58 protein-coding genes and 2 tRNA genes (2 of these 60 only partly in view) are annotated in these 55131 nt (G+C 70.1%); 42 read left to right on the top strand and 18 right to left on the bottom strand.

Features of this window, described 5'->3' with window-relative positions:
* From AB0N68_RS15820 to AB0N68_RS15800, 5 genes are all read left to right on the top strand, one after another.
* Positions 1-645, top strand: partial view of an inositol monophosphatase family protein gene (locus tag AB0N68_RS15820; protein WP_280570053.1) — the 3' portion only. Its footprint begins 150 nt before the window's first position; the window shows 645 of its 795 coding nt (coding positions 151-795); its start codon lies off the left edge, out of view; it ends in the stop codon at positions 643-645.
* A gap of 119 nt (positions 646-764) precedes the next feature.
* On the top strand, positions 765-2036 hold the full coding sequence (locus AB0N68_RS15815; RefSeq protein WP_280570051.1) for a M23 family metallopeptidase: 1272 nt from the start codon (positions 765-767) through the stop codon (positions 2034-2036).
* A 68-nt stretch (positions 2037-2104) separates the two neighbouring features.
* Positions 2105-2176 (top strand) — tRNA-Thr (locus AB0N68_RS15810).
* A gap of 32 nt (positions 2177-2208) precedes the next feature.
* A tRNA-Met gene (locus tag AB0N68_RS15805) sits at positions 2209-2282 on the top strand.
* 156 nt (positions 2283-2438) lie between these two features.
* Entirely contained in the window at positions 2439-2918 is a 480-nt protein-coding gene (locus tag AB0N68_RS15800; RefSeq protein WP_187663366.1) for a hypothetical protein, read from the top strand.
* Between the two features lie 9 nt (positions 2919-2927).
* On the opposite strand, the gene AB0N68_RS15795 is transcribed toward AB0N68_RS15800, so the two are convergent.
* A complete protein-coding gene (locus AB0N68_RS15795) occupies positions 2928-3752 on the bottom strand; it encodes a CPBP family intramembrane glutamic endopeptidase (protein WP_232089182.1) in 825 nt (274 codons plus the stop codon).
* 164 nt (positions 3753-3916) lie between these two features.
* Here AB0N68_RS15795 and AB0N68_RS15790 point away from each other — a divergent pair, with 164 nt between their 5' ends.
* Positions 3917-4078, top strand: a complete 162-nt coding sequence (locus tag AB0N68_RS15790) for a hypothetical protein (protein ID WP_259952998.1) — start codon at positions 3917-3919, stop codon at positions 4076-4078.
* A gap of 6 nt (positions 4079-4084) precedes the next feature.
* Here AB0N68_RS15790 and AB0N68_RS15785 read toward each other — a convergent pair whose 3' ends face one another.
* Together AB0N68_RS15785 and AB0N68_RS15780 are read right to left on the bottom strand one after the other, a co-directional pair.
* A complete protein-coding gene (locus tag AB0N68_RS15785) occupies positions 4085-5752 on the bottom strand; it encodes an MDR family MFS transporter (RefSeq protein WP_280569451.1) in 1668 nt (555 codons plus the stop codon).
* A complete protein-coding gene (locus tag AB0N68_RS15780) occupies positions 5752-6363 on the bottom strand; it encodes a TetR family transcriptional regulator (RefSeq protein ID WP_292797044.1) in 612 nt (203 codons plus the stop codon). Before AB0N68_RS15780 ends, AB0N68_RS15785 begins: the two co-directional genes overlap by 1 nt.
* Before the next feature lie 175 nt (positions 6364-6538).
* On the opposite strand from AB0N68_RS15780, the gene AB0N68_RS15775 reads away from it, so the two are divergent.
* The 9 genes from AB0N68_RS15775 to AB0N68_RS15735 all read left to right on the top strand — a co-directional run bounded on the left by AB0N68_RS15775 (position 6539) and on the right by AB0N68_RS15735 (position 10617).
* Positions 6539-6976, top strand: coding sequence for an Asp23/Gls24 family envelope stress response protein (locus AB0N68_RS15775; RefSeq protein ID WP_187663371.1), 438 nt, complete (start codon positions 6539-6541; stop codon positions 6974-6976).
* The gene (locus AB0N68_RS15770; protein ID WP_025104398.1) at positions 6973-7164 is read left to right on the top strand and encodes a DUF2273 domain-containing protein; all 192 of its coding nucleotides are present in this window, start codon (positions 6973-6975) and stop codon (positions 7162-7164) included. Before AB0N68_RS15775 ends, AB0N68_RS15770 begins: the two co-directional genes overlap by 4 nt.
* On the top strand, positions 7161-7502 hold the full coding sequence (locus tag AB0N68_RS15765) for a hypothetical protein (protein ID WP_280569458.1): 342 nt from the start codon (positions 7161-7163) through the stop codon (positions 7500-7502). The genes AB0N68_RS15770 and AB0N68_RS15765 overlap by 4 nt, the downstream gene beginning before the upstream one ends.
* A complete protein-coding gene (locus AB0N68_RS15760; protein ID WP_292797048.1) occupies positions 7499-8065 on the top strand; it encodes a hypothetical protein in 567 nt (188 codons plus the stop codon). Before AB0N68_RS15765 ends, AB0N68_RS15760 begins: the two co-directional genes overlap by 4 nt.
* On the top strand, positions 8062-8760 hold the full coding sequence (locus AB0N68_RS15755) for a hypothetical protein (RefSeq protein WP_292797051.1): 699 nt from the start codon (positions 8062-8064) through the stop codon (positions 8758-8760). The genes AB0N68_RS15760 and AB0N68_RS15755 overlap by 4 nt, the downstream gene beginning before the upstream one ends.
* A 14-nt stretch (positions 8761-8774) precedes the next feature.
* Positions 8775-8948, top strand: coding sequence for a CsbD family protein (locus AB0N68_RS15750; RefSeq protein ID WP_187663375.1), 174 nt, complete (start codon positions 8775-8777; stop codon positions 8946-8948).
* 117 nt (positions 8949-9065) lie between these two features.
* The gene (locus AB0N68_RS15745; RefSeq protein WP_259953005.1) at positions 9066-9632 is read left to right on the top strand and encodes an RNA polymerase sigma factor; all 567 of its coding nucleotides are present in this window, start codon (positions 9066-9068) and stop codon (positions 9630-9632) included.
* Positions 9629-10231, top strand: coding sequence for a hypothetical protein (locus tag AB0N68_RS15740; RefSeq protein ID WP_259953006.1), 603 nt, complete (start codon positions 9629-9631; stop codon positions 10229-10231). The genes AB0N68_RS15745 and AB0N68_RS15740 overlap by 4 nt, the downstream gene beginning before the upstream one ends.
* A complete protein-coding gene (locus AB0N68_RS15735; RefSeq protein WP_280569468.1) occupies positions 10228-10617 on the top strand; it encodes a hypothetical protein in 390 nt (129 codons plus the stop codon). Before AB0N68_RS15740 ends, AB0N68_RS15735 begins: the two co-directional genes overlap by 4 nt.
* A gap of 24 nt (positions 10618-10641) precedes the next feature.
* Here the strand turns inward: AB0N68_RS15735 and AB0N68_RS15730 are convergent, their stop codons facing one another.
* Positions 10642-11487, bottom strand: a complete 846-nt coding sequence (locus AB0N68_RS15730) for an SDR family oxidoreductase (RefSeq protein ID WP_292797056.1) — start codon at positions 11485-11487, stop codon at positions 10642-10644.
* 93 nt (positions 11488-11580) lie between these two features.
* On the opposite strand from AB0N68_RS15730, the gene AB0N68_RS15725 reads away from it, so the two are divergent.
* From AB0N68_RS15725 to glmM, 7 genes are all read left to right on the top strand, one after another.
* Complete coding sequence (locus AB0N68_RS15725) at positions 11581-11946, top strand: winged helix-turn-helix transcriptional regulator (RefSeq protein WP_187663379.1); 366 nt, start codon at positions 11581-11583, stop codon at positions 11944-11946.
* A 98-nt stretch (positions 11947-12044) separates the two neighbouring features.
* Positions 12045-13583, top strand: a complete 1539-nt coding sequence (locus AB0N68_RS15720; RefSeq protein WP_187663380.1) for an APC family permease — start codon at positions 12045-12047, stop codon at positions 13581-13583.
* 38 nt (positions 13584-13621) lie between these two features.
* On the top strand, positions 13622-14470 hold the full coding sequence (truA, locus tag AB0N68_RS15715) for a tRNA pseudouridine(38-40) synthase TruA (RefSeq protein WP_187663381.1): 849 nt from the start codon (positions 13622-13624) through the stop codon (positions 14468-14470).
* Between the two features lie 53 nt (positions 14471-14523).
* Positions 14524-15192: an endonuclease/exonuclease/phosphatase family protein gene (locus tag AB0N68_RS15710; protein ID WP_136052048.1), complete on the top strand. Its 669-nt coding sequence runs from the start codon at positions 14524-14526 to the stop codon at positions 15190-15192.
* Between the two features lie 192 nt (positions 15193-15384).
* Positions 15385-15831 (top strand): 50S ribosomal protein L13, encoded by a 447-nt coding sequence (rplM, locus tag AB0N68_RS15705; RefSeq protein WP_187663382.1) that lies wholly within the window; start codon positions 15385-15387, stop codon positions 15829-15831.
* Positions 15832-15857: 26 nt separating this feature from the next.
* A complete protein-coding gene (rpsI, locus tag AB0N68_RS15700; protein ID WP_025104384.1) occupies positions 15858-16343 on the top strand; it encodes a 30S ribosomal protein S9 in 486 nt (161 codons plus the stop codon).
* A gap of 14 nt (positions 16344-16357) precedes the next feature.
* Positions 16358-17716, top strand: coding sequence for a phosphoglucosamine mutase (glmM, locus tag AB0N68_RS15695; protein WP_144880707.1), 1359 nt, complete (start codon positions 16358-16360; stop codon positions 17714-17716).
* A 67-nt stretch (positions 17717-17783) separates the two neighbouring features.
* Here glmM and AB0N68_RS15690 read toward each other — a convergent pair whose 3' ends face one another.
* Positions 17784-19235, bottom strand: a complete 1452-nt coding sequence (locus AB0N68_RS15690) for a hypothetical protein (protein ID WP_292795027.1) — start codon at positions 19233-19235, stop codon at positions 17784-17786.
* Complete coding sequence (locus tag AB0N68_RS15685) at positions 19232-20017, bottom strand: glycosyltransferase family 2 protein (RefSeq protein WP_259953021.1); 786 nt, start codon at positions 20015-20017, stop codon at positions 19232-19234. Before AB0N68_RS15685 ends, AB0N68_RS15690 begins: the two co-directional genes overlap by 4 nt.
* Before the next feature lie 54 nt (positions 20018-20071).
* Here AB0N68_RS15685 and AB0N68_RS15680 point away from each other — a divergent pair, with 54 nt between their 5' ends.
* Complete coding sequence (locus tag AB0N68_RS15680; RefSeq protein ID WP_187663385.1) at positions 20072-20518, top strand: GtrA family protein; 447 nt, start codon at positions 20072-20074, stop codon at positions 20516-20518.
* Positions 20519-20537: 19 nt separating this feature from the next.
* Here the strand turns inward: AB0N68_RS15680 and AB0N68_RS15675 are convergent, their stop codons facing one another.
* Positions 20538-21980: a tyrosine-protein kinase domain-containing protein gene (locus AB0N68_RS15675; protein ID WP_292795024.1), complete on the bottom strand. Its 1443-nt coding sequence runs from the start codon at positions 21978-21980 to the stop codon at positions 20538-20540.
* Between the two features lie 71 nt (positions 21981-22051).
* Positions 22052-23419 carry a tyrosine-protein kinase domain-containing protein gene (locus AB0N68_RS15670; protein WP_292795022.1) on the bottom strand — a complete coding sequence of 456 codons (1368 nt, stop codon included), beginning with the start codon at positions 23417-23419 and terminating at the stop codon, positions 22052-22054.
* Between the two features lie 94 nt (positions 23420-23513).
* Between AB0N68_RS15670 and AB0N68_RS15665 the strand changes: the two genes are divergently transcribed.
* The gene (locus tag AB0N68_RS15665) at positions 23514-24614 is read left to right on the top strand and encodes a hypothetical protein (RefSeq protein ID WP_292795020.1); all 1101 of its coding nucleotides are present in this window, start codon (positions 23514-23516) and stop codon (positions 24612-24614) included.
* Positions 24615-24638: 24 nt separating this feature from the next.
* On the opposite strand, the gene AB0N68_RS15660 is transcribed toward AB0N68_RS15665, so the two are convergent.
* Positions 24639-25235 (bottom strand): arsenate reductase/protein-tyrosine-phosphatase family protein, encoded by a 597-nt coding sequence (locus AB0N68_RS15660; protein WP_363333061.1) that lies wholly within the window; start codon positions 25233-25235, stop codon positions 24639-24641.
* A gap of 183 nt (positions 25236-25418) precedes the next feature.
* Here AB0N68_RS15660 and AB0N68_RS15655 point away from each other — a divergent pair, with 183 nt between their 5' ends.
* The 9 genes from AB0N68_RS15655 to AB0N68_RS15615 all read left to right on the top strand — a co-directional run bounded on the left by AB0N68_RS15655 (position 25419) and on the right by AB0N68_RS15615 (position 35716).
* Positions 25419-27230, top strand: a complete 1812-nt coding sequence (locus AB0N68_RS15655; protein WP_292795016.1) for a polysaccharide biosynthesis protein — start codon at positions 25419-25421, stop codon at positions 27228-27230.
* Positions 27227-28363 (top strand): DegT/DnrJ/EryC1/StrS family aminotransferase, encoded by a 1137-nt coding sequence (locus AB0N68_RS15650; protein WP_292795014.1) that lies wholly within the window; start codon positions 27227-27229, stop codon positions 28361-28363. Before AB0N68_RS15655 ends, AB0N68_RS15650 begins: the two co-directional genes overlap by 4 nt.
* Positions 28363-28989, top strand: coding sequence for a sugar transferase (locus tag AB0N68_RS15645; protein WP_363333058.1), 627 nt, complete (start codon positions 28363-28365; stop codon positions 28987-28989). Before AB0N68_RS15650 ends, AB0N68_RS15645 begins: the two co-directional genes overlap by 1 nt.
* Entirely contained in the window at positions 28986-29633 is a 648-nt protein-coding gene (locus tag AB0N68_RS15640) for a NeuD/PglB/VioB family sugar acetyltransferase (protein WP_292795010.1), read from the top strand. Before AB0N68_RS15645 ends, AB0N68_RS15640 begins: the two co-directional genes overlap by 4 nt.
* Positions 29630-30808 (top strand): glycosyltransferase, encoded by a 1179-nt coding sequence (locus tag AB0N68_RS15635; RefSeq protein WP_292795008.1) that lies wholly within the window; start codon positions 29630-29632, stop codon positions 30806-30808. Before AB0N68_RS15640 ends, AB0N68_RS15635 begins: the two co-directional genes overlap by 4 nt.
* Positions 30805-31974, top strand: coding sequence for a glycosyltransferase family 4 protein (locus tag AB0N68_RS15630; RefSeq protein WP_292795006.1), 1170 nt, complete (start codon positions 30805-30807; stop codon positions 31972-31974). Before AB0N68_RS15635 ends, AB0N68_RS15630 begins: the two co-directional genes overlap by 4 nt.
* A 1-nt stretch (position 31975) precedes the next feature.
* On the top strand, positions 31976-33046 hold the full coding sequence (locus AB0N68_RS15625; protein WP_292795004.1) for a glycosyltransferase: 1071 nt from the start codon (positions 31976-31978) through the stop codon (positions 33044-33046).
* A gap of 76 nt (positions 33047-33122) precedes the next feature.
* Positions 33123-34415: an O-antigen polysaccharide polymerase Wzy gene (gene wzy, locus AB0N68_RS15620; RefSeq protein ID WP_292795002.1), complete on the top strand. Its 1293-nt coding sequence runs from the start codon at positions 33123-33125 to the stop codon at positions 34413-34415.
* Positions 34412-35716 (top strand): lipopolysaccharide biosynthesis protein, encoded by a 1305-nt coding sequence (locus AB0N68_RS15615; protein WP_292795000.1) that lies wholly within the window; start codon positions 34412-34414, stop codon positions 35714-35716. Before wzy ends, AB0N68_RS15615 begins: the two co-directional genes overlap by 4 nt.
* Here AB0N68_RS15615 and AB0N68_RS15610 read toward each other — a convergent pair.
* The 4 genes from AB0N68_RS15610 to AB0N68_RS15595 all read right to left on the bottom strand — a co-directional run bounded on the left by AB0N68_RS15610 (position 35658) and on the right by AB0N68_RS15595 (position 39675).
* Complete coding sequence (locus AB0N68_RS15610; RefSeq protein ID WP_292794998.1) at positions 35658-36224, bottom strand: acyltransferase; 567 nt, start codon at positions 36222-36224, stop codon at positions 35658-35660. The two genes, AB0N68_RS15615 and AB0N68_RS15610, sit on opposite strands and share 59 nt — an antisense overlap.
* A gap of 29 nt (positions 36225-36253) precedes the next feature.
* On the bottom strand, positions 36254-37960 hold the full coding sequence (locus tag AB0N68_RS15605; protein WP_292794996.1) for a DUF4012 domain-containing protein: 1707 nt from the start codon (positions 37958-37960) through the stop codon (positions 36254-36256).
* Between the two features lie 270 nt (positions 37961-38230).
* A complete protein-coding gene (locus tag AB0N68_RS15600) occupies positions 38231-38704 on the bottom strand; it encodes a VanZ family protein (RefSeq protein ID WP_292794994.1) in 474 nt (157 codons plus the stop codon).
* Between the two features lie 35 nt (positions 38705-38739).
* The gene (locus AB0N68_RS15595; RefSeq protein WP_259953048.1) at positions 38740-39675 is read right to left on the bottom strand and encodes a Ppx/GppA phosphatase family protein; all 936 of its coding nucleotides are present in this window, start codon (positions 39673-39675) and stop codon (positions 38740-38742) included.
* Positions 39676-39703: 28 nt separating this feature from the next.
* Here AB0N68_RS15595 and coaA point away from each other — a divergent pair, with 28 nt between their 5' ends.
* From coaA to AB0N68_RS15555, 8 genes are all read left to right on the top strand, one after another.
* A complete protein-coding gene (coaA, locus tag AB0N68_RS15590) occupies positions 39704-40657 on the top strand; it encodes a type I pantothenate kinase (RefSeq protein ID WP_292794992.1) in 954 nt (317 codons plus the stop codon).
* Positions 40658-40721: 64 nt separating this feature from the next.
* Positions 40722-42569, top strand: a complete 1848-nt coding sequence (glmS, locus tag AB0N68_RS15585; protein WP_187663386.1) for a glutamine--fructose-6-phosphate transaminase (isomerizing) — start codon at positions 40722-40724, stop codon at positions 42567-42569.
* 105 nt (positions 42570-42674) lie between these two features.
* Entirely contained in the window at positions 42675-43034 is a 360-nt protein-coding gene (locus tag AB0N68_RS15580; RefSeq protein WP_187663387.1) for a holo-ACP synthase, read from the top strand.
* Complete coding sequence (gene alr / locus AB0N68_RS15575) at positions 43031-44137, top strand: alanine racemase (protein ID WP_259953053.1); 1107 nt, start codon at positions 43031-43033, stop codon at positions 44135-44137. The genes AB0N68_RS15580 and alr overlap by 4 nt, the downstream gene beginning before the upstream one ends.
* Complete coding sequence (tsaE, locus tag AB0N68_RS15570) at positions 44134-44628, top strand: tRNA (adenosine(37)-N6)-threonylcarbamoyltransferase complex ATPase subunit type 1 TsaE (RefSeq protein ID WP_292794988.1); 495 nt, start codon at positions 44134-44136, stop codon at positions 44626-44628. The genes alr and tsaE overlap by 4 nt, the downstream gene beginning before the upstream one ends.
* Positions 44625-45470 carry a response regulator transcription factor gene (locus AB0N68_RS15565; protein ID WP_187663389.1) on the top strand — a complete coding sequence of 282 codons (846 nt, stop codon included), beginning with the start codon at positions 44625-44627 and terminating at the stop codon, positions 45468-45470. Before tsaE ends, AB0N68_RS15565 begins: the two co-directional genes overlap by 4 nt.
* A gap of 209 nt (positions 45471-45679) precedes the next feature.
* Complete coding sequence (locus tag AB0N68_RS15560; protein WP_187663390.1) at positions 45680-47272, top strand: sensor histidine kinase; 1593 nt, start codon at positions 45680-45682, stop codon at positions 47270-47272.
* The gene (locus tag AB0N68_RS15555) at positions 47269-48405 is read left to right on the top strand and encodes a hypothetical protein (protein ID WP_187663391.1); all 1137 of its coding nucleotides are present in this window, start codon (positions 47269-47271) and stop codon (positions 48403-48405) included. The genes AB0N68_RS15560 and AB0N68_RS15555 overlap by 4 nt, the downstream gene beginning before the upstream one ends.
* A gap of 15 nt (positions 48406-48420) precedes the next feature.
* Here AB0N68_RS15555 and AB0N68_RS15550 read toward each other — a convergent pair whose 3' ends face one another.
* A complete protein-coding gene (locus AB0N68_RS15550) occupies positions 48421-49089 on the bottom strand; it encodes a FadR/GntR family transcriptional regulator (protein ID WP_187663392.1) in 669 nt (222 codons plus the stop codon).
* A gap of 278 nt (positions 49090-49367) precedes the next feature.
* On the opposite strand from AB0N68_RS15550, the gene AB0N68_RS15545 reads away from it, so the two are divergent.
* Positions 49368-51056, top strand: coding sequence for a 2-isopropylmalate synthase (locus AB0N68_RS15545; RefSeq protein ID WP_292795033.1), 1689 nt, complete (start codon positions 49368-49370; stop codon positions 51054-51056).
* On the opposite strand, the gene csrA is transcribed toward AB0N68_RS15545, so the two are convergent.
* The 4 genes in view from csrA to AB0N68_RS15525 are tightly spaced (at most 4 nt apart) and all read right to left on the bottom strand, a layout consistent with a single transcriptional unit that may run on beyond the window.
* Positions 51053-51304 (bottom strand): carbon storage regulator CsrA, encoded by a 252-nt coding sequence (gene csrA, locus AB0N68_RS15540; protein ID WP_025104370.1) that lies wholly within the window; start codon positions 51302-51304, stop codon positions 51053-51055. The two genes, AB0N68_RS15545 and csrA, sit on opposite strands and share 4 nt — an antisense overlap.
* A gap of 4 nt (positions 51305-51308) precedes the next feature.
* Complete coding sequence (locus tag AB0N68_RS15535; protein WP_292794981.1) at positions 51309-53372, bottom strand: flagellar biosynthesis protein FlhA; 2064 nt, start codon at positions 53370-53372, stop codon at positions 51309-51311.
* Positions 53369-54460 carry an EscU/YscU/HrcU family type III secretion system export apparatus switch protein gene (locus tag AB0N68_RS15530; protein WP_187663395.1) on the bottom strand — a complete coding sequence of 364 codons (1092 nt, stop codon included), beginning with the start codon at positions 54458-54460 and terminating at the stop codon, positions 53369-53371. Before AB0N68_RS15530 ends, AB0N68_RS15535 begins: the two co-directional genes overlap by 4 nt.
* On the bottom strand, positions 54457-55131 hold the 3' portion of the coding sequence (locus AB0N68_RS15525; RefSeq protein ID WP_292794979.1) for a flagellar biosynthetic protein FliR. The gene runs 87 nt beyond the window's last position; the window shows 675 of its 762 coding nt (coding positions 88-762); its start codon lies beyond the right edge, outside the window — the gene reads right to left on this strand; its stop codon occupies positions 54457-54459. The genes AB0N68_RS15530 and AB0N68_RS15525 overlap by 4 nt, the downstream gene beginning before the upstream one ends.

Here is a 55131-nt window from a genome sequence, read left to right as displayed (position 1 = left end):
GAGCTGATCCGCGAGCGCCTGCGCGCGGCGCGACCGGCGGACGGCTTCCTCGGTGAGGAGTCGGGCGCGGCGACCGGCGACAGCGGGATCACCTGGGTGGTCGACCCCATCGACGGCACGGTGAACTACGCCTACGGCATCCCGGCGTACAACGTGAGCATCGCAGCCGTCAGCGGTCCGCCGGAGCCGGACGAGTGGGAGGCGCTGGCCGCGGCCGTGCACGCACCCGCCGTGGGGGAGACCTTCACGGCTGCTCGCGGCCACGGGGCCTGGTCGGACGGCGTCCGTCTCGCGGTCACCGAGGTGACCGACGCCGGCGCGCTCCTGGCGACCGGATTCGGCTACGACCCGACGACCCACGACGGCGACCTCGCGACGGTCCGGCGGGTGATGCCGATCGCCCGTGACCTCCGTCGTATGGGGTCGGCGGCCCTGGATCTGGCCTATGTGGCGGCCGGCCGACTGGACGGATATTTCGAGCGCGGGCTCAAGCCGTGGGACCATGCCGCGGGCGCGCTGCTCGTCCAGGAGGCGGGTGGCCGGGTCAGCCGGATCGATCGGGAAGCGCCGCGGCCTTTCCTGATCGCGGGCGGCGTGACCCTGCACGACCGACTCCGCGCTATCCTCGATGAGGAAAAACCCTGACCGATCCATGGCATTCACAGGTCGATCGGGGTAGTGTTTACCCGATCGTTACTTTCACCACCCGAAGGTGAGAGTTGTCATTGCGCCCCCGAGCATCACGAACGACCGAGAGATTAGCTTTGCCCTTCGAGAACCCCCAGGCTGCCGCTGCGCCCACGCGCCGGTCCAGCCGCCCTCGCACTGCGGCCTCCGAGGCCTCGGCGAGCGGGTCGACGGCACCCCTCGCTGACGCGGAGACCGTGATCGCCCTCGCTGCTGTCATCCCGCTCTCCCGTCGCGCCGCGCGTCAGCGTCAGGCCGACGTCCCTCCGGTGCCCGCCGCGCCGGAGGAGCCCTTCATTGCGGCGGCTCCCGCGCCTGCCATCGCCGATGTCCCCGAGGTGCCCGTCGTCGCGGAGATCGTCGAGAAGGCCGAGGACACGGTTCCGGTCGAGGACATCGCCCCGGCGTCGGAGCCCTTCGTCGCCGAAGCCGACGCCGAGGGTGACGCCTTCGAGCGCGCCTCCCGCGCCTTCCGCACCACCGGCTCCATCCCGACGTCGTCGGCGTCCCGCCGTTCGGCCTTCGCCCCGAATGCCGCGTCGCAGACCGCGCCGAAGATCGACACCGCAGGCCTCGCGGCCGTCGGTCCTCGCCGCACGCGCAGCATCCGCAAGGCCCTCACTGCCGGTGCCACCGTCGGAGCAATGGGCCTCGCCGGCCTCCTGGCCGTGTCCATGACGCTTCCTGCGGAGGCGGTCGCCGCCGCCCAGGGCGGCTCCCTCGCCTCGACCTCCCTCGTCACCGCGGCGGCTGCTGACGCAGCAGGCTCGGCGGACGACGAGATCCAGGCCTTCGTCGCGCCGTCCGGTGTGCAGAACGAGCCGCTCTCGCGCGCCGACAACTTCAGCACGGTCTCGCTCGTCGAGGTCGCCGCCGAGCAGGGCATCAACTACTCCGGTGAGATCTTCACGAACGACCCGGATGCCGCCATCCAGTGGCCGTTCCTCGTCGGCGTCGGAATGAGCTACGGCTACGGCATGCGCAGCGGCCGCCTCCACGAGGGCATCGACTTCGTGCCGGGCAACGGCGCGCCCATCCAGGCCATCGCCGACGGCACCGTCCGCATCGCGACCGAGCAGGGTGCCGCCTACGGTGTCACGGTCTACATCGACCACGTCATCGACGGCTCCGTCATCACGAGCCACTACTCGCACATGCAGTACGGCTCGCTGCAGGTCAAGGCGGGCGACAAGGTCAAGGTGGGCGACATCGTGGGCAAGACCGGCAACACCGGCCGCTCCTACGGCGCGCACCTGCACTTCGAGCTCATCGTGAACGGGACGACCATCGACCCGATGCCGTGGCTCAAGAAGAACGCCGGACGCACGTCTCTCACCTCGGAGGAGTGACCGTCTCGATTTCATGAGGACGCCACAGTGATGGTATTCTCGTGTGGTTGCCCCGCGAGGGGCAGCACGCCCCGATAGCTCAGTGGCAGAGCACTTCCATGGTAAGGAAGGGGTCGTCAGTTCAATCCTGACTCGGGGCTCGGAGTTCGCATCTGCGATGCGGATGCCGTGCGGCAGGGTAGCTCAGTTGGTGAGAGCGCACGACTCATAATCGTGAGGTCGCGGGTTCAAGCCCCGCTCCTGCTACAGAATGAAACCCCCGGAACCTTCCGGGGGTTTTGTCGTCTCCGACCTCAGTGCCGGGATACCGTCCTCACCCTGCGCGGAGCGTCCTAGAGTGTGTGACGCGTCGGCCTCCCAGCCGGCCACCGAGATGGCGGGCATCGAGGGACGAGGTCTGCCGTGTCTGCGCCCGATCGCCGTGCGAGCATCGTGTTCCGGGACGCCCGGCGCGCCCTGGAGGAAGCCGTCGCGGACGGGCGCGGTCATTCCCTCGGGCTCGAAACGCTCGCGCCGCACGAGTCCTGGGACCTGCTGGTCGCCGAAGGGTACGGGCGCGCGTTGCTGACCGGCGCCCTCGCCGGGGCACTCGCCGGGCTGCTGCGACACGGCGTGACCGTCGCCGACGTGCTGAGCTGTCCTGCGGTCCCTCTCGGGGTCGAGCTCGGGACGAGATCCCTCCGGCTCGTCATGGGGTGGCTCGCGGACGGCGTGGCCGAGATGGACGATGCCGTCGTGTCGCGGACGATGGTGGCCGGTGTCGCCGACGATCTCATCGGTGCCTCCGACGCGGCCCTGGCCGTCGGCGATGCGCACCGGGTCGCCGTGCTGGTCTTCGCGATCGCGGCCGTCGGCACGCACGCCGTCTGGCGTGCGGTGTGATCCGGGCGGTCAGCGCTGCGGGGCGAAGGTGTCGGGTGCGGAAGCCCCGACCCGACCACGGATGAAGATCATCAGCACGAGACCCGCGACGATCACGACGATGTTGCCGAGCCCCGCGACCGCGGTGAGCCCGCCCTCGGCGGGGTGCATGGTCTGCAGGAAGATACTCGGATCGGTGCTGGCGTGCAGGAGGATCGGGGCGATGATCGTCCCGGTGACCCGGAGCGCGAGGTACATGCAGATGCCGAACGCGAACGTGTACACGAGCTGGAACAGCGTCGGGAGCAGATCCTGCCCCGTCAGGAGATTCCCCGCATGCAGAGCGGCGAAGATCGCCGCGGAGACCACCGCGACGACCAGTTCGCGTGCGCCGGCGTCCCGCATCATCTTCACGACGAGGCCGCGCGTGAGCACCTCTTCCGCGAAGCCGATGGCGAGTCCCGCGAGCAGCCAGGTCGCGACAACATCACGTCCGACGCTGCCGTCCTCGATCGTGAGGAAACGGAGGACGTTGAACAGCAGGACCGCGATGATCGCGATCCACATCCACCCCGCTCCCCGGATGGGCTGGGGCCCGAACACGGGTCGCCACCACCCGAGCGAGGCGATGAACGCGACCAGCAGGAGGCCCCCGACGAGGATCGGCAGGACGTCGTAGACGAGGACGCCGGCTGCACTCGCCGGATCGTCGACCTGCGCGGCCAGCGGGAGGAGGGCCAGCGAGAGCAGCTGATAGAGCCCGTAGTACACGGCCGCGAGCAGGAGGGCGCGCCACCAGCCTCCGCGATCCCAGAAGCGCTGCCAGGCGGAACGGTGCGGTGCGGCGTCGATCACGGGTGCTCCTCGAGAAGGGAGGGAGAGGGGGCGAACAGCTCCAGTCTGGTGGCTCCGCCCCCGGCGAGTGGGCGTGCGGCGGCGACACGCCGTGTCAACCCCCTCGGCCGCGTCGGCGCCCCCGCGCAGACTGGCCGTCCGGATCCCCAACATCAGGAGGCGCCATGTCCGACACGTCGAACAGCCAGGACAACCAGGAGGAGATCGAGGCCATCGGCGTCGACCCCGACTTCGTCACCACCGATCACGACCCCGAGCCTGACGACCTTCCCGCGACGGGCGGTGGGGAGGACGACGACGACGTCGACGTCGCCGACCTCCCCTAGCGCGGGCTACCTGCCCGTGGACGCCGAGCCGGTCTCTTCCGGCTCGGCGTCCGCGCGTCCGGCATCGACGCGTCCGGCGGTGCGGAGCTCGGCCTCGAGGCGCTCGGCCTCCTCGCCGCTGATCGCCTCGCCGCGCGCGACGAGACCCGCCTGATCCGACAGCGGGATCTGCTTGAGGAACAGCGACAGGATGAGCGCGAGCGCGATGAAGGGCACGAGGTACCAGAACACCGGGGCGAGGGCGTCCGCATATGCCGTGACGATGCCGTCGCGGACCTCGTCCGGCAGGCTGTTCAGCGTGGCGGGGTCGATCGTGGACGCGGCCTCGGAGGCGGCCTCGGGGGACGCCCCGGCGCCGGCGAACACGCCGAGCAGGTTCTCCGTGAGACGCGTGGTGAAGATCGTGCCGAACACCGCCGTCCCCAGCGAGGCGCCGACCTCGCGGAAGTAGTTGTTCGTGCTCGTGGCGGTGCCGATCTCGCCCGCCGGGACGGCGTTCTGCACGACGAGCACGACGACCTGCATGATGAGGCCGAGCCCGGCGCCGAAGACGAACAGGAATGCGCAGATCAACCAGATCGGCGTCTCCGCCGACAGCGTGGTCATGGCGACCATCGCGATACCGGTGATGATCGTGCCGAGGATCGGATAGATCTTGTACTTCCCGGTCTTCGAGATCGCGAGGCCGGAGAAGATCGAGGTCCCCATGAGACCGACCATCATCGGGATCATCAGCAGCCCGGAGGCGGCGGCGGAGGTGCCGGACGACATCTGCAGGAACGTCGGGACGAAGCCGATCGCGGCGAACATGCCGATGCCGAGGACGAGGCCGATCGCCGTGGCGTTCACGAAGATCGGGTTGCGGAAGAGGCTGAGCGGGATGATCGGGTCCTGCACCCGGGACTCGGTGATGACGAACGCCGTCGCCGACACCACGAGCCCGGCGCCCCAGGCCCAGGTCGCGAGCGAGTCCCAGCCGAACGCGGCGTCGCCGCCGAAGTCGGTGAAGAAGATGAGGCAGGTCGTGGCGGCGGACAGGAAGAGCACGCCGAGGATGTCGATCGGCTTCTCCGCCTTCTTGCTGGGGAGCTTCAGCGCCACGAGGGCGATGAGGAACGCGGCGATGCCGACCGGGATGTTGATGTAGAACGCCCACTGCCAGGTCATGTGGTCGACGAAGAAACCGCCGAGGAGCGGTCCGGCGACGGCGGAGAGGCCGAACACCGCGCCGAGCGGACCCATGTACTTGCCGCGCTCGTTGGCGGGCACGATGTCGGCGATGATCGCCTGCGACAGGATCATGAGCCCGCCGCCGCCGAGACCCTGGAGGGCACGGAAGACGACGAACATCCAGAAGTCCGTCGCGAACGCGCAGCCCACCGAGGCCAGTGTGAACAGGGCGATGGCGACGAGGAAGAGCGACCGTCGTCCCAGCACGTCGCCGAACTTGCCGTAGATGGGCATGACGATGGTGGTGGCGAGCAGGTAGGCGGTGGTGATCCAGACCTGATGGTCGACGCCGCCGAGCTGGCCGACGATCGTGGGCATCGCCGTCGACACGATGGTCTGGTCGAGGCTCGCGAGCAGCATGCCCGCGATCAGGGCGCTGAAGATGATCCAGATGCGGCGCTTCGTGAGGAGGAAGGGCGCATCCGCGGTGACGGTGGCGGACATCAGTGGGCTTTCTGTGAAGGGGAGTAGAGATCGCGCGCGAGGCGCAGTCGGCGGGCGATGAGGTCGGCGAACGGCTCGGTGGAGTGGTGGTGCAGCAGTTGCTCCATGCAGAGGCGGACGACCGCGCCGACGGAGTGGACGAGCACCTCGGCGCGGAGTTCCGCGTCGGTGGCACCGCCGATGCGGCGCGCGACGAGGGCGATGTCGCGGCGCTCGTGCTTCTCCTGCTGCTCGAACGCCGCGCGCAGCAGCCGCGGCTCCTGCTCGATGACGGCGAACAGCTCGGCGGCGTGCTCGATCGGATCGAAGAGGGCGAAGCGCTCGACGGTGAGCTGCACGAAGTCGTCCAGGAGATCGCCGTCGCCCTCGAGGAAGACCGCTTCGAGCTCCTCCTGGCGGGAGTCGATCACGGCGAACCCGAAGACGGCGTTCTCCTTGCTCTCGAAGTAGTTGAAGAACGTGCGCCGGGAGACTCCGGCATCGGCGCACAGCTCCTCGACCGTGAAGCCGGCGAAGCCCCGCTCGGCCGTCAGGCGGCGCGCGGCCTCGGTGAGTGCCCGCGTGGTCCGCCGCTTGCGTTGCTCCCTCGTGGATTCTGCACTGTTCTCCATAGAGTGCAACTTTGCACTCTGAACCTTGGAGTGCACTGAAAGTCGCCGCCGAGGAAGGCGCGGAGATTCGTTCCGAGAAGTTTGTGACATTCTGTGCTCCTCGACCGTCTTAGTGGTGTCGTGAGAACACGGCCCGCGCGGAAACCGCGTGGACACACGGATGAAGGAGCTCGAGATGGCGAACGTGACTGGGGGCACCCAGCCCAAGGCTCAGGTCGTCCCGGCGTCGCAGGGGGCGGCGGGGAAGACGACGATCGAGGATGCGGTGGTCGCGAAGATCGCCGGCATCGCGGCGCGGGAGGTCGACGGCGTCTACGCGCTCGGCGGTGGCGCCGCGCGCATGATGGGTGCGATCCGCGACGCCCTCAACACGACCGACCTCGCGCAGGGGATCAGCGTCGAGGTCGGCGAGACGCAGGTGGCCGTCGACGTGACGATCGTGGCGGAGTACCCGGTGTCCCTGCAGAAGGTGGCCGACCAGGTGCGGGCCGCGATCCACCGGGCCATGGTGGAGCTGGTGGGCATGGACGTCGCCGAGGTGAACGTGACCGTCAACGACGTGCACATCCCCTCGGAGGACGACGACGAGGCTCCGGAGGCGCGGGTCCAGTGAACGCCTCGGTGATCGGCGGAGCTGCGGCGACGGTGCTCGCGCTGACCTGGATCGTCTGGGGGTTCTGGGCGTTCCTGCTCGTCACCCTCGCGATGCTCGTCGGCGCCGTCGTCGGCCGCATCGTCGACGGTCGCCTGGACGTGCGGGCGCTCGCCGACGTGGTGCGGGGACGGCGATCGTCCTCATGAGCGTGGCACAGACGGACGGGCCGGCGGCCGTGGCGGGGGCCACGGTCGTCGAAGCCCGCGCGTTGCACCGGCTCGCTCTGGGGATCGTCCGGGATGCCGCTCGGGTCGGCACCGACGACGTGAGCGTTCAGCTCGCGGACCGTCGCGGCGATCTGCGGGTGTCCGTGGAGGTTCCGGTCGTGTTGAGCCGTCAGGGCACCGATCCCGTGAGCGCTCGGGCGGACGCCGTCCGCGACGCCGTCGTGCAGGGAATGCGCGACCTGGCAGCGCGTCACGTGGGAGCGGTGGACGTGCGCTTCTCCGGCGTCCGACGCGAGACGGAGAGGAGAGTGGCATGACGACGAACACCGCGACACCCCGGCGGCTCCTCCGCCGAGAGGCGAGGGCGACGCGCCGGGGCCCTGCGATCGCGCTCGCCGTGGTGCTGACCCTGGTCCTCGCCCTGTTGCTGGTCGGGGTGGCGGCGTGGGCCCTCGACGAGGGGTTCCGCACGCAGGCCGCCGCCTGGTTCGCGCCCGTCCCGGCGCTCCTGCAGATGCCGTCGGCCGTGATCGCGGTCGGGGTCGCGCTTCTCCTCCTGGCGTTGCTCCTCTTCGCGCTCGCTGTGCTTCCGGGCCGGCGTGCGCGCCGCACACGTCTCGACACGCGGGCAGCGCTCGTGATCGACGACGGTGTGCTCGCCGACGCCATCGCGGACGCGGTCGCACGCCGGATCGGGGTGCCGCGCGGGCAGGTGGGCGTGACCGTGGCCCGACGCGCGGCGCTGATCCGGGTCACTCCGACGAGTGGGGTGCCGGTGGATGCGGCTGCCGCCGAGGAGGCAGCGGCCCGAATGCTGGACGAGGTCGGCTTCCGGCTCTCGCCGCGGGTGCAGGTGGGACGGGAAGGAGTGATCGCATGACGTCGGCAGGGACGGCGGCGAACCGCGCGGTCCTCCTCGGGGGAGCGGCAGTGCTTCTGAGCGGGGGCGTCGTCCTCCTCGCCGGGGGGCTGCGGGGCACGGGCATGCTCCCGCCACCCTTCGAGGAGGTGCTCGCGCAGGCGGACGGCCTCGTGGCGTGGTCGGGGGCATGGGGCCTCGACATCCCCGGTGCGGGCTTCGTGCCGCTGTGGGCGATCGTGGGGATCGCCGCTGCGGCACTGCTCGTGGTCCTGCTCGTGGCCTTCCTGTTCACCCGCCGGCCGCGGCGGGAGCGCACCGTCCTCCGCCTCGTCGGCGGAGGAGGAACGACCACCGTCGACCGGAGCGTGGCGGAGGAGCTGCTCGCGGCGCCGCTCGCCGATCGGGCGGACGTGCTCGCGGCCCGGCTGACGAGCCGGAGAGTCGGGCGAGGGATCGCTCTCGGCCTCGTGGTGACCCCGCGCCCCGGTGCGGCTCTGGGCGGGCTGCTCGCGGCCGTCGATGACGTGGTGCAGGAGTGGGACGCCCTCACCGGTACCCGCATGCCGCTCGTCGTGCACGTCGCCGACCGCGGGTGGCGGGAACTCTTCCGGTCGCGGCAGCGGATGCGTCGTTCGCTCGCGACGGGACGGACCGCGGCGCCGGAGGGCCGGAACGCCGCACGGACATCGACCCCGACCGTCGGGGTCGTGTGAGGAAAGGAGACGCCATGAGCGCGGAGAACAAGATCAAGGCCGCAGCCGAGAAGGTGGCGGGCAAGGCCAAGGAGGTCGTCGGCGAGGTCACCGACAACGACAAGCTCGTCGCCGAGGGCAAGGCCGAGCAGGCCAAGGGTGATGTCAGGAACGCGGCCGAGGATGTCAAGGACACGTTCACCAAGTGACGGAGGGGGAGGAGACGTCCGTGCGGGCGTCTCCTCCGCCTGCGCGCATCGGGTCGTCACGATCCGACGCGGCGCGGGCTCCGAACGCCTGGGGAACCGTGAACGAGGGGTGGGGGAATGGCAGCCGACCGCTGGGGTGAGGCGCTGGAGCAGGCTGGGGACCGCATCGTCGCCGGCCGTGCGATGGATGGGGACGTCGCCGCATTCGCGGTGCTCGTGCGCAGGTACACGCCGATGATGAGGGCCTACACGCACAGGATGCTGAACGCATCGGCGGAGGTCGACGACATCGTGCAGGATGCGTTCGTGACCGCGTGGCAGCGGTTCGGTGAGCTGGAGGACCCCGCCAAGGTGAAGAGCTGGCTCATGCGGATCGTGAGTCGCAAGGCGGTGGACCGGCTGCGGCAGACGCGGCCGGCCCTCGACGTGGACGAGATCGACCGGCCCGCGCCGCCGCAGGCGTCGCCCGCCGCGGTCGTCGAAGCGCGAGCGGGTGTCGCGGCCCTCGGTGCCGCTCTGCGCGAGCTCCCCGAGGCCCAGCGCGAGTGCTGGGTGCTGCGGGAGCTGGGCGGCTACAGCTACGACGAGATCGCCGAGGAGCTCGGCATCCCCGTCAGCACGGTGCGCGGACTGCTGTCCCGCGCGCGACGATTCCTGATCACACGGATGGAGGCGTGGCGATGACCGATCACCACGAGGACGACCAGCTGCGCCGCCTCGGTCTCGAGCCCGCCGACCTGGACGGGCACACGATCGAGGATCTCAGCGACTACCTGGACGCTGGACGCACCCCGCGGAACCCCGCGATCGAGGAGTCTCCGGGATGCCAGCTCGCGCTCGACGCCCTGGAGAGGCTGCGCGGCCTCGGCAGCGAGCTGATGGATGACGACGCGGCCTCTGCCGCGCCGGTGGACGAGAGCTGGGTGGACCGGATCCTCAGCGGCATCGCGATGGATGCCCAGGCAGGACGCCGTATCCCGTTCGCCTCCGACGATCCGGCCGTGGAGCTGGCGATCACCGAGGGTGCCGTGCGCGGACTGGTCCGTGCCGCGGAGGAGGCCGTCCCCGGGGTTCTGGTCGGCCGGTGCCGACTGGACGGCGACGTGACCGAGCCCGGAGCGCCGGTGCGGGTGATGATCGACGCGAGCGTGCGCCTCGGCGACCCTCTCCGCAGCGTCGCCGACCGGCTGCGCGCCGAGGTGGATGTCCGGCTGCGTCGTCACACCGAGCTGCAGGTCATGGCGATCGACGTCGCGATCACCGACGTCAGGGAGGGGGCATGATGGCCGACGCCGAGCTGACGAAGGAGGAGCGCGCGGATCTCGCGATCCGGATCGAGACCGCCCTGCGCGCCTGCTCGGGTGTGCGCGGTGTGTACCGCTCCGGATCGCTCGTCTCGAACCTCGTGCGTGCGGGGGCGGCCGCCTGGGGCGTCGAGCGCGGTGCCGACCCGATCGTGTCCGTCACCGCGGCACCGGAGGGCGTGGCGGTCGAGGCCGCGATCGGGGTCGACGGGCGGGTGAGCAGCGTCGCGACGCTGCGGCACGCCCGCGAGACCGTGGATGCCGTGCTGCACGCGGACGGCCTGCGGCGCGACAGGCTCACGCTGACCGTCGCCTATGTGCAGAGCGCCGGGGAGCCGGTGCCGGGGGAGCGCCGCCGCCCGTGACGGCGGCCGGCAGCGCTCCTCACCTCACGCCAGGGCGCGGAGGCCTTCGACGAGCGGTGTCGTCGGGCGGCCGATGAGGCGACGGAGTGTGCCGTCGGTGTCTGCCAGTGCGCCGTCGCGGATACCGGCGTCGAGGGCGACGACGAAGCCGGCGGTGCCCTCATCGAGCCCGGCGGCGCGCAGCGCGGCGAGCTGCTCGTCCGCGGAGAGCGGGAGGAAGGTGACCTCGCGGCCGGTGACCTCGGTCATCGCGGCGGCAAGGTCGGCGTAGGTCCACGCGACGTCTCCGCCGAGCTCGTAGACGGCGCCGATGTGTCCATCCTCCGTGGCCACGGCCGCGGCGGCCTCGGCGTAGTCCTTCCGGCTGGCGGAGGCGACGCGGCCGTCTCCGGTGCCGGCGCTGAGGGTGCCGGTCTCGGTGGCGCGGGCGAGGTCGGCGGCGTAGTTCTCGGTGTACCAGTTGTTGCGGAGGATCACCGCGGGGAGGCCTGCGGCCGCGATGAGCTCCTCGGTGGCCTTGTGCTCGGGAGCCAGGACGAGGGCGCTCGTGGTGGCCTTCGGCGCGCTCGTGTAGATGAACTTCGACACGCCGGCGTCCTTCGCGGCGTCGATCACCGCCCGATGCTGCGCGACGCGCTGGCCCACCTCGGAGCCCGAGACGAGCACGACGGTGTCCACGCCGTCGAGCGCCGCGGCGACCGATTCCGGGTCGGTGTAGTCGAGACGGACGACGGGCACGCCGAGGTCGGCACCCTTGGCGAGGTCGCGGGCGCCGGCGCGGATCGCCTGCGGCTCGACACCGCGCTCAAGGAGGGCGGCGACGATGAGGCGGCCGAGGTGACCGGTCGAACCGGTGACGAGGATGGTCATGGGAGTCCTTTCGTAGCTGACTCCCCGGACAACCCCGATAGCCGTCGTGAGCATTCCTTTCAGCAGGTACCCACTTTTCGGTAAGGTACCCACATGACGGTGAGTTTTGCGCAGATCCGCGATTCGCAGCCGGCGCTCTTCGATCAGGGGTGCGGCACGCGCGTCGTCCTGGACCACATCATGAGCAAGTGGGGCGTTCTGGTTCTCTCATGTCTCTCCGACGGCACCCACCGCTGGGGAGAGCTGCGCCGACAGGTGGACGGCATCAGCGAGAAGATGCTCGCCTCCACCCTGCGCACGCTCACCGACGACGGCCTGGTGCACCGGGAATCGCTGCCGACGGTGCCGCCGCACGTCGAGTACAGCCTCACGCCGCTGGGGCGCGACCTGATGGAGCGGATGCTGCCCCTGATGGAGTGGGTGGCGGCGCACGCCGACGGAATGCTCGCTCGCGACTGACCCACGGAATCCTTCGCATATCCCCACACGACGCGTGGAATCCGTCGCCGAAACAAAAGGATTGACGGGATACCGCGGCCCGCCGTACTGTTCTGAGCATGGCAACGACGCCCATCCACCTTGAACGACCCGACGGCAAGGGCCTGGCTGCAGGCACCCTCGGCCTGTGGGGATCCACCGTCATCGGTCTGGCCTCCACGGCCCCCGTCTACTCGCTCGTCGCGACGCTCGGCTTCGTCGTGCTCGCGGTGGGCGCCCAAGCACCGATCGCCTTCATCATCGCCTTCGTGCCGATGCTGCTGATCGCCTTCGCCTACCGGGAGCTCAACAACGCCGTCCCCGACTGCGGCACCACCTTCACCTGGGGCACCAAGGCCTTCGGCCCCTGGGTGGGATGGATGGGCGGCTGGGGCGTCGCGGTCGCCGGCATGGTCGTGCTCGCGAACCTGGCGCAGATCGCCTCCGTCTACTTCTGGTCGCTGATCGGACAGGACCTCGAGAACAACGACTGGCGGGTCGTCGTCGTGGCCGTGCTCTTCATCGCCGCCATGACCTGGGTGAGCTGGCGCGGCGTGGAGATCGGCGAGCGCATCCAGAACGTGCTCCTCGCGATCCAGTACCTGGCGCTGGCGATCTTCGTCGTCGCCGCCCTCTGGCAGTTCTTCACCGGCGACGCCCCCGACGCCACGCCGTTCGCGTGGGAGTGGCTGAACCCGTTCGGCTTCACCGACTGGTCGGGCTTCACGGAGGCCATCCTCCTGGCGCTCTTCATCTACTGGGGGTGGGACACCTGCCTCGCCCTCAACGAGGAGACCAAGGACCCGAAGCGCATTCCCGGCCGTGCCGCGGTGCTCACCTGCGTGATCCTCCTGGTGACGTACGTCGCCGTGACGATCGCCGCGATGATGTACGCCGGACTCGGCGAGGATGGCACGGGACTCGGCAACGAGGCCAACGCCGACGACTTCTTCCTCGCCATCAAGGACGGCCTGCTCGGCCCGTTCGGGTGGGTGCTCGTGGTAGCGGTCATCATCTCGGCGATCTCGTCCACCCAGACGACGATCCTCCCGACCGCCCGCGGCACGCTCGCGATGGGCGTGTACCGCGCGCTCCCCGCGAAGTTCAAGGACGTGCACCCCGTCTACAAGACGCCGTCGTTCTCGACGATCGTCATGGGCGTGGTGGCCTCTCTCTACTACGTGGGCATGACCCTCATCAGCGACAACATCCTCCAGGACTCGATCCTGTCGCTCGGACTCGCGATCGCGTTCTACTACGCGATCACCGGCTTCGCCTGCGTCTGGTACTTCCGCGCCGATCTGCGGCGCTCTGCTCGCGACCTGTTCTTCAAGGGGATCTTCCCGCTGGTCGGCGCCCTGCTGCTCACCGGGGCGTTCGTCCAGTCGGCGATCGACATGTGGGACGTCGACTACGGCTACACCGTGCTCTTCGGCATCGGCGGGACGTTCGTGATCGGCATCGGGTCGCTGGCGATCGGTCTGGTCCTGATGTTCCTCTGGTATCTCTTCCCGCGGTCGAAGCGGTTCTTCCGGGGCGAGAGCCTGAACCGGGAGACCCAGGTGATGGTTCCCGAGGAGCCGGGCGCGCTGATCCGATCGGTCGACGGCGGCATCTGACGCACGGGGTGCGCACGCGGCTGTCCTAGGCTGGCCTCGTGCGCATCCGGCTCGACATCGCCTACGACGGCACCCATTTCCGCGGGTGGGCCACGCAGCCCACGCTCCGCACGGTGCAGGGGACGCTGGAGGCGGCGCTCGCCCGGATCGTCGGCTCCGACGTGCGGTTCGTCGTCGCCGGGCGGACGGACGCCGGCGTGCATGCGAGCGGACAGGTCGCGCACGTGGATCTCGACGAGGCGCAGTGGGCGCGGATCGAGGCGCGCCACGGCCGCGCCGCCGAGGACCCGGCCGGCAGCATCGCGGCGCGCATGCGCGGGGTGCTCGGCGCCTACCCCGACGTGACGGTCACCCGGTCCTCGCTCGCCCCCGAGGGGTTCGACGCGCGATTCTCGGCCGTCTGGCGCCGCTACCGCTACCGGCTCGCCGACGACCTCGCCGGATACGACCCGCTGCGGCGGCTCGACACCACCACCATCCGGGGGCGGCTGGACGCGGAGGCGATGGACGCCGCGGCGCAGACGCTCATCGGCCTCCACGACTTCGCCGCCTACTGCAAACCCCGTGAGGAGGCCACGACCATCCGTACGCTGCTCGATTACCGGTGGCAGCGGGACGCGGACGGGGTGCTCGTCGCGGAGGTCAAGGCCGACGCGTTCTGCCACAGCATGGTGCGGGCCCTCGTCGGCGCCTGTGCGGCTGTGGGGGAGGGGCGCCTGGACGTCGGCGATCTCGTCGTGCTCCGCGATGCGCTCACGCGGACGAGTGAGTTCAAGGTCCTCGCCGCCCGCGGGCTGACCCTCACGGAGGTCGGCTACCCGGCAGAGGAGCTCCTGGCCACCAGAGCCGCCCAGACCAGGGCCCGACGCGACCGCGAGAGCGACTGATCGCCGGGATCGGGAGCCGGGGCACAGATGGGGCGGGTAGCGTGGGGACGATCATGAAGGTCATCTCCTACAACCTGCGCAAGCACCGCGCCGCCGGCGAGCTCGCGGCGCTCGTCGATGAGCATGATCCCGACATCCTCTGCCTCCAGGAGTGCGATGTCCCGGAGCTTCCGGATCGGATCGGCGGTCTCGTGCTGGCGGACGCGACGCAGGGCAACAGGCTCGGCCTCGCCCTCTTCTATCGCGAGAGCACCTATCGTCTGCTCGGCATCCGCACCCTCGGCCTGAAGAAGTCGCTGCATGACCGCATCGCCAAACCCGCGCATGAGCGCGTCCTCGGCGCCCGCCTGCGCGACATCGACGACGGCGGCGAGTTCATCGTGGCGTCATTCCACGCCGCGCCCCTGACGGCGTTGAACTCACTGCGCCGGCACCAGATCCGCGCGGCGCTCGCCGAGCTCGCGACGCTCGGCGAGGGGCTGCCGCAGCTCATGGTGGGGGACTACAACTACCCCGTCTTCAAGGAGAACCTCGGTCAGGCGGTGCGCGATCAGGGATACGCGCTGTCCCTCAGCGACGACCACACCTACACGCGGTACCGGGTCTTCCGCGGGCACTACGACTTCGCGACCTCGTCCGGCTTCGAGATCGAGCGCATCACCACGCTGCCGCAGCGCTCCAGCGACCACCGCCCGATCCTCGTGACGGTCCGTCCGAACTGACACCCGTGCCGGGCGGGTTTGGGGAATGCCGTTCCGGTGGCGTATGCTGACTCTTTGGTGCCCTTCCCTGCCTGCGGGGAAGATGCACATCCGAACGTGAGCCCTCCACTGGCGTGTTCCTCCCCGTAGGGAACGAACCACCCCGGAGTGGGATTCACGAACACCTCCGTTCGACAAGAAAGCAGCACTATCGTGACGCGCACTTACACCCCCAAGGCTGGCGAAGTCCAGCGCGACTGGGTCGTCATCGACGCCACCGACGTCGTTCTCGGCCGCCTGGCCTCGCACGCGGCGACGCTTCTGCGTGGCAAGCACAAGCCGACCTTCGCCAACCACATCGACTCGGGTGACTTCGTCATCATCGTGAACGCCGACAAGGTCGCGCTCACCGGTCAGAAGCTCCAGAAGAAGCTGGCCTACCGCCACTCCGGCTACCCGGGCGGCCTGAAGTCGGTCACCTACGCCGAGCTTCTCGAGAAGAACCCGGTCCGCGCCGTGGAGAAGGCCATCCGTGGCATGCTCCCGAAGAACAGCCTGGGCCGCCAGCAGCTGTCGAAGCTGAAGGTGTACACCGGTGCCGAGCACCCGCACGCCGCGCAGCAGCCCCAGCCGTACACCCTCGACCAGGTCGCCCAGTAAGCGCCGTACAGACTAAGGACATACTCGTGGCTGACATCCAGGACTCCACCGAAAACCTCCAGAACTTCTCGACGTCGACCCCGGAGACCGACGCGGTCGAGGCGGCTCCCCGCCCCGTGCTGAGCGTCCCCGGCGCCGCTGTCGGCCGTCGCAAGCAGGCCATCGCCCGCGTGCGTCTGGTCCCCGGCTCGGGCACCATCACGGTCAACGGCCGTACGCTCGAGGACTACTTCCCGAACAAGCTGCACCAGCAGCTGATCAACGACCCGTTCACCGCGCTGAACCTCGCCGGTGCGTACGACGTGATCGCCCGCATCTCGGGTGGTGGCGACTCCGGCCAGGCCGGCGCCCTGCGTCTCGGCATCGCGCGTGCCCTCAACGGCATCGACGCGGAGAACAACCGTCCGACCCTGAAGAAGGCCGGCTTCCTCTCGCGCGACGCTCGCGTCAAGGAGCGCAAGAAGGCCGGACTCAAGAAGGCCCGTAAGGCGCCTCAGTACTCGAAGCGTTAAGGTCCACTGCTCCGATGCCGATCTTTGGCACGGACGGCGTGCGAGGACTCGCCAATGGCATCCTCACCGCCGACCTGGCGCTCACCCTGGCCCAGGCGACTGCTGTCGTCCTGGGCCAGGGCCGTACGGCGGAGGCTCGCAAAGCCGAAGGCAAGCGACTCACCGCCGTCGTCGCCCGTGACCCCCGGGTCTCCGGGCACTTCCTGACCGCTGCCGTCGCCGCGGGCCTCGCCTCTTCCGGAGTCGACGTCCTCGAGGCCGGGGTCATCCCCACGCCGGCTCTGGCGTTCCTCGTGGCGGATCGCGATGCGGACTTCGGCGTGATGATCTCCGCCTCGCACAATGCGGCGCCCGACAACGGGATCAAGATCTTCGCCCGCGGCGGACGCAAGCTCCCCGACGTCGTCGAGCAGCGCATCGAGGAAGCCATGCATGGCGAGATGCTGCGCCCGACCGGTGCCGGCGTCGGTCGCATCGACCGTTTCTCCGATGCGGAGGACCGCTACGTCGTCCACCTGCTCGGCTCGCTGCCGCACCGCCTCGAGGGCGTTCACGTCGTGCTCGACTGCGCCCATGGCGCCGCTTCCGGGGTGTCTCCCGAGACGTTCCGCGACGCCGGCGCCGAGGTCACCGTGATCGGTGCCGACCCCGACGGCTGGAACATCAACGACGGCGTAGGCTCCACCCACCTCGACAACCTGGCCGAAGCCGTCGTCCGGCTCGGCGCCGACGTGGGCATCGCCCATGACGGCGACGCCGACCGCTGCCTCGCGGTGGACGCGCAGGGCAACGTCGTGGACGGCGATCAGATCATGGCGATCCTGGCGCTGTCGATGAAGGAGCGCGGCCGTCTCACCGACGACACGCTCGTCGCGACGGTCATGAGCAATCTGGGTCTGCACGTCGCGATGCGCGAGCACGGCATCACAGTGCGCCAGACGGCCGTCGGCGACCGCTACGTGCTCGAGGACATGAACGAGGGCGGGTACGCGCTCGGCGGCGAGCAGTCCGGACACGTCATCATGAGCGAGTACGCGACCACGGGGGACGGCCTGCTCACAGGTCTCCATCTCGTGGCCGAGATGGCGCGGCAGGGCAAGTCCCTCGCAGAGCTCGCATCGGTCATGACGGTCTACCCGCAGCTGCTGATCAACGTCCGCGACGTCGACAAGGATCGCGTCGCCGAGGACGAGGTCGTGCAGCAGGCGGTGCGCGATGTCGAGGCTGAACTCGGCGACACCGGGCGCGTGCTGCTGCGCAAGTCCGGCACCGAGCCGCTCGTGCGGGTCATGGTCGAGGCCGCCGACTCCGAGTCGGCCCGGACCTATGCGGAACGTCTCGCGGCGGTCGTGCAGGAGCGCCTCGCGCTCTAGGACCGCCGTCTCCGAACCGGTCGGTCGCCTCGGCGGCCGGCCGGTTCGTCGTCTCCGGAGGCCGCGTTCAGCGGGCGGCGCAGAGGCGGCTCGTGGTCCCCTCGGCCAGCGTCGCCGTGGGGCAGTCATCGAGGGCCAGTCGCGGTGCCTCGGTCATCGACGGCGCATCCTGCAGGCCGAGATGCGCGCCGGTGAGCACCACCAGCGGCACCGCCCAGCCCCAGCGCTCCGCGGCGACCCATTCGACGTCGTTCTCCTCGACCCAGGCCCGCAGCGGCTCCACGTCGGCGCGCTGCGCGGCGAGCGTCAGCCCGGGGGACGTGACGGTGCCTGCGAGGTGCAGCACCGCGCCCGCCGCGACGATCATCGCGACCAGGGCCGCCGCGACGGTCCCGCCGAGCCGCCACGCGCGTCGCTCGGGAAGCCGCGCGACCGCCCAGACCGCGACGGCGGCGAGGACCGGGAAGAAGGCGAGGATCCCCGGCGCGGGATGCCGGACCCACAGCGGCAGACGCGAGGCGGTCGCCCACCAGGTCACGAAGGCGAGGGCGCCGACGACGGCCGCGAGAGCGTAGGCGATGACCACACGTTCCTCTTCCGTCGCGATGCGCCAGCGACGGGCGACGCCGAGCGTCACCAGAGCGAGGGTGAGGACAGCGCCGAGGAGCGCGACGGCGGGCGGCAGCGACCAGGAGTCGGCGAGCGTGCCGAGCTTCTGCAGCACCGTCGTCGCGGCGTCGGCCTGGCCGCCGCTGCGCACGAAGCGGACGAACGCGCGCAGGTGCTCCACGAATCCGGCCGGGCCGAGAGCGAGGAGCGCCCCCAGCTCGAACAGGGCCGTCGGCACCGCCGAGAGGAGGAGCGGCAGCCACGCGCGGCGCAGGGCGTCGCGGACGCGTGCCCATCCGCGGCCATCGGCGAGGACCCACAGCGCGACGGCGTAGGCAGGGAGGGCGAGCGCGGCGATGAGCTTGGCCTGCACTGCGAGACCGACGAGAAGGCCCGCGAGCCAGGCCCGTCGCGGGAGCACGGCGAGAGCCCAGACCAGGAGCGCCGCGGCGGGGATCTCGCCCAGCAGGTCGGCAGGCCCCTCGATGGGGGAGACGCCGGCGCCGGCGGTGAACGCCAGGGGGACCGCGACGGCGAGAAGTGCCGCCCACCGCCCGCCGATACGACGGCCGAGGACCGCGAGTCCAGCGAGGAGCAGCAGCCAGAAGGCGAGCGGCACGAGTCGGGCCGCCAGCACCGGGTCCATGCCGGTCGCCAGGAGCGCCGCGACTGGGAGGAGCACGACGGGCCCCGTGGAGATGCGGGGGTCGAACGGAGTGATCGTCGAGCCGGACAGGGCGCCGTCACTGGCGTATCCGAGCCCGGCGAGGAGGTTGCGGGGCACGGTCAGATTGAACGCCTCGTCCTCCCAGAAACGGGACACCGTGAGGCTGTGCCAGGCGAGGACGACGTGGCCGATCACGAGGGCGGCGGCCGCCACCCAGAAGAGGGCCGTGCGCAGCCGGCTCATCGGCGCACGGGCTCCGGACGACGGACGGCGCGGAGCGGAGCGGACGGACGCAGCGAGAGGAGCCAGGCCTCGCTGAGGGCGGATCGCACGAAGACGCGCAGGCGCTTCGGTGGCAGGGGGAGCCCGCCGCCACGGCCCCACATGGTGCCGGTGCTGGAGGCACCGCGGCGCGGGATGCTGGCGACCCGGACGTACCGCACGCGGAATCCGCCGCGGGCCTCGGCGAGCGAGAAGTGTACGTGCGGCACCGTTGCGTCCGCGGGCACCGCCTCGACCAGGACTCGCAGAGCCTCGGGACGGTAGGCGCGCAGGGGCGTGTTCACGTCCGGGATGCGGCGACCCGCTGCGACGGCGATGAGGAGGCCGACCGCGCCGGTGAGCGTCTTGCGGTACCAGGGATCGGTGCGTCCGTCGCGCACGCCGTGCACGACGTCGGCCTGCTCGTCGGTGAGCGCACGCAGCAGCCGGGGGAAGTCGGCGCCGTGGAACTGCCCGTCACCGTCGACGTGCACGAGCGCGTCCGGGTCTGCGGCGAGTCCGGCGCGATAGGCCGCGAGGGCGGTCGGCCCGTGTCCGCGGTTGGTCGCCTGCACGACGACGGTGGCGTCGGCGACGTCGTCGAACACGGTCGCGGTGGCGTCCGTCGAACGATCGTCGGCGATGTGGAAGGAGACCTCGTCGGCCAGAGGCTCGACCGCCGACCGGATCTCGTCGATGAAGCCCCGGATGCCCTCCACCTCGTTGTAGGCGGGCATGACGATGGCGAGGTGGCGGAGAGTCACGGAGTCCTTGCGGTGGCGGGCTGCAGAGGTGTCAGCCAGTAGCCTAGTTGAGCCATGAATCCTCCCTCCCGACTGCGTCGCCTCGCCGGCGTGGGCAGCCGCTTCCTCGTGGTCGGGGCGCTGAGCACCCTGATCGAGGTCGGCGTCTTCAACCTCCTCGTCTACGCCTGGGGGTGGGACGTCGTCGCCGCGAAGATCGTGGCCTCGCTCGTCGCCCTCATCAACGCGTACATCGGCAACCGCGAGTGGACCTTCCGCCACCGCGATCGCCGGGGACGGGCCGCGGAGGTCGCCCTGTTCCTCGCGACCAACGCCGTGTGCACCGCGCTCGGGGCCGCGCTCGTGTGGGTCGGCGTCGAAGCGGTCGGCGGCATCCTCGGCCGCACGCCCGGAGCCGTGGCGGTCAACCTCGTGAACCTCGTCAGCATCGTCATCGTCGTGCTGCTGCGCTTCGTGCTCTACCACTCGATCGTCTTCCGGGTCGCGTCGCCGAAGGCCTGAGCGGCCGACGGGGTCGGCGTCAGGCGGTCGCCTTCGCTCGTCCCCGACGAGGACGAGCGTCGGACCTCTTCAACTGGATAGGGTCTTGCTCGATCGGGGTGGTCGCGCCGTAGGTATAAGCGCCGTAACCGTAGCTGTCCGGGCCCTTCGTCGGAAGCATGGTCACGACGGTGCCGAGCATAGCCACGCCGGCTGTCTCGAGAGCACGGATCGCGCCCGCGAGCTCCTGCTTCTTCGTCTTGCCGGACGCGGCCACCAGGATCACCCCGCTCGTCTTCTTGCCGATCACCGCGGCGTCTGTCACGGGCAGGAGCGGGGGAGCGTCGATAAGAACGTAGTCGAAGTACTCCGTCATCGACGACAGCAACTGGTCCATCGCTGACGATCCGAGCAGCTCGCTCGGGTTCGGCGGAACCGGGCCGCTGGGCAGCACGTACAGCTGGTTCGGCCCCCACTTCTGCAGAGCATCGGCGAGGTCGACACGCCCGATGAGGACGGTCGTCAGACCGACCCCTCCCTCTATTCCCATGTAGTCAGCGATGCGGGGGAGGCGCAGGTCGCCGTCGATCAGGGCGACCCTGACCCCGGTCTCCGCGAGGGCGATCGCAAGGTTTGCTGTCGTCGTCGACTTGCCCTCGCCCGGTCCGGAGCTTGAGACGACGATCGCGCGCGGGCCCGAGTCCACGCGGAGGAACTGCAGGTTGGTGCGAAGCGTGCGGAAGGATTCCGACCGCGGGCTGCGTGGGTCGGCGTGCACGATCAGCGGCCGTTTCTGGGCCTCGGGGTCGAAGGCGATGCCGCCCAACATGGGGCGATCCGTAATCTGCTCGATGTCGTGGAGCGTGTGGATGCGCACGTCGAGGAGCTGCCGCAACACGGCTACGGCCACCCCGGCGCCGAGACCGAGCAGACCTCCGAGAAGGGTGAGCAGTGGAACATTCGGGCTGGAGGGGCGGGTCGGAGCGGTCGCCGGGTCCGTGACGGTGATGCTCACCGGACTCGTCGCTCCCTCGGCGATCGGCTTCTCCAGCGTGTTCTGCACGGCGGCGGCGAAGCTGATCGCCGTCTGGTTCGCGATCTGCGCCGACCGCTGAGGGTCGGTGTCCGTCGCGGTGATGTTGATCGTGACCGTGTTCAGAGGGGTCGTCGCCGTCACCTGAGAGGCGAGACCGGTGACGGTCGTATCGAGATCCAGCTCGTCGATCACCGGTTGCAGGACCAGTTCCGTGCCGATCACATCGACGTAGGTCGTGACCATCTGCCGCGCGAACGTCGTGCCCTGGACGAGATCGCCGGTGGCGGCGCCCTCGCTGCGGACGGAGACGTACAGCTGTGTGGACGCCACGTACCTCGGCGGCTGCGTGAGGGCGTACGCAGCCCCGGCGAGCAGGCCGATGAGCAGCAGCACGAGCATGATGATCCAGTTCCTGTGCAGGATGCGCAGGTAATCGCGAAGTTCCACGCGGGAGATCTCCTGAAGTTTGTGGGGGAGAATGCGGTCATTCTCGCATAGCGGGGCGGGCGGGTGAGTTCTCAGCGCAGGAACTTCGCGCGTCGTTTCCTCGACGCTAGGAATCGTGCGGGGTTGGTCGTGGGCAGCATTGTGATGACCGTGCCGAGAATCGTGGCCCCGACTTTGTCGATGCTGTCGATGGCTGCACGGAGCCGTGGACTCGTCGTCTTGCCGGCGGCGACCACGAGGAGGGCGCCGTTGGACTGGCCGGCGAGAACGGCGGCATCCGTGACGAGCAGGACGGGCGGCGCGTCGATGATGACGATGTCGAATGCGACGCGGAGATCGGCAAGCAGGGAGGACATCGCGGTGGATCCCAGGAGCTCCGCCGGGTTCGGAGGGATGGTGCCGGCGGGAAGCACGAAGAGCGCGCCGCGGCCCCAGCGCTGGAGCGCATCGCTCGCGGCGATGCGCCCGGCGAGGACATCAGTGAGCCCGACTCCTCCCTCGATCGCGAAGTAGTCCGCTACGCGCGGCATGCGCAGGTCGCCGTCCACCAGCGCGACCTTCGATCCGGACTGGGCGAACGCGATCGCGAGGTTCGCGGCGGTCGTCGATTTCCCGTCTCCGGGCCCCGCGCTGGTGATGACGACGACTGGCGTCGAACCGCCTGCGGCGAGGAATTCGACGTTTGTACGAAGGGCGCGGAAGCCCTCCGCCCGTGGATCCCGCGAATCCGCAGCAACCACCAGGGGTTGCTGCGGGGCCTTCGGGTCGAAGGCGATACCACCGAGGACCGGCACCGAGGTCGAGCGCTCCACGTCGTCGATGGATCGCACGCGGGTATCGATTGCGGCGCGGAGCGCGGTCAGGGCGAATCCTCCCGCTATGCCGACAATCCCCCCGATCGTCATCGAGGTCGTGACGTTCGGGGCGACCGGGGCCACCGGCACCTGTGCCACCTGCAAGGTATCGATGCGGATGGGGCTCACCGAGTCATCGGCGCGCTTCTCCAGCTGTTCGACGACGACTGTCGCGAAGCTCTCTCCGATCGCATTGGCTACTCGGGCGGATTGACTCGGGTTCCCGTCGGAGACGGTCACAGAGATGGCCAGGCTGTTCAGTTCGGCGGAAGCTCTGACGTTCTCCGCCAACTGCGCCGGACGGAGATCCAGGCCGAGGTCGTCGATGACGGGCTGGAGGACGAGGGCACTGGGCACGAGCGCGACGTAGCTCGATACTGCTTGCTGGGCGTAGGTGCGACCGAGGTTCAGGTCGGTGGAACTTCCCGAAGGGGACTGCGCCGACACGAACAACGTGGTCGTCGCGTCATAGCGCGGCGCGGCATTCAGGGCGACGAAGGTTCCGCCTGCGAGGCCGATGAGGGCAGCGGAGAGGAGCAGCACCGCATTGCGTCGCAGGATGCGCACGTAATCGTGGATTTCCATCGTCTCCCGAACATGACCGCTTCGTCGTTCGACGCCGGTAGTAGTGTTTCTCGAGACTATCCTCCCCACGCCTCTCTCGTACGGAAGCCGTCTCATGAGCACGCTCGACGATCTCTTCGCGGGCGATCGCCGCACGCCGAGTCCTGCGCGCGATCACGGCGCGACGGCCTTCAGCGCGAAGCTGGAGCACTTGGTCGGGGAGCCGCGGAGGGAATCCCCGAGCGTTCACGGCGACGCGGAGACGCTGCGGCTGCGAGAGATGGTCGCCGCTCCTCTGGTCGCCGGTGCAGCGGACGGCGGCTCGCCCCCGCGCGCTTCGACCGCGCCATTGCGCCGAGGGCGAGGGCGCAGGTTGCGCATCGACCCTGTCAACGCCATCGCCGCGGCCCTGGCTGTTGCGGCCGTTGTGGGAGCCGCGGGTTTCGCGGGCATCAAGGGGGCCAGCGCGTCGCCAGCCGAGACGGCGGCGGAGGCCCTGCGGGAAGACAAGGCGGCTCTCGCCAGCGCCGAGCAGGGGCTGGAGGCCGCCGCAGGGCGCCTCGATGCGCAGACGTCATCGGAGAACGAGATGGCCGCCGCCACACGGGCGGCGCTCGTCGAACTCGACGGAACCATCGTGGATCCGGTGGCACGCGACGCGGCGGTCGCGGCGGCCGACGCCTACATCGGCGCGTTGCGGACATTGGAGCCGCCTGCGCTGCCGCAACCGAGTCCGCCGTCGCCGGTGGACACCGGTTCCCTTCCCGAAGTCGCAGCGGCCATCGACGATGTGCGGGCGCGGGCGGATCTGGTCGACGAGGCACTCACGCAGGTCCGTCTGCTCCGGGCCACCGCGGAATCGCACCGCTCACCGTTCATCCAGGCCCTGAGCTCCTTCGCCGTCGGCTTCACCGACCGCGCTGAAAGTGAGGTCCGGGCGAATCCAGCGGCCGCCCTGGAGTTCCGCGACGCCGTCACCGCGGCGGGTGTGCGCGTCTCGACCGCGCCGCTGCACGAGCCCGACGGACAGGAAGCCCTCATCGCGTATGAGGAGGCGGTCTGGGCTCTTCGCGCCGACGACCGCCGCGAGCGCCTCGAGGTCGAACAGGCGCAACGCGCACAGAGGGATCAGGGCGCCGAGGAGCAGGTGACGGACCCCAGCACGCCGCCGGAGGACGAGACGGCCCCCGAGAGCGGAACCGAACCGCAGCCGTGATCGGCGCTCGCGGGCAACCGAGGGTCAGCTCTCGGCGACGGCGAGACGGACCACACGTACGACCTGGGCGACCGCCGGAACGAGCTGCCGTCCGGATCGCTCGTATGTCGCCTGTGACTGTCGATACGGATCGACGATGTCGTCGTCCTCGGGGCTGAGCGCCGGCGGCGCCATGCCGCGACGGCCCGCGACGGCGGCGACGGCGGCGCGGAGCTTCGAGGACGGATCGGTGTGGTGTGAGGCCGCCTCTCGAAGCTCGCCGTCGGAGGCGTCGGCGGCCAATCGAGCGAACTCCCGAAGCGTGAAAGCCGCTCGCAGGCGGACCGGTGCCAGCTCCACGACGGACCGGCGGTGTTCCCGTGACATCCCCAGGATGAGGTCCGGTGTTTCCAGGAGGGAGGCGGTGAGCTGACGGGACCGGTGCGCCGTTGCGACGTCGAGGGCGACCCCGTACCGAGTGGCGAGGGTGACCGTTTCCTCCGGCATGACCGCGCCGACGATGCTCCGGGTGCCCGCGCTGGTGATGGTCCCCGGAAGATCGGCCAGACCGGCGCGGATCAGCTGTTCGGCCAGCGGAGAGCGGCAGATGTTGCCGGTGCAGATGGTGGTGATCTCGAACACGGGAGCCTTTCGTGGCGGTCGTGGTCAGCGTAGCCGCGTTCCGTAGCGGCCTCGGTCCTCGCCGGAGGTCGAACCGATGTATGGGTAGGCTGTGCCTCAACTGAACACACCACGCGAGGGGGCAGCGCGAGCGTTGGGAATTCGAGGAGCGGGGGGTCAAGTTTGAGTCCTGAGGGTGTCGCCATGGCGCCCGAGCGGCGTCGTGCGCTCGCCGCGGCTCTGGACGCCGGCGCGTGGGCGCTGGGAATCGTCGCCGCCGTGGTGCTGCGTTTCGAGTTCGCCATGACGGCGGCGACCTGGGTGGCGACGTTGGCGCTCGGGCTCGTCGCCGCGGCACTGCACGTCCTGCTCGGGCTCCAGTTCGCGCTCTACCGCGGGCGGCTGAGCTACGGCTCGTTCGACGAGGTTCGCGCGCTCGGGTTGGTCGTGATGGGGGAGTCGATCCTGCTCGGAATCCTCGTGATCCTGTTCGGCAACGCGGTCGGGATCCCGCGGGGCACGGTGTTCCTCGCCTTCCCCTTCGTGCTCCTCTTGATGTTCGGCGTCCGCTACCTCACCCGCTTGCTCTCGGAGCGGACGCGTAAGCCCGGCGATGAGGCAGAGCCGGCCATCATCGTGGGCGCGGGGTACCTCGGCGACAACGTGCTGCGAAGCATCCTCACCGACCCCGCATCGCCGATCCGGCCGGTGGGACTCCTCGATGACGACCCCGCGAAGAAGCACCTGCGCCTGCGGGGGGTGCCCGTGATCGGCACGACGAGCGACCTCGCGGAGGCCGCCGCGAGGACGGGAGCGACAACGCTCGTGATCGCCGTGGCGCGTGCCGACGGCGCGCTGCTGCGCGAGCTCACAGACCGCGCGGAGGCGGCAGGCATGAGCGTTTCCGTGACCCCGAGCCTCACGCAGATCCGCTCCGGCGAGGGATCGCCGGCCGACCTCCGTGACGTCAGCATCGAGGACCTCATCGGGCGCCACCCGGTGGACACGAACGTCGAGCTCATCGCCGGCTACATCACCGGCAGACGCGTGCTCGTCACGGGGGCCGGCGGTTCGATCGGCTCGGAACTGTGCCGGCAGCTCGCGAAGTTCGGCCCCAGCGAACTCACCATGCTCGACCGTGACGAGACCGGCCTCCAGCTCGCGCAGATCCGCACCGCTGGACATGGTCTTCTCGACACGAAGGATGTCGTCCTCGCAGACATCAGGGAACCCGAGATCCTCCGCCGCGTCTTCTCCGAGCGGTGTCCGGAAGTTGTCTTCCACGCCGCGGCACTCAAGCATCTCCCGATGCTCGAGCAGTACCCGGACGAGGCGTGGAAGACCAACGTGCTGGGGACACTCAACGTCGTGCAAGCGGCCCGCGAATGCGGTGTGGCGACATTCGTCAACATCTCAACCGACAAGGCGGCCAACCCGACGAGCGTTCTGGGCCATTCCAAGCGTCTCGCCGAGAAGATCACTGCCTGGGCCGGAGCGGAGACGCGGATGCGCTATCTCTCCGTTCGATTCGGCAACGTGATCGGCAGCCGGGGCTCCATGCTGCCGACCTTTCAGGCGCTCATCGACTCCGGTGGGCCACTGACCGTCACGCACCCTGACGTCACGCGCTACTTCATGACGATCCCCGAGGCCTGCCAGCTCGTCATCCAGGCTGGCGCGGTGGGGCGGTCCGGCGAGGTGCTGATCCTGGACATGGGAGAGCCGGTGTCGATCCTTGACGTGGCCAAGCGGATGATCGCGATGTCCGGCAAAGCGGTCGAGATCGTGTTCACGGGACTCCGGGATGGCGAGAAGCTGCACGAAGAGCTCGTCGGAGATCGCGAGAGCCTCGAGCGGCCCTTCCACCCCAAGGTGTCGCACACGCGTGCTGACCCCCTCGCACCGGACCGTCTGGACCGCGCCGGGTGGTACTCCCGGATGGGGGCCACGCCTCCGCCGGTTGACGCCACGTCGGTCACGCCGATGCCACTCGTCGACACGGAGGGCGCTCCATGAGCAAACGAATTCACATGTCGTCGCCCGACATCGGCGAGGCGGAGCACGAGGCGGTCCTCGCCGCCATGAGGTCGGGCTGGATCGCTCCTCTCGGCCCCGACGTCGATGCGTTCGAACGAGAGCTGGCTGCGCGAGTCGGCGTCGCGCACGGCGTCGCGCTGAGTTCCGGTACCGCGGCGCTGCACCTGGGGCTGATCGTGCTCGGAGCGGGGCCAGGCACAGTGGTCCCGACCTCGACCATGACTTTCGCAGCCACCACGAACGCGATCACGTACACGGGGGCGGAGCCGTACTTCATCGACGCCGACCCGGCGACCGGGAATATGGAACCGGAACTGCTGCGAACGGTTCTTCACGAACTCCGTGCCTCGGGCGCCACCGTGCCGGCGATCGTCCCGGTCGACCTGCTGGGAAAAGCGGTCGACTACACCGCCATCCTCGCGATCGCCGCCGAGTTCGAAGTGCCCGTGCTCGCGGACGCCGCGGAGTCACTGGGAGCCACCCATGGCGGACGAGCGGCGGGCAGCTTCGGATCGGCGTCAGCGGTGTCGTTCAACGGCAACAAGATCATGACCACCTCCGGCGGGGGGATGCTTCTCACCGATGACGGCCAGATCGCCCGTCGCGTGCGCTACCTCGCCACTCAGGCTCGCCAGCCCGTTGTCCACTACGAGCACACCGACATCGGCTACAACTATCGCCTCAGCAACCTGCTCGCGGCGCTCGGCCGCGCACAGCTCAGGCGCCTGGACGAGATGATTGGTCGGCGCCGGGAGATGAGAGCGGCGTACAAGACCCTCTTCTCGGACGTCCGGGGCGTCGAGGTCTTCGGCGCGGCGGGCGACGAGGCGGACAACGCTTGGCTCACTTCGATCCTCGTCGATGCCGATGAGACGGGGTGGACGCCTGCCGAGCTTTCCACCTACCTCAGCGGTGATGACATCGAGACGCGTCCGCTGTGGAAGCCGATGCACGCGCAGCCCGTGTTCGCCGGGGCACGGGGAATCATCACCGGAGCGGCGGACGAGCTCTTCCGCCGCGGGCTCACGCTGCCCAGCGGCTCCGCCCTGACGGATGAGCAGCGAGAGCGCGTGCTCACCCGGATCGGCGGGTTCCTGGACGGGAAGCGATGATGGCTGTCCGGGTTGCGTCTTCCTACGACCCGGTGAAGCGAACGTTCGACGTCCTGGGCGCTGCCATCGGCCTCGTTCTCCTGCTGCCGGTGATCGCCGTCACCGCGATCTGTGTCGCGATCGATGTCGGCCGACCGGTGATCTTCGCGCAGCCGCGTCCCGGCCGCCATGGTCGGATCTTCACGCTCTACAAGTTCCGCTCCATGCGCAGCGTCGATGACAGGCACCGCTTGGTCACGGACGAACAGCGCGTGACCAGGTTCGGGCGCGTTCTCCGCGGATCGAGTCTCGACGAGCTGCCGTCGCTGTGGAACGTGTTACGAGGGGAGATGAGCGTCGTCGGTCCGAGACCCCTGCTTGTCGAGTACCTCGACCGCTACACGCCGGAGCAGGCTCGGCGGCATGAGGTGCGCCCGGGGCTCACCGGCCTCGCGCAGGTCGCGGGCCGGAACGCCGTGAGCTGGGAGCGTCGCTTCGCGCTCGACGTGGCCTACGTCGATGCCCGAAGCCTGGGCCTCGATGCCCGTATCCTCGCGCGTACCGTGGGTCTCGTGCTCCGACGCGAGGGGATCACGCCCCCCGGCTCGGTCAGCGCGCACACATTCGAAGGAACCGGTCACCCATGAGCACTTCCCCGATCTCGCTGGTCATCATCGGAGCAGGGGGCTTCGGGCGTGAGGCCCTGGACACCTACCTCGCTGCGAAGGCCGTTGGACTGATCGACATCGACCTACTCGGAGTCGTGGACGATGCGATCACGGACGGGGATGCGGCGAAGCTCGACCGCCTCGGCGTGACCTACCTCGGTACGCGGGAGAAGCTCGCCGCACAGACGAAGGTGCGGCTCGCCGTGGCCATCGGGGACCCCCGCGTCCGGGGCAGAGTGACGGCGGAGTGCCTCTCCCTGGGGTACGAGCTGCAATCCCTCGTGCACCCTACGGCCGTCATCGGGTCACTCACCACTGTGGGCCCCGGAAGTATCGTCTGTGCGGGGGTCCTCGTCTCCACCTCAGTGCGCCTTGGTCGTGGCGTACACCTGAATCCCGGGGCCACTGTAGGCCACGATACGACGCTCGAGGACGACGTCTCGATCAATCCGCGAGCCGTCATCTCGGGGAATGTCCTCGTCGGACGGGAGGCGCTCGTCGGTGCCGGGGCTGTGGTGCTGCAGGGCCTCGAGGTCGGGGCGGGCGCGACGGTCGGCGCCGGTGCCTGTGTCACTCGCGACGTCGATGCCGGACGGATCGTGAAGGGAGTGCCGGCCCGATGACGCGGACGGTCGCCATCGTCCTGAAGACCGCAGCAGGGGGGCTCTGGATCCTCCCGCAGGTACGCGCGTTGCGCGAAGCGGGTGCGCGTGTGACTGTGTTCATCCCCGATGCGCCTGGTCGCCTCGGTGACCGGCTCGCCGAGATGGCTGCCGACGACGACGGCGTCGTGGTGCGGCGGACCCGCTATCAGTTCGGGCTTCTGCCGAAGCCGGCGAACATCCGCGACTTCCTCTCCTTCGCTCGCGACCTGCGTTCTCTCCGTCCGGACGCGGTGCTCTACCATCTGTACGCCAGCGCCCTGGCGACGCGAACGGCCCTGCTTGGTCGTCGGACGAGGGCGGTGCACATGGTCGCCGGTCCTCTGCATTTGGAGACCCCCGTGATCCGACTTGCGGAGAGGGTGCTGCACCGTGCGGACGACGTCATCGTCTGCGGGTCGGACGACACCCTGCGCCGGTACGCCGAGGTGGTCTCCGGTGCCGACAAGCTCGTGAGCATCCCCTACGGCGTAGACACGCGGGTCTTCATGCCACCGCAGGGTGGAGACCAGCCGATGGCGGACGAGCCCCGCCGCGCGGGCTCGTCTTTCGAGGTCATCATGGTCGCGTTCGTGTATGCCCCCAAACGTCTCGTGCATCGTGGACATGGCATCAAGGGACATGCGGAACTCCTGCAGGCGTGGGCGGCATTCGTGCGCGACCACGAGGACGCGCACCTGACAATCGTTGGCGGCGGGTTCCGTCCTGAGGGGGAGCTCTATCGCCGCCAGCTCGTCGATACCCTTCCCCGTTCGCTCGAGGAGCTGCGCGTCACGTGGTTGGACACGGTGGACGACGTGCGAGCGGCCTACGCGGCTGCTGACGTCAGCGTCAGCCCGTCGTTGTCCGAAAACCATGGCGCGGCGCTGGAGGCTTCGGCGATGGCGGTACCGTCGATCGTGAGCGACGCCGGCGGTCTGCCCGAGACCATGGTGCACGGGGTCACCGGCTGGGTGATTCCCGCCGGCGACTCCTCTGCTCTCCGTGACACGCTCGAGGAGGCGTATCGAGCATGGCAGGACGATAGGCTTTCCGCGATGGGCAATGCGGCGAGGGCGAGAGCCGTAGAGCTGTTCGACAGCACTGCCGCCGCAACACGCGTGGCGCAGGTCGTCCTCGACGGGGCATTCCGGTGACCGAAGGGGCGCCCCGGGTTCTCGTCTTCTCGGAAGCACGCTTCGCCATGGACGCGGCCGGACGCTTCCTCTCCGAGGATCCCGGCGTGAACGGCTGCGCCTGGGCGCGAGAGCTGCCAGGGGACTCTCTGTCTCCGGTGCTCGCCGCCCGTGCCCGGCTCGATGATGATTCCGCCGGCTCACCGCTGAGCGGGGAGACGATCGCGTTGCCGCACTACATCGGGCTCCGTCAGTCGGTCCTGCGCCTTCCCGCCACGTGGGCCGCCGTACGTCGGAGTGTCGGCGGCGCGGATCTCGTGTTGGTCAAAGTTCCCGGCGTGCTCGGCACCCTTGCGACCCTCTCGGCGCGTCGGCGCGGTATCCCCGTCGCCGCGGAAGTCGTTGGTGATGCCGAAGGCGTCCTGCGTTCCGGTGCGCTGGGCGCGGCGGGCCGCCTTCTGCGCCCCGTAGTAGGCATGGTCACGCGCCTTGTCGTTCGCCGAGCGAGAGCCGTCAGGTATGTCACGGAGCGGGAACTGCAGCGGCGCTATCCGCCCGCGCCGCATGCCGAGGTCGCGTCCTTCTCTGATGTGGTGATCGCCGACGAACCGCGCTGGAAGGGAACAGAGGACGGGGCACCGCACCTCGTGTCGGTTGGCTCCGTCGACCAGCTTTACAAAGGACATCACCACCTGATCGAAGCTCTGGGACGCATCCGGGATGAGTTTCCGACTGTCACGCTCACCGTGGTCGGTTCAGGGCGGAGGATGCCGTTCCTGCACGAGACCGCCCGCGAGCAAGGGGTACCCGACGCCGTCCGTTTCACCGGGTATCTGGGCGACCCGGCGGAGGTGGAGGCGGTGCTCGCCGAGGCGACGTTGTTCGTTCTCCCCTCGCTCACGGAGGGGATGCCGCGCGCGCTGATCGAGGCGATGGCAATCGGCGTACCGGCCATCGCTAGTCGCGTCGGCGGGGTGCCGGAGCTTTTGCCCCCGTCCGCGACTTTCGACCCGGGCGACGTGACGGCGATGACGCGACTGCTGCGCGAGCTGCTCCGGTCACCGGAGCGGCGCCGCGAGCTTTCGACCGCCGGAATCGCCGCGACCCGGCGATTCTCCCCGTCCGCGCGCGCCGCCGCGCTGGCAGACTGGCAGCGGACGCTGATCGGCCTGGCCGGAGGTGGATGAGATGAAGCCCACGGTCGTCGTCCATGTCATCGGAAGTCTCGATCACGGCGGCGCAGAGAAAGTCGCCCTCGATCTGTGCGAAGCGATTCCGACCGCCCGCGTCACGCAGGTCTTCTATTGCTTCTCCGGGCGAGAAGGTGCTCTCGCCCCGCGGTTCCGGCATGCGGGCGCGGTGGTGTCCGTGGCGCCTGCCGGTGGCACGCTCGCCCGAGTCGGCGCGCTCCGACGCCTCGTGCGAGAGCGCGGGGCGGATGTCGTCGTCTCGCACGTCTCGCTTGCGAGCGCTTTCCTCCTTCTGGCCGTGCGCGGCACGGGCGTGCGGCGGCGCATCGCCCGCGCCCACAGCACGGGTGACGATCGAGGCGGTGGCCTGCGAACGGCGTATCGAACGGCTGCTCGAGCGCTGTTGCCCTTCTCGGCGACCCACGTCGTGGGAGTCAGCGATGCGGCTCTCCGCTTCCTCATCGGACGGTGGGGGAGGCTCCATCGCTGGCTCGACGTGGAGACGCGCGTACTGGTGAACGGCGTCGACGTCGGGCGCTTCCACCCGACGATGGAGGCGTATGGCGTGCGGCCCCCACGAGTTGTGCACGTCGGCCGCGCGTCGCCGGAGAAGAACCGCCGTATCCTCGTGCCGATCTTTCGGGCGCTCCGCGCCGTGGGGCCTGTGGAGATGGTGGTGGTGGGTCCCGGCGGGACCGCGGACCTCGGCGAGCTGCCCAGCGACGGAGGTTTCCGTGTCGTGGGTGTGGTCGACGATGTGGCACCGATCCTCCGGGAGGCGGATGTCCTTCTGCTGCCCTCGTTCCGGGAAGGGCTTCCTGGTGTCGTGCTGGAGGCCCTGGCCAGCGGTGTTCCCGTCGTCGCCTCCGACCTCCCGACCCTCCGCGAGCTCGAGACGCTTCCCGGCGTGGCCTTCGTCTCCCCAGAGGCCGCCGCCTCCGAGTGGGCGGCCGCAGTGGCACGAGCGATGGACCTGAGCCATGCTGACCGCCGCGCTCTGGCGGAAACCGTAAGAGGTTCGAGGTTCACCCTGGAGAGGAGCGTGAATGACTGGCTCTCGCTCTGGTGATCTTCTGCTCGTCGCGGACGCTACCGGTCGACACCATCGATGGGTGAGGGTGTGTCTCGGCCTCGCCATATGCTTAGTGACGCTGATCTGGAGCACATCGACCGGAGGCGGGGAGGCGAGCGCGGCGCAGGCCGGTATGCTCATCGCCGCGTTCATCGGCCTCCTGGTCACGGCCTGGAATCCGCGTGCGGGGGCAGGCGGAAGCGCCTTCCTCTACTTCTTCGTCTTCGCCCTGTTCCACGGCGGCCTCGTTATCGCGTACGTGCTCCATGGCGACGCCGCACTGCTCGGCGGCGGCGACAACTCCTGGATCGCGGCCGAGCGGCTGGCTCCGGCGACCTCCCTCACCGTGATCGGTGCGGCGAGCGCCAGCGCGGGTGTTGCTCTCGGTCAGTTCGCGCGTGCCAAGACTCCGCCCTCGCCGGTGGCGACGGCGCCCGCCGGGAGGCTTCCGGTCGTCGGCGGCGCGGCCGCCGTCATCGGCGCGGGAATGATCGGTTCTGCGCTGTGGTCGAACGGCGGTCTCGCCAGCGTGGGTGGCTACCTCGAGTTCCTCGACGTGGTGGCCGGCGAGTCGGTGTTCAGCTACGGCACCCTCCTGCTCGGGCTGGGGCTGTGTCTGCTGGTGGCGAGTGGCGGACGCAGCCGCATCGTCGGCTGGGCCAGCATGCTGGCGCTCGCCGCCTTGGCGCTGCCGCTCGGGCTCCGCGGCCCGGTACTCTTCCCGCTCGTTACCCTGGTGATGATCGAAGCCAAGCGGCGACGCCTACGGTTGTGGGTCTTCCTGCTCGTGGCGGCCGCGGTGCTCTCGGCGATCAGTGTGATCCGGCAGACCAGAGCCCAGGGGTTCAGCGGGCTGCTCGAAGGTGGATGGACGCGGATCGACCCGATCGACGGTGCCGCCGAGATGGGCTATTCCCTGTTCCCGGTGGTGCAGGTCGAACAGTGGATGTCGGCGGGACTGCCTCCGATGAACGGCGTCACGTTCATCGCGCCGGTTGTAAGGGTCGCGGAGCGGCTGCTGGGGGTGCCGTCACCGCCGGGGGATCAGGACCTGCGCCTGTTCAACGTCGAGGTCTTCACCCGTATCGGCCCCATCGGCGGTTCGCCGATCGCGGAGGGGTACCGGAACTTCGATGTGCTGGGCGTCGTCCTCGTCATGTGTGTCCTGGGATTCGTGCTGGCGCGGATCGACCGGCTACCCGGGACTCCACAGGGAGCGGCGCTGGCCGCCGTCATCATGCTGCCGGTCGTGACCGCGGTGCGGAACTCCTTCGCTCCGGTCATCCCGCAGATCCTCATCGGTCTCGTCTTGGTGGGAGCGGCTTTCCTCGGGTCACGCGACCGGGGCGGCGGGGGGACTGGATGAGGAACCTCGTCAAGGCCGTCTCCGCCATGATCGCGGGATCAGGAGCGCAACTGGCGGCGAATGCGCTGGCGGGGTTCCTCGCGACGGCATGGCTGCCGGTGGCCGAGCGCGGGCTCATGATCCTCGCGCTCTCCGCGTCCGCCATCGTCTCCCTGCTGGTCAGCGCCGGCATCGGCAACACCCTCAGGGCGAGGCTGCCGCGAGCGAACCATGAGGAGGCGGTCGAGCTACGCCGCGCGTTCACGACGGCGGGGCTCATTGTGATCGTGGTCTCGGCGGTGGTCGGGGGCGGGGCCGCGGTGCTTCTGCAGGGCACCGACGCGAGGATGGCCACGGCGCCGATCATCGCGGCGGTCGCGCTCGCGACCTCGTCGCAGGTCGGCATCGCCCTGCTCACGGACGCGCGCTTCGCCGGGATGAGGTACGCCGCCGGCGCTCGCTGGGCCGCCGGCAGCGCTGTCGCGGGGCTGCTGAGCTTGGGCCTCGCGCTCGCGTTGTGCGCCGGGGGCGGCATCACGCCCACGGCAGCGCTCCTGGTGGCGGCTCAATACGGAGCGGTCGCGGTCGTCGCGGTCGTCTCTGTGGTCTTCGCCTTCCGCGATGGCGACCTGATGTCCGGGTGGGCATCCGCCCTCCGTGTATCGCGGCTCTTCGTCGCGGGGGTGTCCACCCTCGTCCTCCCGCTCGCCATCGTGGTCATCGCCCGGTCCGACCGGCTCATCCTCGGAGCCGTCACCTCGGCCACCGTGGTGGCGGTGTACGGCCTGGCGGCCACCTATGCAGAGGTCATCCGCGTCGTCCCGACGGCGGTCGCGCAACTCGCTCCAGCTCGGGTCGCCGGAGGGGGCGGATCGCGCAGCGTGGCGGGTCTCGCCGTACTCTCGGTGCTCGCAACCGCGGTCACGGCAGCTGTCGTCGGTCTCGCGGCGACCTGGCTGACCGTCCCGCTCTTCGGCACCCCGTACACCGATGCCGTCGCTATCACCTGGCTCCTTCTTCCCGGCGAGGTGTTCTACGCGCTGGTCGTGCTGGCGAACCTCGTCCTCATCGGGGGGGAGTGGAATCGCGCGGCGACACTCGTCGGGCTCTCCTCCGTGCCGGTCGCGCTCGTGCTCTACAGCGTCGGTGCGATGCTCGGGGGCGCTGAAGGGCTGGCCGTCGCGCGCGATCTGGTGCTGGCGGTCATGGCGATCGCCGGTGGCATCGCCGTCTACGTCGTCTTCCGCCGGCGCCGTCCGGGACTTACTGCACCCGAGCAGGGACGCCCCATGCCCGTGAACCCGCCGGCACCGACCGTGTGACGACGGCGCCCGCTCCGATGGAGCTGTGATCGCCGATCGTGACTCCGGCGAGCACCGTCACCCTGGCGCCGAGCCAGACGTCTTCCCCTATCGCCACCGGCGCGGCGATGAATCGCATCTCGGCGAGCGGGACGGTGTGGTCGTGGTTGGCGTCCCGGATGACCACGTTCTCCGCCACCTTGGTGCCTGTGCCGAGGAAGACCTCCTCGCGCGCGACTATCACGGCGCCGGGCCCCAGGTAGTGGGCGTCGATCGACAGCCGTGCCCCCGGCCCCGCCGTCAGCGTCACATTGCGGGTGACCGCGCAGGAGCGCACGCGTAGGGACCCGCCCGGTGACACCCTGATGTCGCAGCCGGGGCCGATGAAGGTGGCACGGTCGGCATCGAAACCGGGGTACATGAGGCGCAGACGCGTCTTGCGGACCGACGAGCACGCGAGCTCACCCAGTCGCCACACGCCGCGCAGGAGCTTCGCGACGGTTCGGCGCAGTGCGGCGATGGGGGTCATGGGAGGCTGCTCCGGATCGTGGGGTTTCGTCAAGGGGCGCACTGATCGGTGATGTGCACGGGGCTCTCCCGGGAGAGCGGGGTCTGCACCAGTCCAAGTTCGCCGGCCGCTCCCTGCGGAGGGGTGAAAGCGAACCGGATGCTGTGCACGGAATCGAGATGGTGTTGCACTTCCACCTTCACGACCGGGCGTCCGAGGTGCTGACCCGAAGAGATCGGCTGCACGGGTGCGCCGTCCACGCTGATCTGCTTCAGAGTGCCACCGGTCGGACCATAAATCGCGACGTAGGTGCTGATATCCGCGGGGGCGTAGTACGGCCCGGTGATGTAGTACGGAAGTCGCGACGCGGTGGCCGCGTCCAACATCGATGTCAGCGTTGTCGTCCCCTCCATCGTGCCTTCGCCACGGCACAGCGTGGTCGACATGTCGAGGTAGTAGCTCTTCTTCGAACCGGTGTTGTCGTTCACGAAGACGCCGATCTTCGTGGCGTTCGCCGTGTCAGGGGGAAAGGTGCCGGCGAGAGGTGAGTCCGAGACCAGCGCGGCTTCGTCCGCGTCGTCCGTCTGGTAGAGCAGACGGCGCTCGTCAACCGCCTGCGCGAGGGCGGCCATCAGCACGTCGGGCGCGAAGGCCCCACTGGTGAGTGCGCTGAACACGCTCGATGCGGCACCGGCGAAGAACGCGTTCTGCATCATCGGATCCTCGTACCGGAAGTAGACCTCGTTGAGGAGAAGCGGGACGGCGTTGTCGGCGGTCAGTGCATCTCCGGTCGGCAGCGTCAGGGGTCCGGTCGCCCTCAGGAGATAGGAGAGCGCCACCGGGTCGACCGAAACCATGCCGTCGAAGTCTGTCGGCCCGAGCTGTGCCCACCATCCCTGCATGATGGACGCCGCCGAGGGAAAGTCGGGCACCATCGTGAAATCCGGCGTGTACTTCCCGATCTTGTCGCCGAAGATGGCGACGGCCTCAGGGTCGAGTGATGCGACGGGTTCAGGAGTCGGCTGCGCGAAGTCGGAGCTGTCGGCGAGGCCGGTGATCTCGAGGCGACCGGCGTCGGCGCGCACGACGATGAACACGGCGGCGTTCCCGCCGAGGCTCCGAGCCTCCGAGTTGCCCTGAAACATGAGGAGATAGTCGCGGGGACCCGCTGCGCCGAGGGCGTCCGGGAGCAGGTGGGCGAGATCGCGGAGGGGGGCGAGGAGCGGGGTCGCCTTCGACAACGCCTCGTCGACCATGTTCACGCCCGTCGCGACCTGGCTTGTGAGCTGCGATCGGTCGATCGTGGCCATGGTGTCCACGGCGCTCGCGACACCGGCTGCGATGCGGTCGATCGTAGGCGCCAGCGTCGACAGCGCATCGAGGTCCATGCGTCCGTCCACAGGACGGAACGTGTCCAAGTCGATCGAGGTCGCGGGGTCGATGACATCTCGCGCGAGCTGGTCGACGACCACCGCGACGGATCTCACGGCAGCGAGATCGTCGCCAATCACGGGTAGCTTCGCAGCCAGAGCCCACAGCGGGTTTCCCGTCGTGTCCACGGCTGCAGCCGTGTCGTCGGAGAGCTGTGCGGCGGCTGCGGTTGCGGCCGGTCGGTCGGCGGCGAGAATGGCTGACTGCACTGTGGTGAGGCTGCTCATCGCGGCGGTCAGGTGCGAGCGCACACTCGATGCCTGCACGTAGAGCAGTGCGGCCCCGGCTCCGACCACCAGGACCAGGGCGGCCGTCCCGATCAGCACCGCCGTGAAAGCACGACGACGCCGGCTTCGGGTCCGGTGCGATCGCGGGTTGGAGGGCGTCGTCGTCTCCGGCACCGGTCGGCCCCGGTGCGCGCGGGCTTCGCGGCGACTGCGCGGGAATTCGGGTTCTTCGGCTGCGTCGCTCATCGGCGCGCTCCAGTGACGTCGAATTCTCGACGCCAACCGCCCGGCGGAACGGACTTGGCCGACATCGATGCACGCATAGTGACGAGAGTATCGCGGCACGGTCGGCGCGATAGAGCAGGATCGTCATCCGCTGGAAGAGGCCGGAACCCGACGGGCGCCGACGGACACCGCGGTGAGGAGGAGGCAGGTGATGACGGCCCCGAGGAAGGTGCCGGTGGTGTTGGCGATCACATCGCTGAGCGTGGGGAACCGGGACGGCATCAAGCCCTGCACCGACTCGATCACGACGCTCAGCAGACCACCGGCGAGCGTGACCTGCCAGAGTCGAAGCCGTGGCCAGGCGAAGGGCAGCAACAGCCCGACAGGGACGAAGAGGGCGACGTTGGCCAGGATCTCCAGCACCACGGCGCTCTGCTGGTACGGTGCGATGCCGGCTTCCGCGACCCAGCGGGCCATCACGCCCACGAGACCCGTGACCTTGGACGACACGGCCGCGGGCAGCCAGACGGTGAAGCCCACGAACAGCAGGTAACCGACCAGGGCGACGCGGGCTGCCACCCTGCCGCGCGGGGCACGGGTGGCGAGGGTCGGGGTCATGGCGTCATGCTATCCGCGCCGCCGGAGCAGTCCACTCAGGATCGCGACCCGAGCTGCTCGATGTACCGCAGCAGCACTCCTTCGCGCAGCGCCCACGGCGACACCTCCAGCTCCTCCACCCCCAGTGCGCTCATCGCAGCATGCAGCGACACCGCGGCCGCCACGATCTGGAACGTCCGGTCGGGCGTGATCCCCGGGAGCTCCTGGCGCGCCGAGGCGGGAAGGCGCGCGAGCCGCGGGATCCACGAACCGAGCGCCTCGCGGGGGAGCAGCATCCGCTCGATACCCGACCAGCCGGGGACGGGATAGCCGACCAACCGTGCGAGCGAACGGATCGCCTTGGAGGACCCCACGACGTGGTCCGGACGGGGGAGGGCATGGAACCGGGGGACGACCGCGTCGAGAGTCGCTGCGGCGTGTGCCCGCAGCCGCTCCACATCGTCCTCACCCGGCGGATCCTGCGGGAGGAACTGCACCGTCATGCGCCCGGCTCCGAGCGGCACGGAGGCGGCGACGTCCGGTACCTCCTCGGCGCCCGCGGCGATCTCCAGGGAGCCGCCGCCGATGTCGAGGAGCAGCAGCTGGCCGGCGGACCACCCGAACCAGCGCCGCACCGCGAGGAAGGTGAGCGCGGCCTCGGTCTCCCCGTCGAGCACCTGGAGCGGCTGACCCAGGACGGCCTCGATGCGCGCGATCACCTCGGCTCCGTTGCGGGCATCGCGCACGGCGCTCGTGGCCGTGGCGAGGAGCGCGTCCACGCGTTCCGCCTCCGCCACCCGGCGCGCCTGCGCGACAGCGGTCTCCAGGGCCTGCACGCCGTCCTCCGCGATCGCCCCGTCCGGTGTGAGGTACCGCATGAGGCGCAGCACGGTCCGGTCGCTCGTGGTCGCGAGCGGTCGTCCGCCCGGGCGTACGTCGGCGGCGAGCATGTGGACGGTGTTGGATCCGATGTCGAGGACTCCCAGGCGCACGGGATGAGGATACTCGCGCGCGGTTACGATGGACGACGTGACCACCGCCGACCCCACGCTGCCGCTGTCGCCGTACCGGGAGATCGGGCGCGCGGAGTGGGCGCGTCTCGCCGCCGGACTCGACCAGCCTCTCACCGAGACCGAGGTCGTGGAGCTGCGGGGGATCGGCGATCGTCTCGACCTCACCGAGGTCCGTGAGGTCTACCTCCCGTTGAGCCGGCTGCTGAGCCTGTACGCGAGCGCGACGAAGCAGCTCGGTGCGGCCACCTCGTCGTTCCTCCAGGAGGACGACACGACCACGCCCTTCGTCGTCAGTGTCGCCGGCTCCGTGGCCGTGGGCAAGTCGACCATCGCCCGGCTCCTCCGCGAGCTGATGAGCCGGTGGCCGGGGACGCCGCGCGTGGAGCTGGTGACGACGGACGGCTTCCTCTACCCGAACGCCGAGCTGGAGCGCCGGGGCCTCATGGACCGCAAGGGCTTCCCGGAGTCGTACGACCGCCGGGCGCTGATCGAGTTCCTCACGGAGGTCAAGAGCGGAGCGCCCGAGGTGCGGGCGCCGTTCTACTCCCACATGCGCTACGACATCGTGCCGGACGCGCACGTCGTGGTGCGCCGCCCCGACGTCGTGATCGTCGAGGGGCTCAACGTCCTGCAGCCTCCGCCCGCGCCGAACGACGTCGCCGTCAGCGACCTCTTCGACTTCTCGATCTTCGTGGACGCCGACACCGCGCACATCGAGAAGTGGTACGTCGACCGGTTCCTCGCGCTGCGGCAGGGGGCCTTCAGCAACCCGTCGTCCTACTTCAACGTGTTCGCGCACCTCACCGACGAGGAGGCGATCACCACCGCACTGGGATATTGGAACGAGATCAACATGCCGAACCTCGTCGAGAACGTCATGCCCACGCGGCACCGCGCGCGGCTGGTTCTGCGCAAGGGCGCGGATCACGACGTGGAGAGCGTGCTGCTGCGCAAGCTCTGAGGCGCCCTGGCGGACGTCCTATTGTTCGGACGACTCGCAAAAATTCCCGCTTACCCTTATCCCCATGTGTGGAATCGTCGGATACGTGGGCCCGCGGCCCAGCCAGGACATCCTTCTCGCCGGCCTCGCCCGGCTCGAGTACCGCGGCTATGACTCCGCGGGCATCGCCGTGATCGACGGCGAGGGAACGCTGGGCATGCGCAAGAAGGCGGGCAAGCTCGCCATGCTTCGCGACTCGCTCGGCGATGCACCCCTCGCCGACGGCACGACCGGCATCGGTCACACCCGGTGGGCCACGCACGGCGGCCCGACCGACGTCAACGCGCACCCGCACCTCGCCGACGACGACAAGCTCGCGGTGATCCACAACGGCATCATCGAGAACTTCGCCGCGCTGCGCGACGAACTCCTCGCCGACGGCGTCGCCTTCCGCAGCGAGACCGACACCGAGGTGGCCGCAGCTCTGCTCGGCCGCGAGTATGCCGGCAACGGGGGCGACCTGGCGCTCGCGTTCCGCGCCGTCGTCAACCGCCTCGAGGGCGCCTTCACGCTCCTCGCGATGCACCAGGACCACCCGGGTCTCGTCGTCGGCGCTCGCCGCAACTCGCCGCTCGTGATCGGCCTGGGCGAGGGGGAGAACTTCCTCGGCTCCGACGTCGCCGCCTTCGTGGAGCACACCCGCAAGGCCCTCGCGATCGGTCAGGACCAGATCGTCTCGATCACCCCCGACGCGGTGACCGTGACCGACTTCGCCGGCACGCCCGTCGCCGCCGAGCCGTTCGATGTCTCGTGGGACGCCGCCGCCGCCGAGAAGGGCGGATGGTCGAGCTTCATGGCCAAGGAGGTCGCGGAGCAGCCGGAAGCCGTCGCGAACACGATCCGCGGCCGCATCCGCGACGGTCAGGTCGTCATCCCGGAGCTGGACGGTCTCGACGACCTGTTCGTCGGCATCAACCGCGTCATCATCACCGCGTGCGGCACCGCGTCCTACGCGGCCCTCGTCGGCAAGTACGCGATCGAGCAGTGGGCGCGCGTGGCGGTCGACGTCGAGCTCGCCCACGAGTTCCGGTACCGCGACCCCGTCATCGGCGCGGACACCCTCGTCGTCTCGATCAGCCAGTCCGGCGAGACCATGGACACCCTCATGGCCGTGAAGTACGCCCGGGAGCGCGGTGCCCGCACGCTGTCCGTCTGCAACACGCAGGGGGCGACGATCCCGCGCGAGTCCGACGCCGTCGTCTACACGCACGCCGGCCCGGAGGTCGCCGTCGCCTCGACCAAGGCGTTCTCCGCCCAGATCACGGCCCTGCTCCTGCTCGGCCTGCACATGGGACGAGTCCGCGGCGTCGTGGCCGACGCCTCGACCGATGTCGAGGAGCTCGCCGCGCTGCCGGAGAAGGTCGCGAAGGTGCTGGAGAGCGAGCACGAGCACGTGACCCAGCTCGCGGGCTGGATGGCCGACACCCGTTCGGTGCTCTTCCTCGGTCGCCACGTGGGCTACCCGATCGCGCTCGAGGGGGCGCTCAAGCTCAAGGAGATCTCCTACATCCATGCGGAGGGCTTCGCCGCCGGCGAGCTCAAGCACGGTCCGATCGCGCTGATCGAGCCGGGCCAGCCCGTGTTCGTGCTCGTGCCGTCGCCGCGGCACTCGGCACTCGTGCACTCCAAGGTCGTCTCCAACATCCAGGAGATCCGCGCCCGCGGTGCCCGCGTGATCGTGGTGGCGGAGGAGGGCGACGCCGCCGTGCTGCCCTTCGCCGACGAGGTCATCCACATCCCGCTCGCCGGCCCCATGTTCGAGCCGCTGCTGGCCGTCGTCCCGCTGCAGATCTTCGCGATGGCGCTGGCGACCGCGAAGGGCCTCGACGTGGACCAGCCGCGCAACCTCGCGAAGTCCGTCACGGTGGAGTGACCGCCGACCCACCCTGTTCTGTTCGCCCCACCCCTCTGCGTGCGCACGCAGAGGGGTGGGGCGTTCGTAACGGGGTGGGTGGGGAAGCCCGAGTAGGCTGAACGCGTGATCATCGGCACCGGCATCGACCTCGTGGACATCCCGCGGTTCGAGCGCACGATGACCAGGACCCCGCGGCTGCGGGAGCGGCTGTTCGCCCCGTCCGAACGGGAGCTCCGCCTGCCGTCCTTGGCCGCGCGGTACGCCGCGAAGGAAGCGCTGATCAAGGCCCTCGGCGGCTCCGACGGCGTGCACTGGACCGAGATCGAGATCGCCTCCGAGCCCTCAGGGCGGCCGCATTTCGTGCTGTCCGGATCCACCGCCGCGGTGGTCGAGGAACGCGGCATCCTCACGCTGCACCTCACCCTCACCCACGACGCCGGTCTCGCCGCCGCGTTCGTCGTCGCCGAAGGAGCCCCGCTGTGACCGTCCCGTTCCGCGAGGCGACGATCGACCTGGATGCGATCGCCGACAACGTGCGGCACTTCCGTCGCCTGACCGGCGTGGAGGTGCTCGTCGTCGTGAAGGCGAACGCGTACGGCCACGGTGCCGCCGCGGCCGCCGTGGCGGCTCTCTCCGCCGGCGCCACCCGCCTCGGCGTGGCCGAGATCCCGGAGGCACTGGAGCTGCGGCGTCAGGGCGTGCACGCCCCGATCGTGGCCTGGCTGCACGCTCCGGGGGAGCGCTTCGTCCAGGCGGCCGCCGAGGGGATCGAGCTCGGCATCTCGTCATACGACCAGCTGCAGGCGGCGGCCGCCGCCGCATCCGGAGACCGCCCGGTCGCCGTGCACCTGAAGCTCGAGACCGGGTTGTCCCGCAACGGCATCGCCCCCGACGGCTGGGGGACGGTGCTCGCGGAGGCCGCTCGCCTGGAGCGCATCGGACGGGTCAGGGTCGTGGGACTCTTCAGCCACCTCTCCAACGCCTCGCCCGCCGACGACCGTGCCGCGCTCGCCCGATTCGAGGAAGGGGTGGCGCAGGCCGCCGCGCTCGGCGTGCGACCCGAGATCCGACACATCGCCGCCACGGCCGCCGCCATCGACCTTCCCGAGACGCGACTGGACGCCGTCCGCATCGGCATCGGCACCTACGGCCTCTCGCCCTTCGACGACCGCTCCTCGGCGGAACTGGGCCTGCGTCCGGCCATGACCCTTCGTGGGGCGGTCGCCGCCGTGCGGCGCGTTCCCGCCGGCACCGGGGTCTCCTACGACTACGTGCACCGCACGGACCGGGAGACCACCCTGGCGCTCGTGCCGCTGGGGTATGCCGACGGCGTCCCCCGCAGCGCCTCGGGGCGACTGCCCGTGTCCATCGGAGGGCGGCGCTACACGAACGTGGGACGGATCGCGATGGATCAGTTCGTCGTGGACGTCGGCGATGCCCCGGTCGCGGTCGGCGACGAGGTCATCCTCTTCGGGGACCCGACCCTCGGCGTGCCCTCGGCCGCGGACTGGGCCGAGGCCGCCGGCACCATCGGCTACGAGATCGTCACCCGCATCGGGCACCGGGTGCCGCGGAGGACGACGTGAGCCTGGACCCGGCGTTCCTCGGACGCCGGCGGATCGCCACCTCCGAGGAGATGGAGCAGCTCGGGCTGCGCATCGGCGAGCAGCTCGAACCGGGCGACCTGCTCATCCTCACCGGACCCCTGGGGGCGGGCAAGACCACGTTCACCCGGGGTCTGGCCGAGGGACTCGGTGTGCGGGGGCCCGTGCAGAGCCCGACCTTCGTGATCGCCCGCACCCACCCGTCCCTGGTCGGCCGAGCGCCGCTCGTGCACGTGGACGCGTACCGCCTCGGCTCCGCCGCCGAACTCGACGACCTCGACCTCGATCTGGAGCGGTCGGTCGTGGTCGTGGAGTGGGGCCGCGGCATGGCGGAGGAGCTCGCCGACGCCTGGTGGGACGTCGAGATCGAACGCCCCGTCGGAGCCGGCGACGACGAGAACGACCTCGACCCCTCGGAGCTGGACGCCGACGCGCCGCGCTTCGTCACGATCGCCCGCGAGGAGCGCGCGTGACGGGGGAGACGCCGCTGGTCGCGGTCATCATCGAAGACGACCCCGGTGTGCGGTCGCTCCTGGACGAGGTGTTCCTCGCCGCGGGCTTCCGCACCGTGCTGGCGGGTTCCGGTCCGGACGGTCTCGCGGCAGTGGCGGCGCACCACCCGATCATCACCACCCTCGACATCAACCTCCCCGGCATCGACGGGTTCGAGGTCGCGCGACGCATCCGACGGGTCAGCGACACCTTCATCATCATGCTGTCCGCCCTCGCCGAGGAGTCGGACGTGGTGCTGGGCCTCACCTCCGGTGCCGACGAGTACCTCGTCAAGCCCTTCCGGCCGCGCGAGCTGCGGGCGCGGATCGAGGCGCTCCTCCGCCGTACCCGCCTGTCCGCGGCGGACAAGGGGACGCCCGCGGCCGCGAGCGCCCCGCCGCCCCGGGTCACCGTCTCGACGGCCTCCGCGGCGTCGAGCGCGTCCCTGCCGGTCATCGCCGCCGCCGACGCCACCGTCGCCACGTGGCGAGGGCTCGTGCACCGCGACCTCAGCCTCGACCTCGACACGCGTCTCGTGCTCGTCTCCCAGCGCCCCGTCGAACTCACCCCCACCGAGTTCGATCTGCTCGCCGCGCTCCTCGAGGCCGGCCGCAGAGTCTGCAGCAAGGCCGACCTCGCACGCGGGCTGCGCGGCCTCTCCGGAGACGCCTTCGACCGGGTGAGCGAGCCGGACAAGCGGGCCATCGAGACGCACATGGCCAATCTGCGCCGGAAGCTCGGTGACAACCCGAACGCCCCGCGCTACATCGAGACGGTGCGCGGCGTCGGCTACCGTCTGACCTCCGACGACCGGCCCGTCTGAGGAGAGGGGTCGAGGCCGCGGCTCCCCCACCGCGGCCCCGGATGCCTGCGAATCCCCACTCGCGCGGCCCCAGCTTCTGCGAAATCCCCAGTCGCAGCGTCGGCTCCCACTCAGAATCGTAGGACGGGAAGGCCACCTGAAGAGCGCGAAGTGACGATCTTTGAGTAATCTTGCGTGAATGCTGAGGATCGACCGGGAGGCGGGCCTTGATGATCCGCACGGTCTCGATCTGGCGGTGGCAGCTGGTGTTCACCGCGAGCATCGTCGCCATCGTGGTGATGGTCGCGGGCTTCAAGCCGCAGACCCTCGCGATCCCGCTGTTCATCGGGGGGATCGGCCTCATCGTGGTCACCACCCTGGTGGCGCTCATGGTGCCCTGGCGGCGCCTGCCGCGCACGGCGGTGACCGTCCTCCCGCTGCTGGACGTGCTCGGGGTGGGACTGACGACGAACGTGCCGGATCTCCGGCTCGGCTTCCTCTGGGTGTTCCCGGTGGTCTGGTTGGCGACCTACTTCTCGATGCCCTGGGTGTTCGTCGGCATCGTCCTCAGCGGCGGCTGCCTCGTGTTCTTCGCGGACCGCTCCGGGCCGCCGGAGGACGTACTGCTCCGGGTGCTCACCGTCGTCATCACCCTGAGCTTCCTCGGCGTGACCGTCCGTATCGGCGCCCAGCGCTCCGGTGCGGCGCGGCGGCTCCTGCAGCGCCGTTCCGAACAGGTGAACAGGGCGGCGGAGCGGGCCGAGACGAACCAGGAGCGCGTCACGCAGGTCATCGACGCGCTGGGCGTCGCGCTGGTGGTGGTCACCTCCGCGGGCCGCGTCCTGCAGATGAACGACGCCTACCGCGCCCTGTACGGCCGCGACCGCTTCGGCACAGCGCTCCCGTCGGCCTCCGTCGAGTACGACGCGCGGCGCGGAACGGCTCTGACGCCGGAGCGCACCACGCTGGCACGAGCCGCCGCGGGGGAGCAGATGCGGGAGGAGCGGGTGTGGCTGTACGACGGTGCAGGGCAGTGGCATGCCCTGGCCGTGACCACCCAGCCCATCGCAAGTGCCCGGGAGGGGGAGAGCATCACCCTCGTCGTCATCGATGACGTCACCGCCCTCCTCGAGGCCGCCGAGGAGCGTCGGGCGCTGACCGCCGTGATCTCCCACGAACTGCGCAACCCGCTCACGGCGATCATCGGCCATGTCGAGCTCCTGCGGGAGCGCGACGACCTCCCCGGCCGGGTGCCGGCGCAGATCGAGGTCATCGCGGACGCCGGGGAGCGGCTGCAGGATCTCGTCACGAGCATGCAGGCTCAGACGGGGCGGATCTCGCACGACCCCTTCGAGCCGGTGGACCTGCGCGTGGTCGTGGAGGAGTCCGCCGCATCGTTCGCGCCCCTGATGGGCGCCGCCCGCCAGGAACTCGTGCTCGATGGGGCGGAGCGGGTGGTGATCACGGGAGACGCGTTCCGGTTGCGTCAGGTGGTGGACAACCTCCTGGGCAACGCCGCCAAGTACACGGAGGGAGGCGGTCGCATCACGGTACGGCTGGTGGAGTCCGACGGCCATGCGGAGGTCACGGTGGCGGACACGGGGATCGGCATCTCCGAGGACGAGCTGCCGCGGCTGTTCGAGCCGTACTTCCGCGCCGACAGTGCCGTGCGCGGCGGCATCCCCGGTACCGGGCTCGGCATGGGCATCGCGCGGGACATCGTGGTCGCGCACGGCGGCGTCATCCTCGTGTCGAGCGAGGTGGACGTCGGCACCACCGTCACCGTCCGTTTCCCCCGACGAACGAAAGAGGACCCCGTATGACACCGCTCGTGCCCGTGAGCGTCGATGTCACCACGAGCATGGTGGCGGTGGTGACCGTGCTCACCGCGGTCGTCGTCGGTCTCGCGACTCTCGCCCGACCGAGCAGGGCGACCATCGTCTGGGGGGTCGCCTTCGGTATCGGGATGCTCGGCGCCTACCTGTGGCTGGCCGGGCACCACACCGGCAGCCCCGTGCTGCGGGCGGCCGCGTCCGCCATCGTCGTCTGCTTCGTGCCGCTGGTGTGGATCGGCGTGCGGATGCATTTCGAGCGCACGGCACCCTGGCTTCCGGTCATCGTCGCGCTCGTCGGGGTGCCCGCAGCCCTGATCCTGACGGCGGGCACGCGCTGGTATCTGCCGGTGTTCCACGTCGTCTTCCTGGCGATGGCGGTCTTCGCCGGGCTGCTCGCCTGGGAGCTGACGCGCGGGCAGGCGGCGACGCGGGACATCGTCCTGCCGCTCGCGCTCGCCGCGTGCGGCTTCGTGGTGGTCGCCGTCGTCAGCGCGGGATCCGCCCTCGTCTCCGGCGGCGTGAGCACCGAGGAGCAGCTCAGCGCGCTCCGCGGAGTGAACGCCCTGGGGACGATCGTCATGAGCACCTGCGCGGCGTTCACGCTCGTGCTCCTCGTCCGGGTGGAGAGCGCGCCGCCGGGGACCGACGGCGCCGCGAACCGTGCCAGGGATCGTCTGCGCAAGGCGGCAGCGCAGAAGGACCCCGCGTGGTCGGTCCTCGACGTCCGCCTGGACGATCCCGCCGACCTCCGCGAGGCGTCGAGCAGCGCCGGGTTCCGACGCATCGCGGACCGGTTCCACACGGACATCTGCGACGCGCTTCCGGCGACCGCCGATGCGGAACGGGTCGCCGACGACCGCGCGATCGTCCTCATCCACGGCAGCGACGAGGCGGTGCGCTTCCATCTGCGGGCGATCCTGGGATCCGTGTCGATCATGGACCTGGACGCGCCGGCGACCGGCATCCGTTCCTCCGCGAGCATCGGCTGGGCGACGGCATCCGTCGCCGGGTACGACTACGACGCTCTCGTCGCGGCGGCGGCATCGGCGGCGTGCCGGGCGCGCGATGCCGGTGGGGATCAGTGGAAGCGGGCGCAGGAGACAGACCTGGCCGCCGTGTGACCAGGCCCTCCGGCGTCAGCCGAACAGCCTCTTCGTCGTGTCGAGGTGCTCGCGCGTCAGGGCGGCGGCTGCTCTCGGGTCGCGCGCGACGATAGCGTCGCCGATTCGCGCGTGCGCCTCCTGGTCGGCATCGTCGCCGTGATGGCCGCGGATGCGCAGCATGTCGATCATCGCCTGCAGCGAGCGGGGGGCGAAGCCGTCGAACAGCTCCCGCAGCACGGGATTGCCGGACGCGACGACGACGGCGCGGTGGAAGGCCATGTCCGCCTCGACGTGCGCGCGGACGTCCGTGCGACGACGGTCACGTTCCGCGAGCGTGCGCGTCAGCTCGTCCAGGTCTGCGGAGGTCCGGCGCTCGGCGGCGAGAGCCGCGGCTTCGACCTCGATCGCGGTGCGGGCCTCGAGGACGGCGATGATGTCGGCGCGATCGAGGACGGCATCCCAACTCGCGGCGGGTTCCGTGGCCGTGACGAAGACCCCGGCGCCCTGGCGTGTGGCGAGCACGCCTCGCCCCGCGAGGATCCGGATCGCCTCCCTGGCCGTCGACCTTCCGACCCCGAGCTGCGGAGCGAGCGTCGTCTCGCCCGGCAGCTTGCCGCCGACCTGCCACTCGCCGGCTCCGATGCGTGCGAGAAGGAGCTCGGCGGCCTGTTCGGCGAGGGATTCGCGGCGCACGGTCGTCATGGGCCCATTCTCGCATCCGACGCACTTCTCTGCTTGTCTGAGGAGTTGTGGTAGAGTGCCCGTATGCGCACGCTCCGGTTCCTCCTCCTTCGCCGCCACGGCGGGGCCTGATCAGACCGGCTCCTCGTCGTGGAGCCGCAGCACGCGTCGGTCGCCCTCCCCGCGATCCGAACAGGAACCAGACCATGACCCCGTCCCGCGCTTTCCCGACCCTCTCGACTCCCTCCGGTGTCCTGCCCGACGACGCTCCGCACTGGAATCGGCAGCGGCCCTCGCAGATGCCCTCGAACCGCTATCGAGACGTGTACTCCCGAGTCGCCGTTCCGCTGGAGACCCCGACCTGGCCGAGCGCGCGACTGACGCAGGCACCGCTCTGGGTCCCGGTGGATCTCCGCGACGGGAACCAGGCGCTGGCCGAGCCGATGGACCCGTCCCGCAAGCGACGGTTCTTCGAGCTCATGGTCGCCATGGGCTACAAGGAGATCGAAGTCGGCTACCCCTCGGCCTCCCGGACGGACTACGACTTCGTCCGGCTCCTCGCCGAGACCGACCTCGCTCCCGCCGACGTGACGATCGTGGTGTTCACGCCGGCGCGACGCGAACTCATCGAACGGACCGTGGAGTCCGTGCGCGGCATCCGCAATCCCGTCGTCATCCACATGTACACCGCTACCGCGCCCACGTGGCGGGACGTCGTCCTCGGACAGGACCGTGAGGGGCTCACCGCGCTGATCCTCGCCGGAGGGGAGGACGTGCTGCGGTTCGCGGGAGACCTCGACAACGTCCGCTTCGAGTTCTCCCCGGAGGTGTTCACCCTCACCGAGCCGGACTTCGTCCTCGAGGTGTGCGACGCGATGACGACTCTGTGGGACGCGAGCCCCGAGCGTCCCGTGATCCTGAACCTGCCGGCGACCGTCGAGGTCGCGACCCCGAACGTCTACGCGGACCAGATCGAGTACATGCACCGCAATCTCGGGCGTCGTGAGGGGGTCATCCTGTCCGTGCATCCCCATAACGACCGCGGCACCGGCGTCGCCTGTGCGGAACTCGCCGTCCTCGCCGGCGCGCAGCGGATCGAGGGGTGCCTCTTCGGCAACGGGGAGCGCACCGGCAACGTCGACCTCGTGACCCTCGCCCTCAACCTGCACGCGCAGGGCGTCGACCCGATGATCGACTTCTCCGATATCGACGAGATCCGCCGGACGGTCGCGCACTGCAACGGGATCGACATCCATGCGCGGCATCCGTATGCGGGCGACCTCGTGCACACCGCCTTCTCCGGCACCCATCAGGACGCCATCCGGAAGGGGTTCGCGGAACATCGCGCCCGTGCTGCGAGGGAAGGCCGCGCGGAACGGGACATCGAATGGCGCGTGCCGTATCTTCCCATCGACCCGGCGGACATCGGCCGCAGCTACGACGCCGTGATCCGCGTCAACTCGCAGTCCGGGAAGGGCGGCATCGCCTACCTGCTGGAGGACGCCTACGGGATCGAGCTGCCGCGGCGCCTGCAGATCGACCTCGCTCGTCACGTCCAGCAGCGCACCGAGCAGACGGGACGCGAGGTCTCGGCCGCGGAGGTATGGGCCATCTTCGATGCCGCCTACCTCGCGAGCACGAGCCCGACGACGCTGCGAGCGGAGGCCGAGGTCGCGGGAGGGTGCACGACGATCACGCTCCACGCCGACGGCGTCGAGACACGGACCCGCCATGACGGCGTCGGTCCGGTGGAGGCGCTGGGCACGGCGCTCGCAGGGATCGGCCTGCCCGTCGAAGTCCTGAGTCTGCACCAGACGAGCATCGGATCGGGGGCTGGGAGCGAAGCGCTCACCCTGATCGAGTATCGCGACGGCGTGCGCTCGGGCTGGGCGGCCGGGCGCGACCGCTCCGTGCTGACCGCGACCCTGCACGCCGTGCGGAACGCGGCGGAGCGCTCCGCCACCGCCCCGCGGGGCGAGCGGGCCTAGGGGGTCTGCTTCTCGCGCCCGCGCGCGAGTGCCGCGGTGATGGCGTCCGCGGCGCTCGCGTCGGTGTCGGCGGCGGCGGAGACGTTCTCGGCGACGACGGCCTCGATGATCTCGGTGCGCTGGATGCGGGTCTCCCGCGGGGCCTTGACGCCGATGCGCACGCTGTCGCCCTTGATGTCGAGCAGCGTGACCTCGATCTCGCCGTCGATGCGTACGCTCTCACCGATCCGCCTCGTCAACACCAGCATTCGTTCAGCCTACTGGTGCGGCGGGGGCGGCCCCGAGCGACGCGGTGGACGAGTCCCGGACCACCCCGATCGTCTCGATCGTGAGGGCGGCCGCGGTCGCCTCGCTGTAGGAGAGCACGGGGAGGCCGTCGGTCTGCGCCGACACCAGCCGCCGCACGGCGGGGCGCAGCGATGGTGCGCACACGAGCACCGGCTCTCCGCCGTCCGTCTGCGCGGCCACGGCCTGCTTCACCGACGCGATCACCGCTTCCATCCGCGGTGGATCGAAGACGATCTGAGAGCCCTCGTCGCCGGGACGGAGGCTCTCCAGCATCGCCTGCTCCAGCAGCGGGGCGATCATCACAACCCGGAGCGTGCCGTCCTCGGCGAAGCGGGAGGCGATGGCAGGGCCCAGCGCGGCACGGGCCGCCTCGATCAGCCCTTCCGGGTCGGTGGAGACCTTGGCACGGAGCGCGAGCGCCTCGTAGATGCGGCTGAGGTCGTTGATGGGCACGCGCTCGGCGAGCAGGCCCTGCAGCACCCGCTGCACCTCCGCGAGCGAGAGCAGGGCGGGCGTGAGCTCCTCGACCGCCGACGGGGAGACCTGCTTCAGGGCGTCGGTGAGCTGGCGGACGTCCTCCCGGGTGAGCAGCCGGGCGGCGTGCGTCTGGATCACGCTCGACAGATGGGTGATGATGACACTCGCCCTGTCGATCACCGTCGCCCCGGCGAACTCCGCGCTGTGACGCATCTCCATCGGGATCCACTTGCCCTCGAGACCGAACACCGGGTCCAGAGCGGCGGTCCCCGGCAGGCTGTCCAGCCCCTGCCCGAGGGCCAGGACCGACCCGGTGGGCGCGGTGCCGCGTCCGGTCTCGACACCGGCGATGCGGATGACGTACGTCGCCGGGGGGAGTTCGATGCTGTCCCTCGTGCGCACGGGCGGGGTGACCAGACCGAGGTCGAGTGCGATGCGGCGCCGCAGCGCCTTCACCCGGGCGAGGAGGTCGTCGGGTCCGCCGGTGACCAGGTCGACGATGTCGGGGGCGAGCAGGATCTCCAGAGGATGCACCCGCATGCGCTCGATGAGCTCCTCGGGCTGGTCCACCGGCGCGGGAGCCGGGGCCTGTGCGGCCTCCGCCTCCTCGCGCTTGCGGGTCGCGGTGATGCGCTGCGCGATGAGGAGCAGCAGGGCGCCGATCACCAGGAAGGGGAGCATCGGCATGTGCGGGATGAGCGACATGACGATGGCCGCGCATCCCGCGATGATGAGGGCGTTGCGCGACTGGCCGAGCTGCGTGGACGCGGCCGATCCCATCTCGGCCTCGGCGGTCGAGCGGGTGACGATCATGCCGGTCGAGACCGCCATGAGCAGGGCGGGGATCTGCGTGACGAGGCCGTCGCCGATCGTGAGCAGGCTGTAGGTGCTCACCGCCTGGTCGATCGACATGCCGTGCTGCACGAGGCCGATCGCGATGCCGCCGACGAGGTTGATGATGATGATGACGAGTCCGGCGATCGCGTCGCCCTTGACGAACTTCGAGGCGCCGTCCATCGCCCCGTAGAAGTCGGACTCGGCCGCCACCTCCGCCCGGCGTTCGCGGGCCTCGGTGTCGCTGATGAGGCCGGCGTTGAGATCGGCGTCGATGGCCATCTGCTTGCCCGGCATCGCGTCGAGCGTGAACCGGGCGCCCACCTCGGCCACGCGCTCTGCACCCTTGGTCACCACGACGAACTGGATGACGACGAGGATGAGGAAGACCACGGCGCCGATGATGAGCGAGCCGCCCACCGCGATCGCCCCGAACGCCTCGATCACCTGTCCCGCATATGCCTCGCCGAGGACGAGGCGGGTGGAGGCGACGTTCAGCCCCAGCCGGAACAGCGTCGCCACGAGCAGCAGCGAGGGGAACACCGAGAAGTCGAGCGGCTTCTTCACGAACATCGAGGTCAGCAGGATGACCAGCGCGAACATGATGTTGAGGATGATCAGCACGTCGAGCAGGAACGGCGGCACCGGGACGACGAGCAGCATGATGATGCCGACGACGCCGATCGGCACCCCGAGCGTGATGAGCAGCTTCTTCATACGGTCCTCCGATACGGGAGAGAGTGGATGCCGCGGGCGGCGCCTCGGCGCCGGAGCGCGTCGACGAACACGAGCACGCGTGCCACGGCGTTGTAGAGGTCTTCGGGGATCTCCTGACCCAGCTCGCACGCCGCGTGCAGGGCTCGGGCGAGGGTGACGTCACGGACGAGGGGGACGCCGGACTCGAGCGCCTTCTCGCGGATGCGCTCGGCGATGACCCCGCTGCCCTTCGCCACGACCTTCGGCGCGGACGTGCCGGGGTCGTACTCCAAGGCGATGGCGATGTGCGTGGGGTTGACGACCACGACGTCGGAGCCGGCGACCGCGGCGATCATGCGGTTGCGGCTCACCGCGAGCTGGCGCGACCGGCGCTGCTGGCGGATGAGCGGATCGCCCTCGGAGTTCTTGTTCTCGTCGCGCACCTCGCGCTTGGTCATGCGGGTGTGCTTGCGGTTGCGACGCATCACCACGAACAGGTCGATGGCCGCGAGCACCAGGCCCACCGCGATCGCAGTCTGCAGCAGCGCGGCGGTCCCGTCCGCCGCGGTGCCGAGCAGCCGGGAGATGGAGTGGGCGCCGCTCGCGGTGAGCACGGGCATGAGGCCGGCGATGACGACCCACAGGGCGAGGGCGATGGCGGCCGTCTTCAGCAGGGCCTTCGCCCCCTCCCAGAGGGCCTGCAGGCCGAACACCCGCCGGACCCCGGAGACGAGGTTGAACTGCTCGTAACGCCCGGACAGCTTCCGCAGATGCACGCCGCCCTGCACCACCGCACCGAACAGCGTCACGATCGCGACCGCGGCGAGCAGCGCCCCCAGGGTCGGCAGCACCGAGGCGAGGGCCCGCCCGAGGGCCGCGAGGGCGGCGTCGGGTGAGGGCGCCTGCATGAGCGAGGTGAGGGAGATGAGCTGCTCGGTGCCGGCGCCTGTCCCCGCGGCGATGGCGGCGGGCATCATGACGGCGGCGGCGCCGATGCCGAGCCACGCCGTCAGGTCCTGGCTCCGGGCGATCCGGCCCTTCTGCCTGGCCTCGCGGAGGTGCTTCTCGGTGGCCTTCTCGCTGCGCTCGCCGCTGTCCGACCCGCTCACGGCGTCACCCCCTGCATCACGCGGAAGGCCTGGGTGGCGAGGGCGTCGACGATGCCGGGGAACGCGACGTACACGGCACCGGCGAGCAGGAGCGTCAGCAGGATCTTGACCGGGAAGCCCATCGCGAAGGCGTTGAGTGCCGGCGCCACACGCGTGATGAGCCCGAGCCCGACATCGGCGAGGAAGAGCACCAGCACCAGAGGGCCGGCGATCTGCACGGCCGCCAGCACCATCTGGGACACCCCGTCGACGAGCAGCTCGGTCGGTCCCGCCACCCGGAAGACGCCGTCGACCGGAACGGCGTCGAAGCTGCGGGCGAGCCCGGCGAGGATGAGCTGATAGCCGCCGGAGGCGAAGAGCAGCGTGAGCGCCGTCAGGTGGAACAGCCGGGTGAACTGCGCGCCGTTGACCATCGCCGCCGGGTCGAAGGCCTGGGCGAGCTGGAACCCGCCGAACACGTCGATCAGGCTGCCCGCGGCCTGCACCGCGGAGAAGCAGAGCAGCACGAGGAAGCCCAGCAGAGCACCGGTGAGGAGCTGGATCACGAGTGCGCCGAGGAACGGCCCCGTGTCGAGGCTCTCGTAGCCCGGGGCGACCGCGGCACCCACCGCGAGGGACAGTCCGATCGAGAGCATCGCCTTCACCCGCACCGGGATCGCCCGGTACGAGAA

Source organism: Microbacterium meiriae (assembly GCF_040685015.1).
GTDB classification, from domain to species: domain Bacteria; phylum Actinomycetota; class Actinomycetes; order Actinomycetales; family Microbacteriaceae; genus Microbacterium; species Microbacterium meiriae.
The sequence above is the reverse complement of the archived record's forward strand: the minus strand, read 5'-3'. Positions and strand labels throughout refer to the sequence as shown.

What these genes read in the sequence shown, in the direction of transcription:
- AB0N68_RS15790 (WP_259952998.1), top strand. Translation starts at nt 3,917, where the DNA reads ATGTCCGACACGTCGAACAGCCAGGACAACCAGGAGGAGATCGAGGCC.
- AB0N68_RS15785 (WP_280569451.1), bottom strand. Translation starts at nt 5,752, where the DNA reads ATGTCCGCCACCGTCACCGCGGATGCGCCCTTCCTCCTCACGAAGCGC.
- AB0N68_RS15780 (WP_292797044.1), bottom strand. Translation starts at nt 6,363, where the DNA reads ATGGAGAACAGTGCAGAATCCACGAGGGAGCAACGCAAGCGGCGGACC.
- AB0N68_RS15775 (WP_187663371.1), top strand. Translation starts at nt 6,539, where the DNA reads ATGGCGAACGTGACTGGGGGCACCCAGCCCAAGGCTCAGGTCGTCCCG.
- AB0N68_RS15765 (WP_280569458.1), top strand. Translation starts at nt 7,161, where the DNA reads ATGAGCGTGGCACAGACGGACGGGCCGGCGGCCGTGGCGGGGGCCACG.
- AB0N68_RS15760 (WP_292797048.1), top strand. Translation starts at nt 7,499, where the DNA reads ATGACGACGAACACCGCGACACCCCGGCGGCTCCTCCGCCGAGAGGCG.
- AB0N68_RS15755 (WP_292797051.1), top strand. Translation starts at nt 8,062, where the DNA reads ATGACGTCGGCAGGGACGGCGGCGAACCGCGCGGTCCTCCTCGGGGGA.
- AB0N68_RS15750 (WP_187663375.1), top strand. Translation starts at nt 8,775, where the DNA reads ATGAGCGCGGAGAACAAGATCAAGGCCGCAGCCGAGAAGGTGGCGGGC.
- AB0N68_RS15745 (WP_259953005.1), top strand. Translation starts at nt 9,066, where the DNA reads ATGGCAGCCGACCGCTGGGGTGAGGCGCTGGAGCAGGCTGGGGACCGC.
- AB0N68_RS15740 (WP_259953006.1), top strand. Translation starts at nt 9,629, where the DNA reads ATGACCGATCACCACGAGGACGACCAGCTGCGCCGCCTCGGTCTCGAG.
- AB0N68_RS15735 (WP_280569468.1), top strand. Translation starts at nt 10,228, where the DNA reads ATGATGGCCGACGCCGAGCTGACGAAGGAGGAGCGCGCGGATCTCGCG.
- AB0N68_RS15730 (WP_292797056.1), bottom strand. Translation starts at nt 11,487, where the DNA reads ATGACCATCCTCGTCACCGGTTCGACCGGTCACCTCGGCCGCCTCATC.
- AB0N68_RS15725 (WP_187663379.1), top strand. Translation starts at nt 11,581, where the DNA reads ATGACGGTGAGTTTTGCGCAGATCCGCGATTCGCAGCCGGCGCTCTTC.
- AB0N68_RS15720 (WP_187663380.1), top strand. Translation starts at nt 12,045, where the DNA reads ATGGCAACGACGCCCATCCACCTTGAACGACCCGACGGCAAGGGCCTG.
- AB0N68_RS15710 (WP_136052048.1), top strand. Translation starts at nt 14,524, where the DNA reads ATGAAGGTCATCTCCTACAACCTGCGCAAGCACCGCGCCGCCGGCGAG.
- glmM (WP_144880707.1), top strand. Translation starts at nt 16,358, where the DNA reads ATGCCGATCTTTGGCACGGACGGCGTGCGAGGACTCGCCAATGGCATC.
- AB0N68_RS15690 (WP_292795027.1), bottom strand. Translation starts at nt 19,235, where the DNA reads ATGAGCCGGCTGCGCACGGCCCTCTTCTGGGTGGCGGCCGCCGCCCTC.
- AB0N68_RS15680 (WP_187663385.1), top strand. Translation starts at nt 20,072, where the DNA reads ATGAATCCTCCCTCCCGACTGCGTCGCCTCGCCGGCGTGGGCAGCCGC.
- AB0N68_RS15670 (WP_292795022.1), bottom strand. Translation starts at nt 23,419, where the DNA reads ATGGAAATCCACGATTACGTGCGCATCCTGCGACGCAATGCGGTGCTG.
- AB0N68_RS15665 (WP_292795020.1), top strand. Translation starts at nt 23,514, where the DNA reads ATGAGCACGCTCGACGATCTCTTCGCGGGCGATCGCCGCACGCCGAGT.
- AB0N68_RS15655 (WP_292795016.1), top strand. Translation starts at nt 25,419, where the DNA reads ATGGCGCCCGAGCGGCGTCGTGCGCTCGCCGCGGCTCTGGACGCCGGC.
- AB0N68_RS15650 (WP_292795014.1), top strand. Translation starts at nt 27,227, where the DNA reads ATGAGCAAACGAATTCACATGTCGTCGCCCGACATCGGCGAGGCGGAG.
- AB0N68_RS15645 (WP_363333058.1), top strand. Translation starts at nt 28,363, where the DNA reads ATGGCTGTCCGGGTTGCGTCTTCCTACGACCCGGTGAAGCGAACGTTC.
- AB0N68_RS15640 (WP_292795010.1), top strand. Translation starts at nt 28,986, where the DNA reads ATGAGCACTTCCCCGATCTCGCTGGTCATCATCGGAGCAGGGGGCTTC.
- AB0N68_RS15635 (WP_292795008.1), top strand. Translation starts at nt 29,630, where the DNA reads ATGACGCGGACGGTCGCCATCGTCCTGAAGACCGCAGCAGGGGGGCTC.
- AB0N68_RS15625 (WP_292795004.1), top strand. Translation starts at nt 31,976, where the DNA reads ATGAAGCCCACGGTCGTCGTCCATGTCATCGGAAGTCTCGATCACGGC.
- AB0N68_RS15615 (WP_292795000.1), top strand. Translation starts at nt 34,412, where the DNA reads ATGAGGAACCTCGTCAAGGCCGTCTCCGCCATGATCGCGGGATCAGGA.
- AB0N68_RS15610 (WP_292794998.1), bottom strand. Translation starts at nt 36,224, where the DNA reads ATGACCCCCATCGCCGCACTGCGCCGAACCGTCGCGAAGCTCCTGCGC.
- AB0N68_RS15600 (WP_292794994.1), bottom strand. Translation starts at nt 38,704, where the DNA reads ATGACCCCGACCCTCGCCACCCGTGCCCCGCGCGGCAGGGTGGCAGCC.
- coaA (WP_292794992.1), top strand. Translation starts at nt 39,704, where the DNA reads ATGGACGACGTGACCACCGCCGACCCCACGCTGCCGCTGTCGCCGTAC.
- glmS (WP_187663386.1), top strand. Translation starts at nt 40,722, where the DNA reads ATGTGTGGAATCGTCGGATACGTGGGCCCGCGGCCCAGCCAGGACATC.
- AB0N68_RS15560 (WP_187663390.1), top strand. Translation starts at nt 45,680, where the DNA reads ATGATCCGCACGGTCTCGATCTGGCGGTGGCAGCTGGTGTTCACCGCG.
- AB0N68_RS15555 (WP_187663391.1), top strand. Translation starts at nt 47,269, where the DNA reads ATGACACCGCTCGTGCCCGTGAGCGTCGATGTCACCACGAGCATGGTG.
- AB0N68_RS15550 (WP_187663392.1), bottom strand. Translation starts at nt 49,089, where the DNA reads ATGACGACCGTGCGCCGCGAATCCCTCGCCGAACAGGCCGCCGAGCTC.
- AB0N68_RS15545 (WP_292795033.1), top strand. Translation starts at nt 49,368, where the DNA reads ATGCCCTCGAACCGCTATCGAGACGTGTACTCCCGAGTCGCCGTTCCG.
- csrA (WP_025104370.1), bottom strand. Translation starts at nt 51,304, where the DNA reads ATGCTGGTGTTGACGAGGCGGATCGGTGAGAGCGTACGCATCGACGGC.
- AB0N68_RS15535 (WP_292794981.1), bottom strand. Translation starts at nt 53,372, where the DNA reads ATGAAGAAGCTGCTCATCACGCTCGGGGTGCCGATCGGCGTCGTCGGC.